General features: G+C 55.1%; 44 protein-coding genes, 1 tRNA gene and 1 CRISPR repeat array (1 of these 46 running past the window's edge). Of the genes, 34 read left to right on the forward strand and 11 right to left on the reverse strand.

Translation table 11 applies throughout. The features are described 5' to 3' along the window. The first annotated feature begins 3 nt into the window (after positions 1–3). A CRISPR array of direct repeats spans positions 4–1,856; the repeat unit is 31 nt; unit sequence GTTTCAATCCACGCACTCGTGAGAGTGCGAC. A 398-nt stretch (positions 1,857–2,254) separates the two neighbouring features. From BHW66_RS00705 to BHW66_RS00720, 4 genes are all read right to left on the reverse strand, one after another. After that, positions 2,255–3,409, reverse strand: coding sequence for an acyltransferase (locus BHW66_RS00705; RefSeq protein WP_046435050.1), 1,155 nt, complete (start codon positions 3,407–3,409; stop codon positions 2,255–2,257). 464 nt (positions 3,410–3,873) lie between these two features. Then, a complete protein-coding gene (locus BHW66_RS00710; protein ID WP_102758494.1) occupies positions 3,874–7,455 on the reverse strand; it encodes a bifunctional proline dehydrogenase/L-glutamate gamma-semialdehyde dehydrogenase in 3,582 nt (1,193 codons plus the stop codon). A 158-nt stretch (positions 7,456–7,613) separates the two neighbouring features. Further along, positions 7,614–8,591: a hypothetical protein gene (locus BHW66_RS00715; protein WP_215490279.1), complete on the reverse strand. Its 978-nt coding sequence runs from the start codon at positions 8,589–8,591 to the stop codon at positions 7,614–7,616. A 17-nt stretch (positions 8,592–8,608) separates the two neighbouring features. Beyond that, positions 8,609–9,052, reverse strand: coding sequence for a R3H domain-containing nucleic acid-binding protein (locus BHW66_RS00720; RefSeq protein WP_215490280.1), 444 nt, complete (start codon positions 9,050–9,052; stop codon positions 8,609–8,611). A 521-nt stretch (positions 9,053–9,573) separates the two neighbouring features. Here BHW66_RS00720 and katE point away from each other — a divergent pair. Beyond that, on the forward strand, positions 9,574–11,841 hold the full coding sequence (gene katE / locus BHW66_RS00725) for a catalase HPII (protein WP_046434926.1): 2,268 nt from the start codon (positions 9,574–9,576) through the stop codon (positions 11,839–11,841). Positions 11,842–12,064: 223 nt separating this feature from the next. On the opposite strand, the gene BHW66_RS00730 is transcribed toward katE, so the two are convergent. The 3 genes from BHW66_RS00730 to rbr all read right to left on the reverse strand — a co-directional run bounded on the left by BHW66_RS00730 (position 12,065) and on the right by rbr (position 15,652). Next, a tRNA-Val gene (locus BHW66_RS00730) sits at positions 12,065–12,139 on the reverse strand. Between the two features lie 195 nt (positions 12,140–12,334). Further along, positions 12,335–15,028 (reverse strand): cytochrome c biogenesis protein CcsA, encoded by a 2,694-nt coding sequence (gene ccsA / locus BHW66_RS00735; RefSeq protein WP_215833510.1) that lies wholly within the window; start codon positions 15,026–15,028, stop codon positions 12,335–12,337. Between the two features lie 48 nt (positions 15,029–15,076). Then, positions 15,077–15,652, reverse strand: coding sequence for a rubrerythrin (gene rbr / locus BHW66_RS00740; protein WP_031931504.1), 576 nt, complete (start codon positions 15,650–15,652; stop codon positions 15,077–15,079). A 303-nt stretch (positions 15,653–15,955) separates the two neighbouring features. Here rbr and BHW66_RS00745 point away from each other — a divergent pair, with 303 nt between their 5' ends. Further along, positions 15,956–16,552 (forward strand): GNAT family N-acetyltransferase, encoded by a 597-nt coding sequence (locus tag BHW66_RS00745; RefSeq protein WP_022197076.1) that lies wholly within the window; start codon positions 15,956–15,958, stop codon positions 16,550–16,552. Positions 16,553–16,626: 74 nt separating this feature from the next. Here the strand turns inward: BHW66_RS00745 and BHW66_RS00750 are convergent, their stop codons facing one another. From BHW66_RS00750 to BHW66_RS00760, 3 genes are all read right to left on the reverse strand, one after another. Continuing rightward, the gene (locus tag BHW66_RS00750; protein ID WP_128155320.1) at positions 16,627–17,256 is read right to left on the reverse strand and encodes a hypothetical protein; all 630 of its coding nucleotides are present in this window, start codon (positions 17,254–17,256) and stop codon (positions 16,627–16,629) included. A 19-nt stretch (positions 17,257–17,275) separates the two neighbouring features. Next, on the reverse strand, positions 17,276–19,732 hold the full coding sequence (locus tag BHW66_RS00755) for a DNA translocase FtsK (protein WP_240451844.1): 2,457 nt from the start codon (positions 19,730–19,732) through the stop codon (positions 17,276–17,278). Positions 19,733–20,169: 437 nt separating this feature from the next. Beyond that, positions 20,170–20,448, reverse strand: a complete 279-nt coding sequence (locus BHW66_RS00760) for a hypothetical protein (RefSeq protein WP_146021583.1) — start codon at positions 20,446–20,448, stop codon at positions 20,170–20,172. Between BHW66_RS00760 and BHW66_RS00765 the strand changes: the two genes are divergently transcribed. From BHW66_RS00765 to BHW66_RS00885, 25 genes are all read left to right on the forward strand, one after another. Beyond that, positions 20,447–20,887 (forward strand): PEP-CTERM sorting domain-containing protein, encoded by a 441-nt coding sequence (locus BHW66_RS00765; protein ID WP_215833514.1) that lies wholly within the window; start codon positions 20,447–20,449, stop codon positions 20,885–20,887. The two genes, BHW66_RS00760 and BHW66_RS00765, sit on opposite strands and share 2 nt — an antisense overlap. Positions 20,888–21,113: 226 nt before the next feature. After that, positions 21,114–21,392, forward strand: a complete 279-nt coding sequence (locus tag BHW66_RS00770) for a hypothetical protein (RefSeq protein WP_180974637.1) — start codon at positions 21,114–21,116, stop codon at positions 21,390–21,392. Positions 21,393–22,234: 842 nt separating this feature from the next. Then, positions 22,235–23,017: a polysaccharide biosynthesis/export family protein gene (locus BHW66_RS00775; RefSeq protein ID WP_046435196.1), complete on the forward strand. Its 783-nt coding sequence runs from the start codon at positions 22,235–22,237 to the stop codon at positions 23,015–23,017. 130 nt (positions 23,018–23,147) lie between these two features. Then, the gene (locus BHW66_RS00780) at positions 23,148–25,547 is read left to right on the forward strand and encodes a tyrosine-protein kinase (protein WP_046435195.1); all 2,400 of its coding nucleotides are present in this window, start codon (positions 23,148–23,150) and stop codon (positions 25,545–25,547) included. Between the two features lie 63 nt (positions 25,548–25,610). After that, entirely contained in the window at positions 25,611–26,282 is a 672-nt protein-coding gene (locus tag BHW66_RS00785) for a CpsB/CapC family capsule biosynthesis tyrosine phosphatase (RefSeq protein WP_046435193.1), read from the forward strand. Positions 26,283–26,324: 42 nt separating this feature from the next. Next, positions 26,325–27,173, forward strand: a complete 849-nt coding sequence (locus BHW66_RS00790) for a sugar transferase (RefSeq protein ID WP_102758497.1) — start codon at positions 26,325–26,327, stop codon at positions 27,171–27,173. Positions 27,174–27,199: 26 nt separating this feature from the next. Next, positions 27,200–27,976, forward strand: coding sequence for a glycosyltransferase family 2 protein (locus BHW66_RS00795; protein WP_046435191.1), 777 nt, complete (start codon positions 27,200–27,202; stop codon positions 27,974–27,976). A 34-nt stretch (positions 27,977–28,010) separates the two neighbouring features. After that, a complete protein-coding gene (locus BHW66_RS00800; protein ID WP_102758498.1) occupies positions 28,011–29,165 on the forward strand; it encodes a glycosyltransferase in 1,155 nt (384 codons plus the stop codon). Further along, on the forward strand, positions 29,162–30,340 hold the full coding sequence (locus tag BHW66_RS00805; RefSeq protein ID WP_180975783.1) for a glycosyltransferase: 1,179 nt from the start codon (positions 29,162–29,164) through the stop codon (positions 30,338–30,340). The genes BHW66_RS00800 and BHW66_RS00805 overlap by 4 nt, the downstream gene beginning before the upstream one ends. A 33-nt stretch (positions 30,341–30,373) precedes the next feature. Continuing rightward, positions 30,374–31,546: a glycosyltransferase gene (locus tag BHW66_RS00810; protein ID WP_102758500.1), complete on the forward strand. Its 1,173-nt coding sequence runs from the start codon at positions 30,374–30,376 to the stop codon at positions 31,544–31,546. Beyond that, the gene (locus BHW66_RS00815; RefSeq protein ID WP_046435187.1) at positions 31,543–32,508 is read left to right on the forward strand and encodes a glycosyltransferase; all 966 of its coding nucleotides are present in this window, start codon (positions 31,543–31,545) and stop codon (positions 32,506–32,508) included. The genes BHW66_RS00810 and BHW66_RS00815 overlap by 4 nt, the downstream gene beginning before the upstream one ends. Before the next feature lie 40 nt (positions 32,509–32,548). After that, complete coding sequence (locus BHW66_RS00820; protein ID WP_046435185.1) at positions 32,549–33,688, forward strand: O-antigen ligase family protein; 1,140 nt, start codon at positions 32,549–32,551, stop codon at positions 33,686–33,688. Next, the gene (locus BHW66_RS00825; protein WP_046435183.1) at positions 33,678–34,508 is read left to right on the forward strand and encodes an alpha-1,2-fucosyltransferase; all 831 of its coding nucleotides are present in this window, start codon (positions 33,678–33,680) and stop codon (positions 34,506–34,508) included. Before BHW66_RS00820 ends, BHW66_RS00825 begins: the two co-directional genes overlap by 11 nt. Before the next feature lie 2 nt (positions 34,509–34,510). Continuing rightward, a complete protein-coding gene (locus BHW66_RS00830) occupies positions 34,511–35,554 on the forward strand; it encodes a glycosyltransferase (protein WP_046435182.1) in 1,044 nt (347 codons plus the stop codon). Further along, the gene (locus BHW66_RS00835; protein ID WP_046435180.1) at positions 35,554–36,693 is read left to right on the forward strand and encodes a glycosyltransferase; all 1,140 of its coding nucleotides are present in this window, start codon (positions 35,554–35,556) and stop codon (positions 36,691–36,693) included. The genes BHW66_RS00830 and BHW66_RS00835 overlap by 1 nt, the downstream gene beginning before the upstream one ends. After that, positions 36,690–37,865, forward strand: coding sequence for a glycosyltransferase (locus BHW66_RS00840; protein ID WP_046435179.1), 1,176 nt, complete (start codon positions 36,690–36,692; stop codon positions 37,863–37,865). The genes BHW66_RS00835 and BHW66_RS00840 overlap by 4 nt, the downstream gene beginning before the upstream one ends. A gap of 25 nt (positions 37,866–37,890) precedes the next feature. Beyond that, on the forward strand, positions 37,891–39,465 hold the full coding sequence (locus BHW66_RS00845; RefSeq protein ID WP_102758501.1) for a hypothetical protein: 1,575 nt from the start codon (positions 37,891–37,893) through the stop codon (positions 39,463–39,465). A gap of 33 nt (positions 39,466–39,498) precedes the next feature. Beyond that, positions 39,499–40,038, forward strand: a complete 540-nt coding sequence (locus BHW66_RS00850) for a transferase (RefSeq protein WP_046435175.1) — start codon at positions 39,499–39,501, stop codon at positions 40,036–40,038. 3 nt (positions 40,039–40,041) lie between these two features. Next, entirely contained in the window at positions 40,042–40,890 is an 849-nt protein-coding gene (locus tag BHW66_RS00855) for a glycosyltransferase family 2 protein (RefSeq protein WP_046435172.1), read from the forward strand. A 24-nt stretch (positions 40,891–40,914) separates the two neighbouring features. After that, the gene (locus BHW66_RS00860; protein WP_102738136.1) at positions 40,915–41,919 is read left to right on the forward strand and encodes a glycosyltransferase; all 1,005 of its coding nucleotides are present in this window, start codon (positions 40,915–40,917) and stop codon (positions 41,917–41,919) included. A gap of 54 nt (positions 41,920–41,973) precedes the next feature. After that, a complete protein-coding gene (locus BHW66_RS00865; protein ID WP_102738137.1) occupies positions 41,974–43,002 on the forward strand; it encodes a glycosyltransferase family 2 protein in 1,029 nt (342 codons plus the stop codon). Between the two features lie 6 nt (positions 43,003–43,008). After that, entirely contained in the window at positions 43,009–44,169 is a 1,161-nt protein-coding gene (locus tag BHW66_RS00870; RefSeq protein WP_046435170.1) for a polysaccharide pyruvyl transferase family protein, read from the forward strand. Beyond that, positions 44,162–45,685 carry a hypothetical protein gene (locus tag BHW66_RS00875; RefSeq protein ID WP_046435169.1) on the forward strand — a complete coding sequence of 508 codons (1,524 nt, stop codon included), beginning with the start codon at positions 44,162–44,164 and terminating at the stop codon, positions 45,683–45,685. The genes BHW66_RS00870 and BHW66_RS00875 overlap by 8 nt, the downstream gene beginning before the upstream one ends. A gap of 16 nt (positions 45,686–45,701) precedes the next feature. Further along, positions 45,702–46,961 carry a Coenzyme F420 hydrogenase/dehydrogenase, beta subunit C-terminal domain gene (locus BHW66_RS00880; RefSeq protein ID WP_102738140.1) on the forward strand — a complete coding sequence of 420 codons (1,260 nt, stop codon included), beginning with the start codon at positions 45,702–45,704 and terminating at the stop codon, positions 46,959–46,961. 89 nt (positions 46,962–47,050) lie between these two features. Beyond that, positions 47,051–47,854: an acyltransferase gene (locus tag BHW66_RS00885; protein ID WP_046435167.1), complete on the forward strand. Its 804-nt coding sequence runs from the start codon at positions 47,051–47,053 to the stop codon at positions 47,852–47,854. 135 nt (positions 47,855–47,989) lie between these two features. On the opposite strand, the gene BHW66_RS00890 is transcribed toward BHW66_RS00885, so the two are convergent. Then, on the reverse strand, positions 47,990–48,238 hold the full coding sequence (locus BHW66_RS00890) for a hypothetical protein (protein ID WP_046435165.1): 249 nt from the start codon (positions 48,236–48,238) through the stop codon (positions 47,990–47,992). Between BHW66_RS00890 and BHW66_RS00895 the strand changes: the two genes are divergently transcribed. The 7 genes from BHW66_RS00895 to menD all read left to right on the forward strand — a co-directional run. Further along, the gene (locus BHW66_RS00895) at positions 48,239–50,287 is read left to right on the forward strand and encodes an acyltransferase family protein (RefSeq protein WP_286688818.1); all 2,049 of its coding nucleotides are present in this window, start codon (positions 48,239–48,241) and stop codon (positions 50,285–50,287) included. Positions 50,288–50,525: 238 nt separating this feature from the next. Then, positions 50,526–51,440 carry a hypothetical protein gene (locus tag BHW66_RS00900; RefSeq protein ID WP_046435160.1) on the forward strand — a complete coding sequence of 305 codons (915 nt, stop codon included), beginning with the start codon at positions 50,526–50,528 and terminating at the stop codon, positions 51,438–51,440. A 79-nt stretch (positions 51,441–51,519) separates the two neighbouring features. Further along, complete coding sequence (locus BHW66_RS00905; RefSeq protein ID WP_022197105.1) at positions 51,520–52,668, forward strand: aminoglycoside phosphotransferase family protein; 1,149 nt, start codon at positions 51,520–51,522, stop codon at positions 52,666–52,668. A 70-nt stretch (positions 52,669–52,738) separates the two neighbouring features. Beyond that, complete coding sequence (fucU, locus tag BHW66_RS00910; RefSeq protein ID WP_046435158.1) at positions 52,739–53,158, forward strand: L-fucose mutarotase; 420 nt, start codon at positions 52,739–52,741, stop codon at positions 53,156–53,158. 25 nt (positions 53,159–53,183) lie between these two features. Beyond that, entirely contained in the window at positions 53,184–54,386 is a 1,203-nt protein-coding gene (locus BHW66_RS00915; RefSeq protein WP_046435155.1) for a MalY/PatB family protein, read from the forward strand. Positions 54,387–54,612: 226 nt separating this feature from the next. Continuing rightward, complete coding sequence (metG, locus tag BHW66_RS00920; RefSeq protein ID WP_046435245.1) at positions 54,613–56,265, forward strand: methionine--tRNA ligase; 1,653 nt, start codon at positions 54,613–54,615, stop codon at positions 56,263–56,265. A gap of 5 nt (positions 56,266–56,270) precedes the next feature. Next, positions 56,271–57,671 carry the 5' portion of a 2-succinyl-5-enolpyruvyl-6-hydroxy-3-cyclohexene-1-carboxylic-acid synthase gene (gene menD / locus BHW66_RS00925; RefSeq protein ID WP_046435153.1) on the forward strand. The gene runs 195 nt beyond the window's last position, so only the first 1,401 of its 1,596 coding nucleotides appear in the window; the start codon lies at positions 56,271–56,273; its stop codon lies beyond the right edge, outside the window.

Raw genomic sequence — 57,671 nt, forward strand, 5'->3', positions numbered from 1 at the left:
CATGTTTCAATCCACGCACTCGTGAGAGTGCGACTCGTAGGGCGCGGGTTGCCGAAGGTGACCATCCAGTTTCAATCCACGCACTCGTGAGAGTGCGACGTTCGCCCGGTCCCACCTGGATGGGCTGGACGGTGTTTCAATCCACGCACTCGTGAGAGTGCGACCTACATCGGGGTCGACACAGGCGAGAGCGTAGAGGTTTCAATCCACGCACTCGTGAGAGTGCGACGAGCCCCGTAAATTCTTCCTGCGTATTTCGCCCGGTTTCAATCCACGCACTCGTGAGAGTGCGACGGTCGGTGTAGGCATCCCAGTTCACTTTGATCAGGTTTCAATCCACGCACTCGTGAGAGTGCGACTAAGTACGATGGCCTAACCCTCGTTCTGTACATCGTTTCAATCCACGCACTCGTGAGAGTGCGACGAAGCCCGGGCGCGGCTGGTAGCCCAGGAGATGGAGTTTCAATCCACGCACTCGTGAGAGTGCGACTAGTCGACGTCATGATCCCCGCTCTTCTCGACGTGGTTTCAATCCACGCACTCGTGAGAGTGCGACGCCGCATCGCGCTCATTGTCAAACGTAATATCCAGTTTCAATCCACGCACTCGTGAGAGTGCGACGCTGGTTTGGGGGATAGTCACCCAGGAAGAACCGGTTTCAATCCACGCACTCGTGAGAGTGCGACCTGTGTACGACAATATATACGGAGCATCCACGATGTTTCAATCCACGCACTCGTGAGAGTGCGACTGGTCGGGTCAAGCATGTTTGTAATTTCCGTAACGTTTCAATCCACGCACTCGTGAGAGTGCGACCATGCGCCCAGATATAGAAGAGCCGTACCAGAATGGTTTCAATCCACGCACTCGTGAGAGTGCGACCAAACACTAGCTACAGGGCGCATCTAAACTCCTGGTTTCAATCCACGCACTCGTGAGAGTGCGACAGGAGGGGCCTTCAAGCATGTCGTCATACGAGGGGTTTCAATCCACGCACTCGTGAGAGTGCGACGCAGACGGAAGCCCGCACCCGGACCATGCTGAAAGTTTCAATCCACGCACTCGTGAGAGTGCGACATACGCCGCGCCTTTTTCATAATCAAACCGGGCGGTTTCAATCCACGCACTCGTGAGAGTGCGACTCATCCTTGATTACGCTTTCGCCACCGACGACGGGTTTCAATCCACGCACTCGTGAGAGTGCGACGGAAGTCCTTGAAACGGTCGGCTTCCTCGTACAGGTTTCAATCCACGCACTCGTGAGAGTGCGACTGATGCCCTTAACGCCAAACTTCCGCAGGGCAAGAGTTTCAATCCACGCACTCGTGAGAGTGCGACTGCTGGATATAGCCGTGGCAATCGTCGAACTGATGTTTCAATCCACGCACTCGTGAGAGTGCGACCGCACTACCCCGGCATCCGGCTCTCTTCGGGAAGTTTCAATCCACGCACTCGTGAGAGTGCGACCGGCCCATATCCCACACGATTTTCATCGCGGGGCGTTTCAATCCACGCACTCGTGAGAGTGCGACATAAACGATTCCTTCAACAGTGGGAACCTTACCAGTTTCAATCCACGCACTCGTGAGAGTGCGACGGGGCGGTGAAAGGCGATAAAGCCGCGGACGGAAAGTTTCAATCCACGCACTCGTGAGAGTGCGACCTATTGTCCCGGCGGCGTCGCCGTCGTAGCAAAGTTTCAATCCACGCACTCGTGAGAGTGCGACAAGCCCGGTGAACAATCCGTGTTCATGGCACGTGGTTTCAATCCACGCACTCGTGAGAGTGCGACCCGCATCTATCCCCAATTCGGCTAAAATTTCCCGTTTCAATCCACGCACTCGTGAGAGTGCGACTCCTGAACGTCTATGGTTTGATTATCAACAGTGCAACGGGTGTTTTGCGCCAACCTCCCATGGGAGGTACAAAGATTCCAGGCCGTGAAAAAGAGATGATAGTTGTCAAGATTAGAACCCCAACGGATTACGAAAATCGCCGGTGTCCCGGGAATTTTCTGTGAGCTTGGGGTCGGCGGAAGGGAGACCGGGAAAGGAGCTTTTCATGCGTTAAAAAGCCCGCATCTCCGGCAACCTAGGCCTGTACACGATGCTGGGACATCCTAGCCTGTTCCCTCTTTCCCGTCCAGAATTTTGCAGGCCTCTCCCCGGAAACCGTTTCATTCTCTTTTCCACAAAAGAAGAGACATCCCGGTACTGCCGTGTCCCCGAAGCGACCTGCGAAAAATATCTGCGGTTTACATGATGCTTTTGCGCGTCCACCTGTTCAGGCTCAACAGCCATACCAACGCCGCGGAGACAGCGGAGGCCAGACAGGCCATCAACGGAATTTTTACGGCGGAGGGCAGCCTTCCCAGCCCGATGAAGTTCACGAAGTCATAGGAGCACTGGACAAAGAAGAAGTGGCACAGATACACGCCGAAAGTAAGCGCCGCCACCTTGCTCAGCACTGGACCAGCCTTGATTCTGAGCCGGCTGACGATGGTAAAGATGGCAAAGGTCATCAGAAATACATTGATTCCGGAGAAATACCAGAGCACTTCCAGCTTGGAATATTGACCGGGGAAGTGCTTCTGCGTTTCCAGAAAGCCGAAGAACGTAACGGCAAAACCAATCAAAAAGAGGGGAATAGTAATGGACAGCGTTTTTTTCCAACTCCAGGCCAGCGGGTATTTGGTCAGGTAATGCGCCAGCACCATGTATCCCAGGAATCCGGAAAAGTTATAAAACATACCATACGGATTCCAATCGCAAACACCCAGAATACCCATATTGCCGTAATTGCCCTCATACCCCAGTGCCGGAGCAAGCATCTGGATGTAGGGGAGAGTCATGCTGAATATCCAGATGCCCAGGAAGATTTTCACATCCTTCCTCCTGGCTTGCGTCAGCCACGCGCTCATGATGGGCATGAAGAGGTACAGGCCCACCAGCATGTATACGTACCACAGGGGCGTGGTATCATAATTGAAGTTGAAGAAGAAGGTATACAGCTTGCCGACGGTGGCGCTCCATGTATAAGTGTCCATCACGATATTGGGGCTGGCCGTTTGAACGCCTGCGGCAAAGTATCCGAAGTAGAGCAAGGGAAGCGCCAGTGACCAGACAATGAGCGGAACCAGCACCCTCTTGAGGCGCCTGGAGTAAAAAGCGCCCATTTCCAAGGTGACGGGAAAGAGCAACACTCCGGAGATCATGGCAAACAAAGGCACGCACGGCCGTACCAGACTTCCCCAGAAGACAGCGGATTTAAAGTTGAAGGAACCGTCAAAACTTCCAACGAACGGATCACAGCAATGGGCCAGGACAACGAGGAAGCAGGCCAGGATACGCAGAAAATCCACCCAGACGATGTGGCTGCCGCGGGAATTCAATGATTGGTTGGTGTTCATGGTTACGTGGAAAAAACAGCGCCGCGTCATCGCAAACGTTCCTGATAATATACCCGTTTCCCGGAAACGTTCTATCATTAAATGGAGAAAAGAAGCAAAAAGCACCCAATCCCTCCCCCGGCAACAGGGGAAAGCTCTTCGGGAAAGCCTGCGCTTCCTGCAGACTTCCACGCCTCTTCCTCCATAAGGATCATGGAACCTTTTCCCGCCCCACCGGAATTGTTCACCGTGAGGCCTGGTGAAAATTTTCTCATTCGGCGAAGTTCATATTTCATTCAACAGGATACTCCTCTTCCCTCCTTGCAAGTGAAACTTTCCCCCCTCTCCTTTCGGTGAAGAGCTATTCCGAAACGAAAGGGAAACACCCCCAACACCCATGTTTTCCTTTTGAACCGGCAGGAGGATTTCCCTTCATTTTTATGGCTAAGATACCCGGAAGCCGGGATTCAGGCCTTCCCTACCCTTCACACGCTGTCTGTTTTAAAACTGCCCGGCGGCGGGATGAGATTGCCGTAGCGGTGAACGGTTTCGGAAACAGCCTGTTCCCGGAAATAACCCAGCAGCTCCAACCGCCCATTGGCAAGCACGGGACGGTCCAGTACTTCCACATCCCGGGCACGGGCGGCATTGGCCAGAGCCTCGGAAATATCTGTTCCACGCAGGAACCGTACGCCTTGAAGCGCTTCCGGCATCCGGACGATCAATTCCGCTTCCGTTTCCACCGTCAGGGAAGCATAGTAACCATGCATTTTCTGAACCCAAGGGCGGCTCGTCCCTATGCTCAGGTGCAGGAGCACCCCGCACAGTTTCGCCCCCAGCAGCAGAATGGCGACGTTATCGTCGGACATGTTTTCCACACGGGCCAGAATTCCCTTCACCGGGATATAGCGGAAGGTATTATTTTCTCCGTAAACACGGGAGGGATCATGTTCCACGCCGAATTCCTCCATCCACCACTTGGCCTGGGACCCGGCCGCAGAACGGATGCGCTTGGCGCAGTCCGGCAGCTCGGAACACAGTTTTTCCACCAGTCCGGAGATACGTTCACCCGGCGTACGCAGCTTTTGGGGCAGCGCCTTTTCCTCCCAACTTCCCAGCATGGTAAGGTAGTTGGGACCTCCGGCCTTGGCTCCAGGCCCCATGGAGGAATGGTTCCACCCACCGAACGGCTGGCGGCGGACAATGGCGCCGGTGATGACACGGTTGATGTACGCGTTGCCCACCTGCACTTTAGTTTTCCACAAGGCAATTTCCCGTTCATCCAGGGACTGAAGGCCGCCGGTAAGGCCAAATTCGGAGTCGTTCTGGATGTCAATGGCTTCCTCCAGGTTTTCCGCACGGATGATTCCCAATACCGGACCGAAGCATTCCGTCTGATGGAACCAGCTTCCCGGTTTCACCCCCAGCCGGATGCCGGGAGACCAGAGGCACGGGTTGTCTTCCGAAGGTTCCGGCTTGAGCAGCCATTCCTCCCCGGGTTCCAGCTGCGTCAGCGCACGGAGCAGATTCCCTTCCGGCTCCCTGATGAGCGGCGTCACCACGGAGTTGACTTCCCAGGACCCGCCTACCTTCAGGCTGGCGGCGGCATCCTTCAACTGACGCAAAAAGGCGGGATTGTCATAAACGGAAGCCTCCACAATAGCCACGCTGGCGGCGGAACACTTCTGTCCGGAATGACCGAAAGCGCTTTTCACCAAATCCTTTACAGCCTGATCCGGATCAGCCGTAGCGGTGATGATCATGGCATCCTTTCCGCTGGTTTCAGCCAGCACATGCAGGTCAGGCCGCAGTTCGCGCAACATTTTCCCGGTGCGGAAGGATCCCGTCATGATCACGCCGTTCAAGCGGGGGTCCATCAAAAACTTGCGGGAAATTTCATTGCGCGGCATCGGCACGAATTGAAGGACGTTTTTAGGCACACCGGCGCGCCAGAACGCCTGTACAATCTGCCAAGCCGTATAAACGGCCAGTTCAGACGGTTTGAACACCACGGCATTTCCCGCCATCAGGGCGGCAGCTACACCGCCCGTCGGAATGGCGAAGGGGAAATTCCAGGGAGACATTACGCAAATAGTACCCAGCGGGGACATTTCCACGCCGTCGTTCATTCCGTCGCGGTCCAGGCCTTCCGCGTAATAGCGGCAGAAGTCTATGGCCTCGCTCACCTCCACATCAGCCTCCGTGGGAGCCTTCCCGGCATCCCTCACCATGGCAGCAATAGCTTCCCCCCTGATTCTGGACAGCTCCTGCGCCGCCCGGTGCAGGATTTCAGCGCGTTCGCCAATGCTTTTGGACGCCCAGGAGGAACGGGCCCTGTCCGCCGTGACCAAGGCATGTTCAACCTGGTCAAAGTCCGCATAAGCGAATTTATAGGAAACTTCATTATGGCGGGACGGATCGCGCCCCACGCCCCACAGATTAGTCGTAATTTCCTCACCATCTATAACCAGAGGGATTTCCTCGCCGGATTTTTCCTTCTCCGCGGCAATCATCCCGTTGATCCATTCCGCATTCTGCCTCAGAGACCAGTCCGTATCCCGCTCGTTGGCAAAGGCATCCCGGTAATGTGAAGGCTGAATGGGGTCCGCAGCGCGGTTCTGCGTGCGGTTGGGTCCGTACTTCACCTCATCCTTTTCCTGACAGGCCTTCAAAAACCTCTTTTTCTGGACCTCCCAGCTCCGGGACCCCGGCGTCATGCCGAAGAGATCATGCAGGAAGTTCTCCTCACTGGTATTTTCATCCAGCCTCCGCACCAGGTAGGCAATGGCGCTGTGAAAGTCTTCCTTCAGAACCACGGGGGCATAAAGGAGCAAACCGTCCGCCGCCTGGCGGATGACCCGCGCCTGATGGTTCGCCATCCCTTCCAGCATTTCGAATTCCACCTGGTCACGCACGCCTTCCCGCTCACGCAACAGCATGGCATAACACAAATCAAACAGGTTGTGGGAAGCCACGCCGAACTGCACATATCTGGCATTATCCGGCATGCAGCCGTAATGGAGCATTCTCTTGTAATTGGCATCCACCTGGGCTTTCGTGCCATATGGGGCCTGCGCCCAGCCATGCATGGAGGCCTCCACCTTCTCCATCGCCAGGTTGGCGCCTTTCACCAGGCGTATTTTGATGCGCGCTCCCCCCTGCTCCACGCGTTCCTTCGCCCAGGCGCACAGCTTCATTTGCTCCTCCCAGGAATCCGGCAAATAGGCCTGGAGCACAATTCCCGCCTCCAGATGCATGAATTCATCCTCCATCAACGTACGTTTGAACGCTTCCGCCGTCAGATGAAGATCACGGTATTCCTCCATATCCAGATTCACGAACTTGGGCTTTCTGGAACCGTCCGGCAACGTTACCGCATTGGTAATGGCCGCCCGGTACAGGATGCGCAGACGCTCCTGAATCAATTTGACGGTTTCTTCAAAGGCTACCAGATGAATCTGGCTGAAAATGGCTGAAATCTTGACGGAAATATAGTCACAGTCCTTGTCTGTCAGCCGGTCCACGACCTGCTGAAGACGGTGGTGCGCCTCGCTTTCACCCAGAATGGCCTCCCCTAACTGGTTGATGTTCATCCGGATGCCGCCCTTGCGCCTGCGGCGCAGGTGGGGGCGCAGTTTTCCATCCTCGGCAGGAAGAATTACATTGGAGCTCTCCTTTCTCAACTGGCTGGTAATCACGGGAATGACCACACCCGGAAATTGAGCGGAAAATCTCCCCCCCATCTTCATGGCGAAACGGTCGGCCGCAGACAAATAACGGGGAACGCCATATCCGTCCAGAAGATAGCGGAACAACTCCGCGCCCCGCGCCGGAGAAGAAGGACGGAACACCCGATCCGCCAGCGCCAGCGTAAACGCCTTGCCCGCCGGATCATTCATCATACGCTCCATTTGCTGCGCCTGCCTCTTCTCTTTCCCTCTCATCCCGGCATTCGACTGCTTTAAAATGGACTCCGCCAGTTCCACAGCCTTGGCGGCCAGTTGCTGGTCAGTCCATTGGCCTCGGCGAGCCTCCGCCATCATGTCCGGGATGGATGAATCTGTCATAACGGTTCGAAGACTAGCCCCGGACAGGGGCAAAATCAAGCCAATTTGCCCGGTCCTTCCTGTGGAAAGAGGAATCACGGAGGAAAACGCATCCCTTGATTCCGTGACGGAAGCAGGGGGGCCTTCCTGTCCATTTCCGGCAACTCAGGAAAGACACATCAATCATACCGCGCAGCCGCCAGACGGGCTCTTCTCAGCTCTTCCCTGAGCTGGTGCGCCCGTCTGCCGCAAACGCTGGAACGGTTCATGTCCCGGACCTCTTCCAAAACCGCAACCGCCTGGTTGAAGGCATCCTCGCTTTCCGGAGTGTGGGCTTCCCGGTACAGAACCTCTTCCAGCCGCACCCAGAGGGGATGCACCATGGAGAGCAGAATTAACTGGCGCTCCTCCACGGATAACGAGGGGTCATCCGCGCAGGCACGCCATGCTTCCAGGCATGTTCGTATGGAAGAAGCTTTGCTGGCCCGGAAAGACTCGCCAAGCAATTCAGCCGTTTTCCTGTTTTTCTCCAGACGAAGGGCCACCTCCCGGGCGTTCAGAAAAGCCGGAACCGTACAGTTCAATTTTTCCAGACGCTTCATGGTGCCAGGATAATCCCGGAACCAGGCTTCCGGAGGCACCTGTTCCAGCTCCCGGCAAATGGCGGAGGCTTCTGCCGCAGGGTCCCCGCCCTTCGGAATATCATTCACCCGCGTCACCGGCCGCACGCGCTGCGCTTTTTCCGCAAGCAGGGACACTTTTTCCCGTAGGGAAGCTGCAGAGGCCCCTCCTTCCACCAAGTCGAATACACGTCCCTTGGAGTCAAGAAAAACCACGGAAGGCAGCATGCGCACACCATGCATCGCCGCACGGGACAGGCTGCCGTCTTCTTCCCAATCCTTCACGGAAGGATGTCTGGGAACCGTGACAAACTGCACGTCACGCACATATTCATCCAGCGCGCGGCGTTCTTCCGTGCCCGGCTGGAGAGCTTTCAACCAACGGGCTTCCGCTGAACCGGGTTCCTCTGAACCGTACACAACCAGAACAGGGGAGGGAAGGGAGGGAGCCGCAGAACAGGAGACGGAAAGGGCATCCATTTCCGCACGTCCCGGAAACGCCAGCGCCAAAAACGCAATGACCGCTAAAGCCCTCATGAATAAACTGCCATCCATCAGCCCTTTCTGATGGTAATGCGCTTGTAACGGCTGTCTCCGTCTTCGGACTCCGTCACAATTCCTTCCATGGACTGAAGGGCATTATGCACCAGGCGGCGGTGGTAGGCATTCAACGGCGGCATCTTCATCGGCCTGCCGCTCTCCTGGACGCGTTCGGCCAGGGAACGGGCCTTTTCCAGCAGGCGGGCTTCGTTGCGCTCCCGGTAATGGTCGCAATCCACCTTCACGCGGGGAGCATTCTCCATCTTGCGCTGGATCATGCGGTTGACCAGGTACTGAAGGTCATCCAGCCTGTCCCCGTCCCCCCCAATGATGTACTGTGAATCCGGAGAAGCAATATTCAGGCACACGATGCCGTCCGTCTCCGTTACTTCGATATCCGCGGAAAACCCCAGCGAAGCCAGAAGGTTCTTCAAACTCTGTTCAGCTATTTCTTGCACCGTCATTACTTTAAATTAACAGGAAAAAGGTTCCATACCGGAAAAACCGTCTCGCGCCGGACGGCGCGGGCCTTCTCTCCAATACCCGATTGACATAAAAATCATAACCTATTTATTCCCCTCGTCTATGAAAATTTGTGGAAGCTCCGTTCCATTTCATGTACGCAAAGCTGTCCCTGCCCTGCCGTTCCGGCAACGCGGTTCCGTTTCTCCCTTCGGCTCCAGATGCAGGAAACACCGCTCAGAAAGGAAATCGACTGTTTTCTGCCAGCCCGCGGCCATATCCCGGTTATCTCCGCTTCTCCCTGCCAACAATGAAACATGGGATACAGAGATCACAGACATGCCAATCAAAAAGCCCTCTCCACACAGCCCGTTCTTTATCCCATAAAATATTAAATACCAGTTTCTATAAAAAATTTTTCATCAGATCCGGAGAAATACTGATGACAAAACAGGGCGGAACATCCCCGGAAAAAGGGAAGTCGAACTATTACCCACATAGAAAAATTCGGTCCCTCATGAACAAGCCAATGAAAAAAAAGAAACCGCCCATGGAAAACAACATCGCCCCTTTTCCCAACGGAAAAGAAGCCGCTCCCCATTATACGGATACGATTGATCCGGAGATAATCAAACCCACTCCGAAACCTACGCCGCCCAATGCGGAACCTTCCGCGCCCGGTTCCATGAAAATGCCGGATAACGCTACGGAAAAAATCAGGGCGTTGGATGCCATGCGCTCCAACGGCATGGGACAGGCCCTCACAAGCAACCTGGGAATTAAAATATCCGATGATCAAAACACACTTAAAGCAGGAAGCAGAGGCCCATCTCTGCTTGAGGACTTCCACTTTCTGGAGAAAATGGCTCATTTTGACCAGGAGCGGATACCGGAACGCGTGGTTCACGCAAGAGGTTCCGGGGCACATGGTTATTTTCAGGTGTATAAATCCCTTTCCAAGTACACCAAAGCGGCTTTTCTGCAGGATCCGGGAGAAAAAACCCCGGTCTTTGTGCGTTTTTCCACCGTGCAGGGCTTCAGAGGATCTCCGGATACAGTAAGGGATATCCGCGGTTGGGCCACCAAATTCTATACCAAGGAAGGCAACTATGATCTGGTAGGCAATAACACGCCCGTCTTCTTCATTCAGGATGCCATCAAATTTCCGGATTTCGTCCATGCCGTCAAACCGGAACCCCACAATGAAATGCCCCAGGGACAGACGGCCCATGATTCTTTCTGGGACTACGTCTCCCTGCAGCCGGAAACTCTGCACAATGTCATGTGGGCCATGTCGGACCGCGGCATCCCCAGAAGCTTCCGTACGATGGAAGGGTTCGGCATTCATACGTACAAGCTGGTCAATGAAGAAGGAAAAAGCACTTTCGTCCGTTTCCACTGGAAACCGCTGTACGGGAAAAAATCCCTGGTGTGGGATGAAGCCCAGGTATTGACAGGACGCGATCCTGACTTCCACCGCAAGGATCTCTGGCAATCCATTGAAGCCGGAGATTATCCGGAATACGAGCTGGGGCTGCAGCTCATCCCGGAAGAGGACGCAGACCAATTCGACTTCGATATTCTGGACCCTACCAAGCTCATTCCTGAAGCACTGGTTCCCGTGGAAATCGTCGGGAAAATGGTGCTGAACCGCAACCCGGACAACTTCTTTGCGGAAACGGAACAGGCAGCCTTCTGCCCCGCCAATATCGTGCCGGGCATTGACTTTTCCGACGATCCTCTGCTCCAGGGCCGTATTTTCTCTTACAGCGATACCCAGCGGCACCGGCTGGGAGGAGCCAATTTCACGGAAATTCCCATCAACCGCCCCATTTGCCCCTTCCACAACAACCAGAGGGACGGCTTTCACCGTATGCAGATAGACGCCTCTCCGGCCAACTATGATCCCAATTCCATCGGGAACAACTGGCCGAGAGAAACTCCCCCGGAGAAAGGCGGCTTCACCACCAGCCCCCAGACGGTAAGCGGTGTCAAGGAACGTCTGCGGAGCCCCTCCTTCGCGGAATACTATTCCCACCCGCGGCTGTTCTGGATGAGTCAAACTCCCGTGGAACAGGAGCATATCATCAACGCGTTCAGTTTTGAGCTGGGGAAGGTGACGCGCCCCTATATCCGGGAACGCGTGGTGGACCTTCTGACGCGCATTGATCCGGACCTGGCAAGCGGAGTGGCCCGCAACCTGGGAATTGAACTCACCAGGGAACAACTCGGCAGGGAACTGCCCAGGCCCGTCTGCGGACTGGAAAAAGATCCGTCATTGAGCTTGTACGCCCATACGGACGGAAACCTTAAAGGCCTCCGCGTCTCTTTACTGGCAGCGGACGGCGTCAGCCTGAAATCCGTGAAAGAAATCTGCGACGCCCTGCATGAAGAAGGTATCCATCCCCAAATCATTGCCCCGCACATGGGAAGCGTAACAACGGAAGAAGGGGAAAGTCTGCCGGTTAACGGGACTCTGTCCGGCACTCCTTCCGTCCTGTTTGACTCCGTCATCGTCCCGGAAGGGGAACAAAGCATCGCAGCGCTCCTGAAAGACGGAGATGCCAAGTATCATTTGCGCCAGGCCTACAGGCACCTGAAAGCCATCGGACTGCCCGGCAACGCCAGAGCCATGCTTGAGGCAGCCTCCCTGCCCCAGGATATGGATGATGCCGGACTGCTCATGCCGAAGGACACCAAATCCCTGATGCCCTCCTTCATCACGGCCATGAAACAGCACCGCGTCTGGAGCCGCGAGCCTAAAACCCTTGATTTCGGCGCCTAGATTCGTTCCTTATTCAGGAACCGCTTCCCAATACAGGCTGCCCCGCCAAAAGGCGCGGCAGCCGTTTTTTATCAGCAAACCCGGAATGTTAAACAACACTTCAGGAAAAATGAAAAAGGGAAGTAGAAACATTCAAAAAGGGAACGGAACCCGGCATACAGCATCATGATAAACCATCTCAAAAGAAAACCCCGCAAGCCTTTGAACTCGCAGGGTTTATTGATGGTACACGGAGAGGGATTCGAACCCCCGACCAACTGTGTGTAAGACAGCCGCTCTACCACTGAGCTATCCGTGCATGAGGTGGCGGGAATATATACCGGAAAACCGGACCCGGCAAGGAGAAAATGAGAAAAATGCGTTTTCATCTCCTTGTTCTCCGTATCAGTAAACTCCGGACACCGCAAATTCCGGAAAAAGAAAAGAAGGCAGGTGAAAATTTCCTGTTCCTTTCCGGGAATATGCTTGCGAATTATCTCTGAAACCTGTTTCCCTACCTGATGTCCACACGCCGGAGAGCACGGTAATGCAGGATAATGAAGAGGACGCACAATACAGCCTCGGCCCCATAGAACATGTCTAACGCATCCCGACCGGAGGTGAACCCGTAGGAGTGCAACCCCACTCCCAGCATATTGACGCCCCACCAGGCAAAGGCAATGATAACGCCGCCCACCACATTGCTGAAGTGGAGCAGCCAGGAAGACAGCCATCCGGCTTTCCGGGCATGCAATACGGTCAATTGCCACAGAACAATCATCAACGCTCCGTTTTCCTTGGGATCCCAGCCCCAGAAGCGCCCCCAGGATTCATTGCCCCAAATACCCCCAAAAACCGTTCCCACCAGCGTAAACACCAGGGAAAAACACAAGATGCCGTAAGCCATGCGGTCCAGGGATTGTTCCGTTTTTCCGCCGATCAGGCGCAGGGGGGAAGCCAGGAGGTATATATGGGAGAGCACCGCCGCCAGCAACCCGGCCGCGTACCCCAGCACAATGGTAATGACATGGGTGGAAAGCAGGAAGTTGGAGCGCAGGATGGCCACCAGGGGATCCATATGGTCCACAGCCTGGGAGGATTCATACAAAATCCCCATCTGACAGGAGAAAGCCCCAAGCAAAAGCCCCGCCGCCAATACGATTCCCTTTTTACTGAAAAGTTCCACCACAAGAGCGCAGAGCACCCCCATGCAGGCGATGAAAGCGATGGTTTCATACGTATTGCCCACCGGGGACCTCATGGTGATGAGCACGCGGATGAGCAATGCCGCAGCCAGCACTCCGGCTCCGCCCGCGCCTGTCAGCCACGCCAGGCTGAAACCTCCGGGCCGGAGAAAACGCCGCCAGAGGGGAGCGTTGGCGACCGGGCGGAAAAGCGCGCAGAGCAGCAGGCACACGAACGCCGCCACAAAGACAGCCAGGGAAACATAAAGCGGATCCAGACGATAGTAGAAAATTTCTCTTTCCAGGCCGTGCCGCTCTCCGGCGGAGGCGGCTTCATTGGGCTGAACCAGCTTTTCCAGCAGCAGGCCTTCCGCTTTCATCCGCAGTGCGGAAGCCTCCGCCCCTGCCATGCCAACTGCCTTGCGTTCCAGCAGGGACGCCATTGCCAAAAAGGCTCCGGCAGCTTTGTCCGGGGCAGCCGTCCACAGGCGTTCTCCATCACGGCCGACAGCAGGAAACCAGCGCGGGAATTCCATCCGTTCCATGGCGGCGGGGTCTTCCAGCATGATTCGGGAGCCAAGCATCCAACCCCGCACCACGTCAAAGTTGCGGGCAAGGGACAGAATTTCCTTCTGGGCTTCTGTCAGATTAGTTTCTCCCAGCAACCGGATTTCCCGGACGGCACGGGTCATTTCCTCCCAGCGTTCCGCAAGCTGCGCATAAGAGTATTTTTTCCGCTTGTCTTTCTGGTCCGGCAGGTGCAGGCGCCTGACCACCTCTTCTCGATTGACCAGAAAAACAGGGTATTGTTCCGCCAGCTCCGGACGGAACATGCTGTCCAGCATCCATTCCACTGGGGAGAGCTTCCTTTTCCCTTCCGGCGTATCAATCACCAAGCTTCTTTTACCCAGCGTCCGGAGCAGATGGAAACCCGCATAAGTAGAAACAGGTTTCAGGCGGCCGCCGTCCTGAACGGCCATGGCACCGGCCCGTTCCACCAAAAAGGAAGACCAGGGCACATAATGTTCCACCAGAACCGGATGGACGGCAGGCCGCGCCGCCAGCATGCCGATGCCGAAGATGGCCGCTACCAGCAGGCAAATGCCTGCCAGGCGCAGACGTTTTTTTCCGCCGGAGGCGGAAGCAGCCTGCGGTTCCTCCTTCACCTCCGATTCGGCAGCCGCAAGCCTGGGTTTGCGGCGCAGGTATCTGCCGAAAACACAGCCAAAATGCCACAGCAACCCTGCAGCGATGATGTAGGAGGACCATTTGGGCATCTGCTCCAGGGGATTATGGGAAGCGCGGAGAATGGAGATAAGCCTGCCCAGATGCAGGGAATCCTGACCCCAGCTCATCTGGTACAGCGTCCAGCCGGAAAGGCGCAGAGGCTCGTTCATGCGAATAACGGCGTCATACTGACCGCCGGATTCCGGGAAGACGGTTACCTGGGATTCATAGGATTTAGGTTTGGAAGTTCCCGGATAAAACTCCGGCACAAAGCGGTTCAGGCGCAAATCAAACGGAAGGGAAGATTCGTGCACCCGGTCCCCCTGGGGCAGTTCCACCTGTTCCACAGCCACCGTCATTTTGTTGCCCAGCATGATGCCTGCCAGCAGCAGCAAAATACCACCATGAGCCACCAGCACGCCCGCGTGCCTCCAGGTCCACCGGATGCGGAACATCCCGCCTATGAGCAGGTTGATGAACAGTAGGACGCAGGTAATGCCCATGCCGGGCAGAGGCAGGGAAATCAGGGAGTTCTCCCCGCCCAGCGGTATCAGCACATACGCCGCCCCGAAAAAAGACTCTATGGCAGCCTCCGACCCCATGGAGGAAGACAGCCTCACCTGGTACAGCGTTCCGGCAAAAGTCAGTGCCAGAAGAATCAGCATCAGGGCGATGCCCAACCCGTAGCTTCCGGCAACATTCCAGAGGCTGCGTCCATATTTTTCCCAAGCCGCATCCGTTCGTTCCCTGTCCATCAGCGTAAGGCGTCCGTAGTCCAAAAAGAGGGCCGATTGCACGATCAGCTCGTGAAACCGGCCTCAACCATATCTCTGGATAAAAAGTTATTAAAAATTGTCCGCCAATTCTTCAAAGAATGCCTGGGGATGTGCACAGGCCGGACATACCTTGGGGGCAGTGGAACCGGTATGTACATAACCGCAGTTGCGGCACTTCCACTGGATTTCCTTCTCCTTGGCAAAAACCCTGCCTTCGCGCACATTTTCAGCCAGCTTGAGGTAGCGGGCTTCATGGTGCTGCTCCACGGAGGCAATCTTGCGGAAAGTTTCCGCAATGGCGGGGAATCCTTCCCTGTCCGCTACTTCGGCAAACGCAGGATACATGTCGGACCATTCGTCATGCTCGCCGGCGGCTGCGGCCAGCAGACAATCCTCCGTAGATTCCAGGGGAGCCGTGCAGACGGCGTGCGTTACTTCAACGCAAGCGTCTTTCAGCAGTTTGAAAAATACCTTGGCATGTTCCTTCTCATTGTCGGCCGTTTCCAGAAAGATAGCGGCAATCTGTTCGTACCCGGCCTTCTTGGCTACGCCGGCAAAGTAGGTGTAGCGGTTGCGCGCTTCTGACTCCCCGGCAAAAGCCTTGAGAAGATTCTTTTCTGTTTCTGTTCCTTTGATGGATTTCATAAATTAGTCATCTGGTTGCGTAAGCGAAAGCATCCTAATAAGACGCCGTGAAAAAACAAGCAAATATTGAATGAATCTAAAAAATAGACATATCCGGAAAAACATACGGCAGTTTCCCCATTTGGGAAAACTGTTGCCATGCACGCTTCTGCTGTCCCCCCCATACGCGCCGGCAGCAAAACGGCATCCCGGGAAACAGGCAGGAACCCGTACCGCAACATCAGGCCTAAGCATGAACCGGATCATTTGACACCCCTTGTGTAAATAGTAAAATTAAACGGAAAAAAACCTTAAGCTCCATCCATGAATTCCGCCAATACCCCCTTATTGGAAACCGAGAGATTAATACTGAGAAAATTCACGGAAAATGATCTGGAGGCCCTGTTCAATATTTACAGCAATGAAGAGGTAAACACGTATTTGCCGTGGTTTCCATTAACCTCCCTGGAAGAAGCGGCGTCCCTGTTCAAAGAAAAGTACCGGGAAGTGTACAAACGGCCTTACGGGTATCATTACGCCATCTGCCCGAAAAACAGCAACCTCCCGGCAGGGTATATCCACGCAGGCACGGACGACAGCCATGACCTCGGCTACGGATTGCTTCAGGAGTTCTGGCACAGAGGCTTTGCCACGGAGGCGGCCAGGGCTGTTGTCGCCCGGTTGAAGAAAGACGGCATGCCCTACATCACGGCCACACACGATATCAGGAATCCCCGCAGCGGAGGCGTCATGAAACAGCTGGGCATGCGCTACCAATATTCCTATGAAGAGCTGTGGCAACCCAAAAATATTCCGGTCACTTTCCGCCTGTACCAGTTGAATCTGGATGGACAGGAGGATCGGGTTTATCAGGAATACTGGAACAGGTCATCCGTCCGTTTCAAAGAAACTGATATCTGAATTCCCAATACCTGGCCTCATCTTCAGGAGCTCCTTCCCGCCCTGGGAAACATTGCGGATACCTCCGCATCCGGTTATCTTTCCACCGGTTTTCCGGAGAAAGTCCTGCTCCACGGTTCTTCCAGCCTGTCCGGAACGCTTTCCAACTCCCGGAGTATTTTCTCCCGCTCTCGGGAAATCCGCTCCTGATCCGCAGAGGCCGGAACAGGCTGCTCCCCGGGCAGAGGCATCAGCCCGTCCGCCGTCCTGCCGCCGTCCGGGGCAATCGGCGGAGCAACAACCTTGCTGTCTTCATCCGTTTCCGGTTCAGGGCTGACCGGCTTCTGCTCATCCATCTTTCCGGTACTTTCCGGAACAGCCAGGTTCCGATACAGGAACACCAGGTCCCCCGCCTCCACAGCGCCACTGCGGATATCCGCAGGAATGCGCGCACGCCCCATTCGCTCCTCCGTCACAATCAGGTTGGCGACTCTGCATTTTTCTTCCCGGCCCGGAGATTGGGAGATAAGCACGGTTCCCGGTTCATAAACATTCCCGGCCAGAGCAATCAGCACATAATGATGATTAGGATACACCTGCTCCACCTTGCCCACATATACGGGGGGAGGGACTGCTTTCTTAACGGGCTGCTGCACCTGCTGGGAACAGGAGGCCCCCAGCACCACAAACGCCGCCAGAACAGGTAGGGAAACAATTCGTCTCATGGGGAGTTTTTTCATCGTTTCATTCCACCAGCACCTTGCGTGGACGGTTGGTATTATCCGCCGGGGCAATAATGCCGCGGGATTCCAGCAAATCCATCATGCGCGCTGCACGGCCGTATCCAATGCTCAAACGCCGCTGCAGCAGGGAGGTGCTTACCTTACGTTCCACAACAGCCACTTCCAGGCACTTGGCATAGCATTCCTCTTCCGCGTCATCCAGCGGACTGTCCGCACCTCCGCGGGAAGGCTCGTCCAGGGACTTCTGAACCTCTTCATGGAATTTCTGCTTGGCCTGGGAAGCACAGTGGGCCACCAGGGCTTCCACTTCATCGTCAGAGATAAAGGCTCCCTGCGCCCGCTCCACCTGGGCGGAACCCGGCGGCAAATACAGAAGGTCTCCCTTGCCCACCAGTTTTTCCGCCCCCTGCCTGTCCAGAATCACACGGCTATCCGTACCGCTCGCCACCTGGAAAGCGATGCGCGTCGGGATATTGGCCTTGATCGTCCCCGTCACCACCTGCCTTCTTGGCGTCTGCGTCGCCACAATAAGGTGGATGCCTGCGGCACGGGCCTTTTGGGTAAGACGTCCAATATTCGTTTCTATGTCCGCTCCTACTGTCTGCATCAGGTCCGCAAGTTCGTCAATAATAATGACGATGTAGGGGAAGCGTTCAGGAATAACTCCGTCGTCCTCCAGATCCAGTTCATCATCTTCTTCCACAGGCCATTCCCCCTGGGATTCCAGGTCTCTGGCAATGGATTCCGCCAAAGATTCATCCACCTGCCCGTCTTCCGGTTCCTCCGTCTCTTGCGCAGGAACATCCGGCGGGCGCTTGTTGAAAGCTTCAAAGTTTCGCACACCCACCTTGGCAAAGCAATGATAGCGGTGCTCCATTTCATTCACGCACCAACGCAGGGCATTGGGAACTTTCTTGGGATCCGTCACCACCGGAACAATCAGATGCGGCAGCTTGGAATAAGGCTGCATTTCCACCACTTTCGGATCCACCAGAATAAGCCTCAGTTCATCCGGACGGAATTTCAGGAGCATGGAGGAAATAATGCTGTTAATGCACACGGATTTTCCGGATCCGGTGGCGCCGGCCACCAACAGGTGCGGCATGGACGCCAAGTCCCCGATCACGGTACGTCCATACACGTCCTTCCCCAGCGCCAGCGGAATCTTTTTCTTGGGGGAACAAAAAGCGGGATCCTGCAAAAGTTCCCGCAGGGGAACGGCCACCTTCTTCCGGTTGACGATTTCAATACCTACCGTATCCTTGCCCGGAATGGGGGCCACGATGTTCACGCTTTCCGCCTTGGTCGCCAGCGCAATATCCTTCGCATACTGGTCAAAAGTATTTACGCGCACGCCGCGCGCGGGATACACTTCATAACGGGTGATGGTCGGGCCTCGGGTAATATCCCCAGGCGTCACGTCCACGCGGAATGTCGTCAGGGTATCAATAATCTTCTGCTGTATTTCCAGCATTTCTTCCTTGTCCTCTGCCGTAGGGCCTTCCGGCTTTTCTTCATAATGCAGCAGTTCAAAGGGAGGCAGCTCATACTCGCGGAATTCCTCCGTGGGAGGAGTGGACAATTTGGAAAAAGGCTGCTCTTTGGGCGCGGGCTTCATTTCCGCCGGTTCCGCAACGGTAATCCTGGGGCGCGGAGCCAGGGGAAGGCGGCCCTGGGTTCGCGGGGCGCTGGGAGGCGGAACAGAATCCTCCGGCTTGGACGGAGCAACCGCCGCCGCTTCATGATACAAACTTTCCAGATCGTCCCCGGTGCGCTGCAGACGGGGAACGGAAGCCCGGCCCTTTCTAACCGGCCTGGGAGCGGACAAAGCGGCATCTTCCATGCTGGCCCTCACGCGGGCAGCTTCCCTGGCAAGCAGAGCGGTCTGTCGCGCCAGTTTTTTTTCCTTCCTGTTCATACGCCAGGCACGCCATTCCCGCAGCATGGCCCGGCAAAACGGCCGGGGACGCATCCCGGCGGCATAAACCAAGGCCAGCAAATAGCCCAGCCCGGAAAACGCCAGCACAGCGGATCTCCCGGCCAACGGAAGAAACAGACCAGTTCCCAGCAAATGGCCCGCCAGCCCCCCGGCGCCCTGAATCTGGTGGCGCGCCACCCATTCATTCCCCGGCACATGCCCGGCCGTCAGAAACAGGCATCCGAACAACAACAGGAACAAACCGCCGTAAACCACGCTTCGGGGCAGCCTTCCATGGTGGAGCAGGCGGTAAAGCCCCCACCACTCCAACAGGATAACCAGCATCCAGGCCATGCCTCCCAGCATCCAATAAAAAATTCCTGCACCATATAATCCCGCCGTTCCCAGCACATTGGAGGTACCCGGTATAACCAGCCCGGAGCCATTTAAATAACTCCAGCCTATTTCCCGCACATCAAATGTCAGCATAGCAGCCAGAAGAGCCACCCCCCCCAACAAAGACACGGCACCCCATGCCATTCCAATCCAAACAGGGGAACGCCCCTCTTCATGCTCAAATGCATGACGTTCCTGCATATCCAATGCCATACCTGTTTCTATTCTAGCAATTCTTCGCCCCAAACTCAAGGCTAAACAGGGAAGAAAAAGAATTGCCCGAATCCGCTTCCCTCAAAACAGGAATTGCCGGCTTACGGACCGGAAATACGGTTTTTAAACACTTTTGCCACTCTGGAAGAGTATCGCCAGGAATTCCCTTTTTTACCTGAGAAAAGACCGCCCCTGCACCGCAAATCAATAAAACCGAATCAATTTCAATGATTATTTTTCATATCCATTTGATTATTTATTATTAGCCTAAATATCTATTAAAAAAAATGTGCCGTTCGACATTTTTTCATGAGTTATGAAACATCCAGCGAATTTCAAATCCGTTACTTACTGAAATCAGTTGCTGTTTACCTGCTATTTATGAGAAGAATCGCCTCTATTTCCATGTTGGCTGTGGTATCCGCGCTTTCCGCGAGTGCTGCTACTGTATTATTTGATTTTAACAGTTCTCTGCTTCCGGAAACTCCTGCCAAGACTGTTTCTGTAACCGATTCCGGTTCAGGATTTGTTGCAACCCTGGCTACGGCATCCTCTTCCGCGAATCTGGGTTCTGCTTCTTCCGCCGCTTCTGGGGACTGGGTTTCCTCCGGAACTTCTTTTGATACACAGGGATTGGATTCTTTCATGGAAAACCAGATTTCTTTCGGAAACTCTTGGCAGACCTTTATCTCCGGCCCCAAAGGAGCTTCTCTTTCCCTGACTATTTCCGGTCTGGTGGCTGGTGCTTCCTACCAGATTGCCCTTGTTACCGGGTGTCCGCTTGAGGGGGCCGGTGCCTGGAATTCCCTGGTGACTTCCAATACCTACGGCAGCGCGGATCCTTCCATAGGTGCGAACTCTCAGACAATTCAGGCCCGGACTCCCACGGGGTACACCATTAGTGACGTTATTGCCAATGAAGATGGCGAAATTATTCTGACGGTGAATACTCCGGGTTCCGCCCACACGCCTACGTTCAATGCTCTGGCTATTTCCGGAGAAACAGCCAGCGTTCCGGAACCGGCCACGGCGTCCCTGAGCCTGCTGGGGCTGGTGGCCCTGATGGCTCGCCGCCGAAGAGCTTGAGAATCTCTTTTCCGGCAGTTAAAAATGTTGTTGCCTGCAAGGTTCTGCCTTGCAGGCAATTTTTTGTAATCATCCGATTTGAGAAAACTGGGCCGTCCGGGTGACCGTTTTTTCCTGGCGGAACTCTTGCTCCGGAGGAAATAAGGCTCCTGCTTCTTTGACATTGCGGGAACGTTCTTCATCCGTTACTCTTTGCTCTGCCGTAGAGAGAAATGATCATCATTGCGTGGAACGCAACAGGGAATTGATTCCGCCGGATACGGATATGTTCCGGGTCATGGACGGGGCAGGGGATGGAATCCCCGGTGTCTTTGTGGATCAGATGGCGGATCGTATTCTCGTTTCCACACGCGGCTGTTCCATTCCTGCAGACCTGGAAAGCGAACTCCGGGATACGGGCATGCCCGTATCCCATAAAAAACTGGAACGAAACCAAAAAGAGACGTTCTGGACATCTTGGTTTTCTGTGGCGGTGTTATTCCCGTCCGGGACTATGACTTCCTGAAGGAAAACGGAGTTGTGGCTATCTTCGGCCCGGGTATCAACATTCCAGAAGCTTCCAGGGGAATCGTGGAAGCTCTTAACGAACAGTATGCTGAATAAGTATAAATCGTTGTTGGTCAATGTAATGACCTGTGAGAAACCGGATGAAAAATTCGGACTCTTTTTTTGCGGGCGGATTAACTATCCGCTGTCAAACTATTTTTTTAAAAAAAAGGAATTTACGCAGATTCACAGGCGGAAAAAACAGATTGGCAAATCATAGAGAATATCTGTGAATGTTTTTTGGCCGAGCTTATTTCAAATTTCATGATATATAATAAATATAATTTGATTTTCAATCAATTATGACATTTACCCATCATTGTGCGAGGACATTGTGCAATACATGGTTTTTTCCAGCGGATAGTTAATCCGCTAATTGAGAATGCTCTTCCTCATGGCATTGAAATTACAATCCGTTAACCAGTCACGACTTTCATGTGCAGGCAAGTCAGCGGCCACTCCCCGGCATTTTACCCGGCGGTACTGCTTCTGCCAGTATCTTTTCATTATTGATGATTATTTTCCCGATTTTTCCATGTGAGGGGAAATATATCCCCCTTTTTCAAATCCTTGCTTGTTTCAAACAAAAAAAATCAAAATCATCAAATTTAAAATGATGACTGAACATATAGCGGCCTTTTTCTTTCAAACTTCCGGAAGATTGAAAGCATGGAGGGCATCACGCCATTCCCGTGGTGCTTCCGGGGCAAGGAAGAAAATCCTTTGAGCCGGAATGGCCTCTTTCCCTGTTTTTAGCATCATCTTTCCTCCTAAAAGCAACGTTTCCTCCTTCCTCACCAAATGAATACAAACAACCTCATCAATAAAGCCATTCTGTGCTCCCTGGCCATGGCCGGAGCCGCTCTCCTGCCTTCCTGCGTCAGCCCCAAGGAAGTACTCTATATCCAGGATGTTTCCGGAAACTCCAGAGAAACCATCAAGGCAAACTACCAGACGACCATCCAGAAGGATGACCAGCTCTATATCGCGGTCAGCAGCAAGCAGCCGGAGCTCACCGCCCCCTTTGCCATGTCTGAAATCGGTTCCGCCAGCGGCACCTCCAGCAACAAACCCAAAGGATATCTGGTGGATGCCCAGGGCTGCATCGTCCTGCCCGTCATCGGCAAAATGAAGGCTGCGGGCAAAACCTGCTCCCAGCTGGCCTCCGACATTGCCGCGACTCTCAAGAACAATGACTACATCCGGGATGCCTCCGTCAATGTTCAGATCATGAACTTCAAATTTTCCGTTCTGGGCGAAGTCAATGCTCCCGGAACCTACACTATTGAAGGCCAGCGCGTAACCATTCTTGAGGCCATCAGCCGGGCCGGAGACCTTAATATTGACGGCAACCGGGACGTCACGTTAATCAGGGAAACCAACGGAACCCGTCAAATCGCCAGCATCGACCTGCGCAGCAAGGATTTGTTCACTTCTCCTTATTATTACATCCAGCAAAACGACATCATTTACGTGACACCCTCAGACCGCAAGGTCAACACGCGCAGCGACGCTGCTCAATGGTACGGCTGGGGTCTCTCCGGGCTTGGTGTCACTCTGGCCGTGATCGCCCTGTGCCTGTAACGGACATTCCGCCTCTTTCTCATCCGGCTTAATCATACCTGTGAACGGAAATATAGGGACGGTCCGATTGCATCGGACCGCTTCCCCAGGGGTCCAGTATTTCCAAACAACATTCCACCCTCTTTCCTCCATGGCAAATAATACCGCTCCCACTCCGCCTGTTACGGAAAACACAGAAGAAACAACTTCCCTGGACACGGTGCTGCTCGTCCTGCGCCGCTACTGGTTTATCATCATTCTGGCAGCCCTCGCCGGAGGTACGGCGGCTTACTACCTAGCCGGCCGACAGAATTACATTTACCAGAAGACGGCCAGCGTCCTGATGCGCGATGCCAAAACGAGCAGTGACGCATCTTCGGAACGCATTATGGCAGAGCTGGGCATCGATTCCGGCGCAGCCAACCTGGCCAACGAAAGCTTCATCCTCAAATCCACCGCATTAATGAAAAAAGTGGTGGAAGACCTCAATCTCAACACTTCCTATTGGCAAAAAAAAGATTTCAGGGAAATCGACCTCTACAAAACCAGCCCCCTGCTGGTCCATTTTGAACGGATCGATAAGCAACGAGCCTGTACCCTGCAGATCACGCCTCTAGATGAAAAGAGGTTCATGCTTAGCCATTCCAATAACCAGGGGGAATCAGTCCAGCTGGAAGGGTTTTACGGAAAACCTCTTACACTTCCCTTTGCCGTCATTTCCATCCATCCAACATCCCTGATGACCGATGCGTGGAATGAAAAAACTGTCATTGTCCGGCACAAGCCCGTGCTTGAAACTGCTAACAACCTGCTCCACGGACTGACAGTCACCCGTCCGGACGCCAAAGAATCCAGCCTTCTGGAAATGTCCCTGACGGCCAGTAATCCCCAGAAAGCGGAAGACGTCCTCAACCACCTCATCCAGGTTTACAACCAAATTTCCAAGGATGAACGAAACAAGGCGGCCCTTAAAACGGAAAACTTCATCCAGAGCCGCCTGAAAGAACTCGGAGCCGCCCTGAGTGACGTGGACAAAAAGATCACCGAATTCAAGACGAAAAGCGACATTGTCAAGGATACGGATACCACCATGAGCGCGGACTTCAGCACGTCCCAGGCGCTGGAAAAAGAAATTTTCGATCTCGAAACACAAATCAAACTGGCAGCCATCCTGGCAGACAATCTTAAGGAAACCGAACGCAAACAGGGCCTGATTTCCGTGGAAACCGGACTTCCCGATTCCGGTATTGCCCGGCAGATAGAACACTATAACGAAGCCTATCTGGAATATCAGAAAATTGCAGGAAGCGCCGGTTCCCAGAACCCAATTACAGTGAGCTTGCGCGACAGGATGAATTCCACCAGGGCGGCCGCCAACAAAGCTCTTTCCAACTACCGTAGCAATTTGAATCTCAAGCTCAACCAGCTCATCAGCAAACGGGATTCCCTTACTGAACGACTCACGGAGACAGCAAGCAGGGAACAGGAAATCATTCCCCTGGTCCGCGAACACAAGGTTAAGGAGGAACTTTACCTGATGCTCTTAAGCAAGGAACAGGAAAACGCCCTGGCTATGGCGGTAACGGAATCCAGCGCCCGGGTTCTGGAAACCGCCCATGGGCCCAACTTTCCCATTTCCCCAAAAACCATTCAATACATCGCGGGAGGAACGGCGGGAGGTGCCCTGTTCAGCATATTTGCCTTCATGGGAGCGGCCATGTTGAACAACAAGGTTAACAATAAACACGATCTCCCGTCCACAAACAGGCAGCCTGTCATTGCCGAACTGCCCCAGATGAACAAAAAAGAAAGTAGAAATACCGGTCTTTTCATTCAGGACGAACATTCCGTCATCGCGGAATGCTTCCACATCCTGCGCAATAACGTAGATTCCATGCTCCCCAGGCCGGAACAGGGAGGACACGTCATTCTGGTTACCTCTACCCTCCCCGGAGAAGGGAAAACCTTCACCTCCGCCAATCTGGCCGCAGCTTTCGCCTATGCCGGCAAAAAAGTACTGCTTATTGACGGAGATTTCCGCAAATCCTCCCTGACCCGGCGTCTCGGCGGTTCCGGACGCAAAGGACTCACTTCCATCCTGCTCCAACAGAACCCCGACACCACCGGCATCATTCGCCCCCTGGGAGAAAACTCCCGTGGCATGGATATCCTTTACACCGGCCCCATGGTGCCCAATCCGGTCACCCTGCTCAGCCATCCCCTGTTGGGCCATATCCTCGGCATCCTCAAAAAACAGTATGATGCCGTCATCATCGACGCTCCGCCCTACGGCATTCTGGCAGATACCGCCATTCTGGCATCCTTGAGCGATATTACCCTGTACGCCGTGCGCAGCGGAAAAATAGACAAACGCTATCTGTTCCAAATCCAGCAACTGGCCGATCAGGGGAAACTGCCCAACATGGCGTACATCATCAACGGAGTCAACTTCAAGTCCGCCAGCTACAGCTACTATGGCTATGGCTACGGTTACCAGTATGGCTATGGGACCAAAGAACCGCAGCAAACCAGCAGGAAACAAAATAAATAAGGTGCAGGCCATACATAAGCCCAAGGCCTTCTTCCCTGCTTTTTACTCTTTTCGGCAGCAATCATGTTCGGCAACCTGTTCACCCCCCGGTATGCGACATCCAGCCTCTTTCCGGACGGCATGGACATGCACACCCATATTCTATGGGGAGTAGACGACGGAGCCACCTGCCTTGAAGAAAGCCTGGGAATCATTCGCCGGCTCAAGGCCATGGGACTTAAAGGAGCTTACTGCACCCCCCATATCATGGCGCGCTACCCGGACAATACGCCCGATTTCCTGCGCCGCCGTTTCGACCAGTTGCTTGCCGACACCAGGGAAGAACAATTCCAGCTCCGGCTCGCGGCGGAATACATGCTGGACAACCAGTTCAATGAGCAGCTGCGCCGATACACTCCCCTGACCTACGACGGAATCCACCTTCTGGTGGAACTGCCCCAGTACTACCTTCCCGGCGCCTGGAAGGACATGATCAGCGCCGTCCGGGACAGGGGCTATATCCCTGTCCTGGCGCACCCTGAACGCTATGGCCGCCTCCTGCAGCAGGAAGATTTCCTCCAACTGACTCAACAGGAAGGCGTCAAATATCAGGGCAATGTCGGCTCCCTGAAAGGATTTTACGGCAAATCCGCCGCAGCCTTGGCACAAACGTTCCGCACCCGTCAACTTTACGAATGGTGGGGAACAGACAGCCACAACATCGCCATGGCCAAACGCATGCCTCTGAAAAACTGACTCTGCCTACTCACCCTATCAACAACCTCTCGTACTACACCCATGCCAACCCCTACAACTAATATCCCCTTCAGCACCCCGCTGTATCGTAATCATCATTTTTACAGACGCTACGGAAAACGCGCCCTGGATTTCACGGGTGCACTCTTCGGCCTTATATGTCTGTTTCCGGTATTATCCATTCTGGCTATTCTGCTGGCCATCGTCCAGCGGACATCTCCCTTCTTCCTGCAAAAACGCATCGGGCACGGCCTCAAACCCTTTCATATCATCAAATTCAAAACCATGAAAGACACCAGGGACAAGGAAGGGAACCTGCTCCCGGACGAAGAACGCACAACAGTCTTGGGCTCCCTGCTGCGCAGCACCTCCCTGGACGAACTGCCTGAACTCATCAACGTTCTGCTGGGGGACATGAGCTTTATCGGCCCACGTCCCTGGATTCCCGATCAAATGGCCATTTTTACCCCTTCCACCCGGAAAAAAAGAATGTCCCTGCGCCCGGGCATCACGGGGCTGGCCCAGATTCGCGGACGCAACAACCTCACCTTCCGTCAGCGGGTATGTTATGACCTGAGCTACCAACGCCACCTGACCTTCCGGTATGACCTGAATATCCTTTTTTACACCTTCCTCAAGGTTGTCGAGAGGGAAGGTATTCAGCAGCGTCCGGATGCCCTGAGTACACCGGCCCGTGTACTGAAGCCCAGAGATTTGATGACCTACGGATTGAAAGAAAATACGCAACTCATTTTAAGAAGTATCCGAAAAGAACCTGTCCCCTCCCTGAGCATACCCGCTCATCCCTTGACTCCCAAAGACCTGCCGACCAAAGGTCTTAGGGCAAATACCCAGCTTATCATGAGGAGCCGTCAGAAAAGCGTCCAATAAAATTTCCTCTCCCCCCCCCGCCAAAAATGAAAATTTCAGTCATTACGGTTTGTTATAACAGCATTGCAACGCTGCAAGACACGCTGGAAAGCATTCTGCGGCAAACCTATCCGGACATGGAAAGCATTGTGGTGGACGGGGCCAGCAAGGACGGAACCGTGGAATTGATTGAAAAATACAGTCATCAATTTTCCGGCCGCATGAAATGGCTATCCGAACCGGACAAGGGGATTTATGATGCCATGAACAAAGGGATAAGCATGGCTACGGGAGATATCATCGGCTTTCTGAATGCGGATGACTATTACCAGGACGGAGGCGTGCTGGAAACCATTGCCGAAGCGTTTGCCCGGCATGGGGCGGATGCCGTACATGGCAATCTGCACTACATCAACGGGGCAAGGGAAATCGTACGCACATGGCGCGGAACGGAGTATCGTCCCGGCTCCTTCCAGCGCGGCTGGTGCCCGGCGCACCCCACATTCTATTGTAAAAGGGACTGCTTTACCCGTTACGGCGGCTTTGACCCCGCTATCGGCAGCGCGGCGGATTTTGAGCTCATGCTGCGCTTTATAGAAAAAAACCATATTTCCACCGCCTATATCGACCGCGACATGGTATTCATGCGCACCGGCGGCTCCAGTACGGCGGGCCTGCGGGCCATCCTGAGGAACACGCGCCAGAACAAACAGGCATTCAGGAAAAACAACCTCCCTTACCCGTGGCATTACGGAGTAACCCGGTTGCTGGCCAAAGCAGGCAGCACGCGCAATCCCATCCATTACCTGTTCAAAACCCGCTAGATTTTCCCAATCCGCACCTGTCCGTCACTGCGTCATGAACCTGATTTTCTATTTTGACCAACCCATCCTGCCCCATGCGGGAGGAACGGAACGGGCGGCGTATCTTCTGGCGCAAGCCCTGTCGCGGCACGGCCACCGGGTTTCCTTCCTGTCTCTCCAACAGGCGGATGCCCCTCCCGGCGAACTGCCTTATTTCACCCTACCGCGGCAGGACACGCTCTTCTGCAGGGAAAACAGGGAATATGTGGAAAATCTATGTTCCGCACAAAAGACGGACGGCCTCATCAACTGCGGGGCCAATCAGGATGACTCCTTCTTTTTCAGCCATGAACACCTTGACATCCAGGCGTCCATCATTTCCTGGATTTCCTTTGACGTCCGCACAGGGCTGGATTACTTCCCCTCCCTGCTCCGGAAGGATTTCTCCACCTGGGGAAATACCATAAAAACGCTGCTGCGCCATGCGCTGCTGCCCTATAAAAAACATGCGGCCGTCAGCAACAAAAGGAGGAAATACAGGGACATGTTCCGCGGGTCAGACAAGGTGGTCTTTCTTTCCCGGCATTACACGGAAGACGCCCTCCAGCTGGCGGGAGCGCCGGAAAGAGCCCGTCTGTACGCCATCCCCAACCTGCTGACTTATGATCCCGTTCAGCCCGACCTTTCCGGAAAGGAAAACGCCGTTCTTTATGTGGGGCGGCTGGCGGATTCTCCCAAAAAGGTGGATCGCCTGCTGAACGTCTGGAAAAAAGTGCAGCCGCTTCATCCGGACTGGCATCTGTACCTGGTGGGGGACGGCCCGGAACGCGGCAATCTGGAACGGATGGCGGAACGGCTGAAGCTGGAAAACGTCCATTTTGAAGGGGTCCAGGAACCCGCGCCCTATTACCGCAAGGCCAGAATACTCTGCCTCACCTCCACCCATGAAGGCATGCCCATGGTGATTAACGAAGCTCTTTCCTACGGCTGCGTTCCTGTGGTTTTCAACAGTTTCCACGCTGCCGAAGACATGCTGCCGGACCGGGAGACGGGACGGCTCATCCCGCCCTTCAGCCTGCGCCTCTTCGCGCGGGAGATGGATGAACTGATGAGCGGCCCCTACGTCCCTCCCTCCACCAGAGTATTAACGAACTATCAACCGGAAAAGGTTATTCCCCTGTGGATGGAATGCCTGCAGGACCAGCCATGAGCAACATCGTCATCTATCTTCCCAATGAACCCCTGGGCAAACAGGGAGGCATGGAGCGGGCCACTCACCGCCTGGCCGCCATGCTTGCCGGTGAAGGCCACCGGGTAACGCTCCTCTGCAGAAACAAAAACAGGCTGGGGGAAGAATACGTGCCTCCGACGGATCTCGTGTTCATTCCCGCGTCCCTCAGACGGGAGGAAGAACAGGATTTTCTGCTTAACTTGATTAAGGAAAGAGGAATTGAAACCATCATTGACCAGACGGAAGGAGGAATTGTGGGGCGGTGGGGAATTTTCCGGCGTCGCGGGCACATGAACGGGGTTTCCGTTAAACTCATTGCCGTGCAGCACAGCTCCCAATATACCTACCTGAAACATTACCGGACCGTCAACCGGAAGCCCGCCGGACGCGGCCTGATCGGCAAGACACGTTCATTTTTCTATAATACGTTTATCCTGGCATTAAAAAAATGCAGGGCCGTTTTGCTTCAGCGCAGCCTGTTCCGGGAACTGGCTTCAGACTATGACCAGATAGTGACGCTCTCGGAAGGGGGCATTGAAGAATTCAAAAAACTGTGTCCCTCCGTCCCCGGGAACAAGCTCTCCTGTATTCCCAATATCGTGGAACCGCCCTCTCTTCCCAGGGAAGAGAAAAAAGAACCGCGCTGCCTGTTTGTCGGCAGGCTGGACAACCCCTCAAAAGGAGTGGACAGGCTCCTGCGCATATGGGAAAAAGTGGAAAAAGCATGCCCGGACTGGCATCTGGATATTGTGGGTAACGGGCCGGATGCGGAGCTGCTTAAGGATTCCGCCCAAAAACTGGGGCTTTCCCGAATTGCCTTCCACGGCTTTCAAAATCCGGAACCTTACTATTCCAGAGCCTCCGTATTCTGCATGACTTCCACGTTTGAGGGATTCGGCCTCGTTCTTGTAGAAGCCATGCAGCACGGGTGTGTTCCTATTGCCTTTGACAGCTACCCTGCCGTCCGGGATATTATCTCCCACGGGGAAAACGGCATCCTCATTCCCCCCTTTCAGGAAGAAGATTACTCAAACGCTATCATGGCCCTGACGAACAATCCCGACGAGATGAAACGGTTCAGCCTTCACAGCCTCAGCATATCCCAAAAATTCAGCCCCGCAAACCTGGCATCCAGGTGGAACGCCATTTTGTAGGATCAGAAAAACGTTATCAAATCATTGGCAGAGATGAAAATTTGTTTTGTCGCATGGTCGGATTTCGGAATAGGAGGCGTCCCAAAAGTGCTGACCTGTCTGATGGACGCCTTGTCACGCAACCATGACGTAAGCCTCTATTCCCTGAAAAACCTTCCGCAGTCAGGCATTCACGGAATCAACCGGGAACAAATTCATATCTACTGCAAGGAAATGAATTTATATGAGAAAGTTCGCCGCTCCGCGGCGGACTTTCTTGTCACCAAAACCCCTCTGTTCAGCTCCGCCCTCGGCTGCCGGCTATACGCGGCCGCGCGCTACACGTCAGGCTTCAAAAAAGCGCTGACGAACCACCTCAATAAACATCAATATGATGTGGTCATTTTTGGTTCCGGATTTGAAGACTCCCTGCTTCTCGCCCTTACCAAAAAGAAGCTCCTGCCCAGCATGAGAATCATGACGTGGTCCCATGCCTCCTATGACAATTATTTCACCAACATGGGTGCCTTCTTCTCCCGGTACATGAAGGAGGCCATCAAGGCGTATTACCATCGTTTCGATGAAGTCATCGTCCTGTCTGACGGGGACGAAAAAGAATTCAAGGAAAAACATCATCTTCCCGCCCGCCGGATTTACAACCCCAACACGATGAAACCGGCCGGAAAATCGTCCCTCACCAGCAAAACGTTCGTTTACGTCGGAGCTCTCTCCCGCCAAAAAGGGACTGATCTGGCCGTCCGCGCGTTCCGCAGATTCATTGAAACGGACCAGGAATGGAATCTCCATATTTATGGGGATGGCCCGCTGAAAGGATGGATTGAAGAATATATATCCTCCAACGGTTTGCACCACCGAATCATTCTGCACGGCCCCTGCGGAAACATGGAGGAAGAATTTCCCCGCCATTCCATCCTGGTCTTTCCCTCCCGCTGCGAAGGCTTCGGACTCGTCCAGGTGGAAGCCATGTGCTGCGGGCTGCCTATTCTGGCGGCGGATATACCTATCTGCCGGGAAATAGTGGGAAAACATCACGCCGGCATCTTTTTTGAGTCGGACAATCCGGAAGACCTGTGCCGGGCCATGCGCGAGATGACGTCATCAGACCTCTCCACCTATGCGGCAAACGGACTGGCCGCGGCGCCCCTATTCAACCTGGAGCAGACTGTCTCTGAATGGGAAAACATGTTCAACGCAGTAAAATCATGAAACATTTAACATTACTGGAACCTATCAGAAAAGAAGGCAATTACCAATTCTTCATGCAATGGTTCGCGGACGCATGGACAACCAGCGGGGGACAAACGGTCAAGGGAATCTCCGTTCCGTGGAATCTGCGTTTGTTGATCGCCAAATCCCGCGTTTCACGGAATTTCCGCCTGTTCACCAGTTCACGCAGGGCGCTGCTGGTGCCGGGAGCCGGTTATCCGGATTCATTCGCGTGGCCGTTCGGTTATGCAAATGAAATCGTGCCCATGCTGTGGGACGTCTGGCCCCGGTACTGGCCGCGCCTCATCTCCTCCCTGAGACGCCACCATGTGCAAACATTGTTGTGCACCTCATCCCAAGTTTGCGAATACGTGGCGGAAAAACTTCCGCATATTCACGCTGTTCATGTTCCGGAAGGCATAGACCCCGCCGGCTACCGGGACGGAGGCCCCCTGGAGGGACGCCGGACGGACATTCTCCAGATCGGGCGCCTGATGCAGCCCGTGCACGAGGCCATTCTTCAAATGCGGCAGTCGTCTCCCCGCCTCAGCTATCTTTACCCGGAAGAGCCGGGCCGCCTCGTCTTTCCGGACTTTCCTTCGCTGTGCGAAGGACTGGCTTCCTCAAAAATCGTCATCTGCTACCCGCGCTGCCGAACCCACCCGGAAATGGCGGGCGATGTGGAAACGCTGACGCAGCGCTACTGGGAATGCATGCTTTCCGGAACGCTCATTGTCGGCCATGCCCCCAAGGAACTGGTCGATCTGCTGGGGTACAATCCCGTCATTGAACTGGAGACGGATGAAGATATCGGCAGCCGGCTGTCCCAGATTCTGGACAACATCTCCTCCTATCAGGAATTGGCGGATAAAAACCTGGCCGTCGCCCGGGAAAACGCATCATGGGATACAAGAATGACCCGTCTCCTTCCGCAACTGCGCCAACTGGGATATATGCAGTAACAATCTTTTTCAGTTTCACTCAAAACCAGCGAATCCGGACATGGCCGCACTCTGCAAATACTGGGCTTTTGCCTTCATTCTCTGCCAGCTTGGCCAGCAGCACATGCTCTTAAACAGCATTGGCTCCATGGGGTCTTTCTTTCTTCTGGGGCTGGGAGCTCTGTTGCTGCTGATCAACTCCGGGCGCGTCTTTGACCGGAAGACGGTCTCATCATCTCCTTTCATCTATTCCTTCGTCTTCATTTTCATCCTGTATCAATTCACATTCGGTATTTTTGACCTTAATGAGAAAACGGGAATTTATCTGATTGCCAAGGTCGTCTGCTGCCTGATGATTGCGCTTTCCGTCCAGAAGGACCTGTCATTCTATTTACAGCGCCTCATGCCGATTCTGGCGGCCGTCACCAGCCTGCTCATCCTTCTCGGCTTTGTTCACAACAATGTTATTTTTGAGGGCCGCCACACCCTGGGATTCTGCAACGCAAATGGGCTGGGAGCCATCTCCTCATTATGCGCAGGAGCCATGATTCTGGATTCTTCCGACCGCTCAAAGAAAAAAATCGCCATCATCCTTCTATGCGTCCTGGCCACATTCCTTTCCGGCAGCCGGGCTTCCATAGGCATTCTCTGTTTGACCTTCGTCATCAAATACGGTCTGAACGTTAAATTTCTGGCAGTACTCCTGGCCGGAGTGCTCGCCTGGCAAATCATCCTGCCCATGGCGGGAATCTCTTCCACCGGCCTGAACCGGTTCACGGAATCCGTGGAAAATATGGATTTCTCATCCTCCCGGGAAGGCGAACGGAAAGCAACCCTCATCATGATCGCCGAATCCCCCATCCTGGGAAACGGCTTTGACGTGGAACAGAGCGAAAAAGCCAAGGCGGTAAGCGGCCTTGGGTCCCATAACGGCTATCTTGACATCATGAAAATGATAGGCATTCCCTACTCTATTTTCCTGTTTGCGTTCATGGCATATTATACCTGCTCCGTCTGGCGGAAATTCCACAAATCCGCCTGCGATTATGACAGGATACACCTGTTCGTCATTATCTCCGTTCTCATCGCCGCCAACTTCGAATCATATCTATGGGGAATCAACCAGGTGGTCACCACCCTGTTGTTCACCTCCTTCGCCGTATTGCAAAAACGCATGACAGCCCTTAAACATGGAATCTGAAAAAACTTATTTCTACCCTGTCCTCTCGGATTATGACTTTGGCTGGTTCCGTTTATCAGGACCGGGGCTTGCCAACTGCATGTTTGTGGCGGCTCGCGCCTACATACTCAGCAGGCGGGAAAACGCAGGCTACATTTCCCCCACCTGGACCAAACTCAGCCCGGGAACCTTCCTGCGCCGGGAGAAAGATAAAAGAGTCTATTTCAAAATTTTTAATAAACTGGGAATCAGCGGATTCAAAAAAATCCGACTGCTGCTTGCGGGAAAATTGCGCCCCGGCTCCCGGAGGGTGAAACAAATCCGCGGCATGGGGGAATACTTTGACGACCTCAATGAACACATGGACCTGGTGCATGAATTCATTGAAAAAATCACCAGAAAGGAAATTATTGAAAACGTGCGTCCGGAAGCCCTGAAAGACAGCATCGCCATTCACGTGCGGCTGGGGGACTATTCCCCGGAAATGCGGGTGGACATCCTCTGGTACGTGAATCTCGTCAAGGAAATCCTGTCCATCAAGCCGTCCCAGCAATTCCTCCTCTTTTCCGACGGCTCGGACGAAGAGCTGCGGGAGCTGCTGGCCCTGCCCAACGTCAGGCGCGCGTTTTACGGCAACGCCTACGCGGACATGTACGCTATCAGCAAGTGCAAATGGGTCATCGCTTCGGACTCCACTTTCTCCGCCTGGGGGGCCTTCATGGGGGAACGCCCCATCCTGTTCAACAAAAGGCATTTCAAGAGGGTGTTCCGGGACCGCGTTCCGGAAGCCGTTCTGGGAGACAGCACCCGCATTCCGGATGAATTCAAGACGCTGCTTTAAATATGAACAAGCAATATGACTTCATCTACCTGACCAATACGCCCTCCTTCTACAAGGCAAGGCTTTGTGAGGAACTGGCGAAAAAACACTCCGTTCTTCTGGTCCTTTACGGCTATGGAGCGGAAGCGGTCAATACCCGGCTTTCCGGCAATGAGAACGGCTTTGACTACTTCTTTCTGCATGAGGGAGACGCGGGAAAAAGAAACAAGGCCCTTGTCCTGTTCAGGCTTCTGAAACTGATGGCCCGGGTCCGGGCCCGCAGAGTGCTGTTCTCCGGCTGGATGGCGCCGGAATACAACATCTACAGCTTTCTTTCCTCAAAACGCCGCAATGCCGTCATCTGCGAATCGTCAGCCATTGATTCCGGCATGGACGGCTGGAAAGGCCTGCTTAAAAAAGCCGTCATACGCCGCATGAGCGCGGCGCTCCCTTCCGGTTCTCCCCACCGCGCCCTGTTTGAACATATCCGCTACCCGGGCGACATCCACGTCACGGGCAGCGTCGGCATCTTTAACATGGAAGGCCGCCGCCCCCGTCCCCATTCCCCGTCCGCCCCCCTGAACTACATTTACGTCGGGCGCCTCGCGCCGGAAAAAAATCTGGAACTGCTCATCAGGGAATTCAACTCCAACGGGCGGCCTCTGACCATCGTGGGGGACGGTCCCCAGAAGGAATTTCTCAAAAACATGGCCGGGGGCAACATCCGCTTTCTGGGCCACCTCCCCAATGACAGGCTCCCGGAAATCTATGAACGGCATGACGTGTTCATCCTCCCCTCGCTCTATGAACCCTGGGGGCTGGTCGTGGAAGAAGCCCTCTTCCGGGGGCTGCCCGTCATCGCCAGCGACAAGGTGGGCAGCGCCGCCGACATGGTGACCGCTTTGGAAACGGGCGCGGTCTTTTCCCTAGCCGCGCCCGACGGCCTGAGCAACGCCATTCATGAAGTTGAAGAGAACTATGAAACCATGGCGCGCCGCGTAGCGGACATCAACTGGAACGGCCGCGTGGAAGCGCAGCTCAAGGCATATACCTCCCTTTTAGATTAATGGCTCCCATATTACAAACCATCGCATCCCTTGACTCCCGTTCGGGGGGCACCAGCACCTGCACTTATGACCTGGTCAAAGCTCTGAACGCTTCCGGCATGCCCACGGACATCCTCACCCTCCAGCCCGGCTCCCCGGAAGAACGGATGGTGGGAGAAGACAGCTTTATCCATGCCTGCCCGTTTGACGCCCGCACTCCCCTCGCCGTCTCCCGGAACATACGCCGTTTTCTGGCCGGTTCCCGATACAGCCTCTACCACACCAACGGCCTGTGGCTGGACGTCAACCACGCTACATGCGCGCACGCGCGCAAAACGGACACCCCCTGCATCGTTTCCCTGCACGGCATGCTGTACCCCCAGGCGCTGGAGCGCGGTGGCTGGAAAAAGAAACTCATGCTCGCCCTGGGGCACCGGAAAGACATCTCCGGAGCCGCCTGCGTCCACGTCACCTGCGACAAGGAAATGGAATACTACAGGGACATGGGCTTTTCCAACCCCGTGGCCGTCATCCCCAATCCGGTGCGGATTCCGGAATATCTTGCGGATATCAGGCGCCCCGGGCACGAGGGCTTCCGGGCCGGATTCCTGGGAAGACTCCATCCCATCAAAAATCTGGAGGCCCTGATCACGGCCTGGGGGCAGCTGCGCCTCCCGAACGCGGAGCTTCTGCTCATCGGGGACGGAGACCCGGAATACAAGGCCCGGCTGGAAGAACTGGTCCGGGCGGAAAACATTTCCAATATCTCCTTCACAGGCTTTGTCTCCGGAAGACGGAAATATGAAATGCTCGCTTCTCTGGACGTCCTGTGCGCCCCCAGCCACCAGGAAAACTTCGGCATGAGCATTGCGGAGGCCCTGCTGGCGGGAACGCCCGTCATCGCCAGCCGGGGAACGCCGTGGGAAGCGCTGAACACCCGCCGGTGCGGCTGGTGGTGCGGCAACGATTCCTCTTCCCTGGCCGCAGCCCTGGAAAACGCCTTCAGCCTCTCCCCGCAGGAAAGGCTCGCCATGGGCGAACGCGGCCGCGCCCTCGTCATGGAAACCTGCGCCGCCCCCCACGCGGCCGACTGCATGAAACGCCTGTACCGGTATCTGCTGGGGCAGGAAGCCAAACCGGAATTTGTCTATCTCCCATGAACATCCTCTTTTTGCTCGGAAAATTCCCTTCCGTGGGCGGCGTGGAAACCGTCACCGCCATTTTGGCGAATGAATTTTCCGCCCGGGGCCATGCGGTGCACGTGGTTTCCTTTGAACAGGTGACGGAAACGCCCACCCCTGCGCTGGACAACCGGGTCACCCTGCACCGGCTGAGCTACCCCGTCTCCAGCCGGGCCAACCGGGATGCCCTGCGGGACATCCTGGCCACCTGCCGCATTGACGTCATCATCAACCAGTGGTGCCTGCCCTTCCACGTCACCAGGCTGTGCCGGAAAGCCATGAAAGGCCTGCCCTGCCGCCTGCTGGCCGTCCACCATAACGCCCCGGACTGCAACGCACGGCTGGAAGGCCTCCGGATGCGCATGGCCCGGACGGGAAACCCGGTGAACAGGGCGTTCCTGCGCCTTCTGCTGAAAGGCTGCGCCATGGCCACCGGGGCCAGCCTGCGTTACGTTTACGCTCACAGTGACCGTTACATTCTCCTTTCAGACAGTTTCCACCAGGCTTTCCGGAACATCACCGGACTGAAAGATACCGGAAAACTTCTGACGATTCCCAACCCCATTACCGTGGAAAACCCGGAATTCCGCTATGATCCGGCCCTCAAGAAAAAGGAGGTTCTCTTTGTCGGACGGCTGGAACCCAACCAGAAACGGGTCTCCCGCGTGCTGGAAACGTGGGCGCTGCTGGAACCCCGCTTCCCGGACTGGACTCTCCGCCTGGTGGGTGACGGGCCGGAAAAACGCTCCCTTCAGGAATTCTGCGCGGAACACCGCCTGGAACACGTTTCCTTTGAAGGCTTCCAAAATCCTGCCCCGTATTACGAACAGGCCTCCCTGCTCTTGTTAACCTCGGAATATGAAGGATTCGGCCTGGTAATCGTGGAAGGCATGTCCTTCGGCGTCTCCCCCATCGTTTACGGAAGCTTCTCCGCCGCCTATGACCTGGTGGACCACGGAAAGGACGGCTGCATCCTGCCCGCAGCCAGCGGTTTCCAGGCGCATCGGATGGCGGAAATGGCCGCAGGGCTGATGCGGGAACCGGCCGACCTGCACGCCATGGCGAGGAACGCCATAGCCAAAAGCCGGAAATTCACGCGGGAACATATCATTCCCCAGTGGGAAAAAGCTTTCCGCCCAGACGCCTCCTGAACACGCCTTCCCCCTTTCCCTCTACATGGAACAGACCCGGAAACAAACGGACATCGCATTCACCGTCAGCGGGAGGCTTGCTGCGTCCTGCGCCGTGGCCTATATGGCACTCCCGACCATCCTTTTTCTGCTGGGATGGGTCAGGCCCCTGTTCTCCGTTCCGGCCGCTGCGGCCGTAGCCGCGGCAGCCGTCCTGCTGGGCGCAACAATCCCGGCCCCTACGCTTCATTTCACCAGGCGCCAGATGGCCATTTACCTCTGCGTCCTCGCCCTTTCCCTTCTGTGGCTTCTGGCGGGCGGAATGACGGGAATCACTTCCCAGCACGCGGACTTCGTGGTCCGCAACCCCATTTATGAAACTCTCATCCGCTGCGACTGGCCGCTGGTGGACGCGGGCGGGCGGCCCTTCATCTACTACCTCGCCTTCTGGCTTCCCCCGGCTCTGGCGTGCAAATGTTTCTCCTGTTCGGACATCTTCATCATCAACTACGTCCTGACCGCCTGGACGGGGCTGGGGCTGGCGCTGACCCTCACGGTCCTCTGGAGCAAATTCCGTACAGCCACCCTGCTTTTCCTGCTCCTGCTCATCTTCCAGGGCCCGCTGGACGGCATCGTCAGGTGGGGGCTTCATTTATTCCATTTGCAGGGGCCGCTGGCCCATGAACTTTACCTGACGGTACTGGCGTTCTTCGGGGGCGTGCCCCCCACCATGCAGCTTCACAACACCTTCCATCACACCACGCTGCTGTGGCTGTTCCTGTCCATGGCGGCCGCCTGGGACATTCCGCCCAAAAACCAGCTCTTCCTGGCCTCCCTGTGCCTGCTCGCCTCACCCATCGGCTCGCTGGGCCTTCTGGTCTTCATCGCCGTCAGCACGCTGATCCGCCGCACGCCCGTCAGGCAATACTTCTCCTCCTGGACAGTGCTGGCGGGCGCCGCGCTGGTGCTGCTGGCCGGCATCTATTTCACGAGCAGCAATGGAAACAACCGCATCCGCCTGACGTGGCAGGATTCCCCCTTTGACCTGCTCCAGTACGGCAACTGGAAATTCTGGGCCGCCATGGTCGGCTCCTGGCTGCTGACGGTAGGCGTCCCGGCGGCGCTCCTGTTCCGCCGCTTCAAAAAAGACGCCCTGTTCTGGTCAGCCCTGGCCATTCTCACCCTTACCTACTTCATTTACATAGGTTCCGTGGGCGGCTACAATGAATTCTGCTACAAGGCCTCCAGCGTCAGCTTCTTCTGCCTGGCTCTCCTCTTCACCCGCATCTTCTCGGAACGGATGGGGCCGCCCCGGTGGCGCCGGCTGTGCGTCTGTTACCTGATCCTGGCCGCGCTCCCCAGCCTCTCCGTCTTCGCCAAGGCCGCACCCACGCTCGCCTTGACGAAGCCCGCGCGGCTGGCCAACATGCAGCGGGAATGGAAGGGGCATCTCCACCATCCGGCACATCCCTGGAACGCCCCGCTTTGGGGAACCGGAGAAGGACGCGCCTTCCGGAACATCTATTTCCAAAAGGCGGGCCAGTCCGCGGAAGGGCCGCTGGCCCCCTTTTCCACCGGAATAAAAACAGACGCGGAACCAGCCGCCGCACCCCGGCCATAACCCCTCTTTCACCACTCACCTCCACCCCCAGCCATGGATCTTTCCCGTTACCAGGAACACTACTCCCTCAGCCACCGCCTCAAACGGTATTGCTGGTACATCGTCAACCGGACTCTCTTCCGGCTCTTGGTCACCAACGCCATGAAAGTCCCCCGGAATCTGCTGCTCCGCCTGTTCGGGGCAAACATACCGCTTGCCTCCCTCGTTTACCCCAGCAGTAAAATCTGGGCGCCATGGAATCTCTCCGTAGGGGAATACGCCTGCATCGGCCCTGATACGGAAATCTACAACAAGGCCCCCATCTCCATCGGAAACCACGCCGTCATTTCCCAGGGGGCCTTCCTCTGCACGGCCTCCCATGACATCTCGGACCCCGCCCACGCCCTTATCTCTGCCCCCATTACCGTGGAAGACCAGGCATGGGTGGCGGCGCAGGCCTTTGTGGGCATGGGGGTGACGGTTGGCCGGGGAGCCGTGGTAGGAGCCCGCAGCGCCGTATTCAGGGATGTGGCTCCCTGGACGGTTGTGGGCGGGAACCCGGCCCGATTCATCAAACAACGCACGCTCCGCTAAACCATGCTTGACCTCTCCGTTATCATCCTCGCCAGAAATGAGGAACTCCATATCCGCCGCTGTCTGGAAAACATTCTGCCCGTCGCTAAAGAAGTCTTTGTCATTGACTGTTTTTCCACAGACAACACCACCGCCATCTGCCGGGAATACCCCAGGGTGAAGGTCATCCAGCATGAATGGCCCGGCCTGTACGCCCTCCAGTTCAACTGGGCTCTGGACAACTGCCCCATCACCGCAGAATGGGTGCTGAGGCTGGACGCGGACGAATGGTTCATGCCGGAAGCCCTGGAAGAGCTGAAGGAAAAACTGCCCGCCCTTTCCCCGGACGTCACCGGAATCATCCATAAGCGCAGGCATATTTTCCTGGGCCGGTGGATGAAGCACGGCGTTTACCCGGTCAAACTGCTGCGGCTGTTCCGCTACGGCGCGGCCAGGTGCGAACAGCGCCATATGGACGAACACATGGAACTCAGCCGGGGCCGCTCCGTTGAATTCGAATATGACTTCGTGGACGAAAACCTGAATGACCTGGGATGGTGGGCGCACAAACACGTGGACTATTCCGCCCGGGAAGCGGCGGATATTGAAGACATCCTCTCCTCCTCCGCGGCGGCCTCCGGCATCGACGGCCAGGCAGGCAGAAAACGCGCTATGAAGGAACGCTACGCCCGCCAGCCGCTCTTCTGGCGTTCCTTCGCCTACTTCTGCTACCGTTACTTCCTGAAACTGGGTTTTCTGGACGGCAGGGAAGGATTTTTATGGCATTTCATGCAGGGATGGTGGTACAGGACCCTCGTGGATGCCCGGCAATTCGAGAAACAGAAACAAGGCTCCGCCAACACGGAACGCTGACCGCCATTACCCCGCTTTATCTCCATGCCCCCCCTTTTTTCCATCATCATCCCCGTTTACCGTTCCGGCCCCTTCCTCAGGGACTGCCTGGACTCCATCAGGAACCAGACCCTGACGGACTGGGAATGCATCTGCATCAATGACGGCTCCCCGGACGACAGCGGAGCCATCCTGGACGAATACGCCCGGAAGGACGCCCGTTTCACCGCCATCCACCAGGACAACCGGGGCGTAAGCGCCGCGCGCAATGCGGGGCTCTCCGTGGCGAGGGGAAACTGGACCGCCTTTGTGGACGGGGACGATACCGTGGAGCCGGACATGCTGGCCTGCCTCCATGAGGAAGCTCTCCGCGCGCAGGAAGCCGCCCTCCTCTGCTATGGAATCAGCAAGGACTTCCATGCGGGCTCCCGGCTCATCCGCACGGAAACCACCCTTCCAAGCCGGAACCAGCACATCCCCGCGGGGGAAACGGGGGCTTTCCTGCGCTACCTGCTGACCAGCCTGGACATGGAATCCTCCTGCAACAAACTGTTCCGCACGGAACTCCTGAAAAAAAACGGCATTCTCTTCAATACCTCCGCCGTCGTGTTTGAAGACTTCCAGTTTGTCCTGGACTACCTTTCCGCCTGCGCCCCGGACATCATCCTGCTCAAAAAAGCCTTCTACCATTACCGCGCCCAGGAAACGGAAAACGGAGCGGCCAAGCGCAGCCGCTTCAATCTCGTCCGGGACATAGACGCGCTCACAACCAAATTCCTGGCCTGGGCCAGCACCCTTTCCCTTCCGCAGGAAGATATTCCCATTGTCAAAGGCTACATCCTGCAAAAAATCAGCGTGATTTTCCATGCCCTCCAGCGGCAGCCTTATGCCGCGCGCAGGGAAGTATTCCGGGACTTCCTTTCCAGCGGCCTGGCCGCCCGCAAGGCGGAGCTTCCCCTGTGCGGCCGCTACTTCCACCTCGTCTGCCGTCTGCTGGCGGCGCGCAGATACCGGATGGCCCACCTTCTGCTGAAGGCAAGGAACATTTAACCCTCTGCGCACCCTCATCCAAACGGCATCGCCCATACACAGCCTTTCAACAATATGACCCAGCCTCTCGTCAGCATCGTCATTCCGGTGTTCAATGTGGAACGCCATCTGCGCCAATGCCTGGATTCCGTTCTCCGCCAGACCCTGAAAGAATGGGAATGCATTTGCATAGATGACGGGTCGCCGGACGGCAGCGGAGCCATTCTGGACGAATACGGAAACAAAGACGCGCGTTTCAAAATCATCCACCAGCGGAACAGGGGCGTTTCCGCCGCACGCAATCTGGGCATCAAACTGGCCTCCGCCCCTTATTTGACATTCATTGACTCGGACGACTGGGTTGAGGACGACGCGCTGGAAAGCCTCCTTTCCGCCATGGAGGAATCCTGCGCCGATATGGTGATGTGTTCCATCTGCATCCATCAGGAAAATCATCAGGAGGTTTCCATGGAAACGCCTTACCCTCCCTCCGGAAACATGCGGGACGAATACGCGGTGACTGAAAAATCCTTCTCCGGAGCGGCTCTGGTAGACGTCTCCATCTGGGCGAAACTTTTCAGCGTGGAAACGATCCGCGCCCATCAAATCCACTTTGCGCCGGAACTCAAAGTCTCCGAAGATATGGAATTTTCCACCCGGATGCTCTGTCACAGCCGCCGCGTCTCCATCATCCGGAAACCCCTGTACCATTACCGTGCCGGCCACGAAAGCAGCATTATGAACAATATTGTCCGCGGAAGAATGAAAACGTCGGATTTCATCAATTCCATCAATGCCATCTACCGCCTCTACCGGTGCGTCCCCTCCGGCCTGGAACGCGGGGAATGCAGGGAACGCATCACAGGCACGCTGAGAAGGGCCCTTTCCGGAAAAAACTTCTACCGGCAAATCATCCGGCAGCTTGACCACAAGGATCAGGCTGCCATCGCGGCCTCAACCTCCTTCCCTTACATGAATTACCTGAGGAGGGGGAAAAAGCTTGCTTCTCTCCAGATGATTCTGCGGCACCTCAGAATGCAGTTCGGCCTCGGAACCCGTCTTCAGGCTCTCTCAAACGCCGTTAGAAACTCTTTTAAAAGCTGACGCCCAATGAAGATAGGCATTATCACCATCCATTATTCGTTCATCACCCGCAACTACGGCTCCCTGATGCAGTTATATGCCATGCAGCAGGTGTTGGAAGGAATGTCCGTTCAATCCGCCCTGATCAAGCAGCTCCCCAGACCGCTTCCCGTCCCCCCCCCTCCCACAACTCGGCAAAAACTGGACTATTACTGTCGGCATCCCTGGAATTTGCTTGCCCGCTGCGCCCGTTCCCTGAAACCGGAACGGAAAGCCCCGCGGCCTGCCCCTTCATTTGAATCCTTTATTAAACAGGAGATACATTCCCTGTCCCCCATTTTCCTCCCCGGAGAACTCAACGCGCAAGAACTGGATTTTGACGCATACCTGGCGGGCAGCGACCAGATATGGACATCCTGCGAACCGGAAAAACTCCTGGATTTCGCCCCTGCCGGCAAGCGCATAGCCTATGCCGCCAGCGCGGCATGGGGGAAGCAGCCCCCGGAATGGCTTGCTCTGGCCCAGCGGGAATTCCCTAAATTCTCCGCCATTTCCGTACGGGAAAAACACGGGGTGGAAATATGCCGGAAAGCCGGCGCAGAAAAAGTGGAAGTTGTTTTGGACCCCACACTGCTCCTGGACCGCCGGGAATACTCCCGGCTGACGGAAGGGAGGCCGCCGTACTTTTCCGAACCGTGCGTCCTGGGTTATTTTCTCAACACAGGCCAGCTTTCCCGGCTTCCCTGGAAGCAGGTGAAAGAGGCCGGGAAAAAAATGCGCGCCCCGCTCCGCGTCATTCCTCTCCAGGGAGCGGAATGCTGCATCCCGGAAAAATATTCCATCTCCCCGGATCCTTATGAATTCCTGCAGGCCTTCCAGGAAGCCCTCTGCATCATCACCAATTCCTTCCATGGCACAGTATTCGCGCTTATCATGCGCAAGCCCTTTATAACCATTCTTCAAAAAGGAGAAACAGCCGTCCAGAACACGCGTATTTTCTCCCTGCTGGAATCTCTGGGGCTGGAAGACAGGATCTACCATCCGGAAAAAGGCTCCATGGCCGAACAACTGGACCGTCCCATTAACTGGACGGCCGTCGAACGGAACTGGGAGGCTCTGCGCATTCATTCCATGGAGTTCCTGAAAAACGCCATTCAACAATGCACCTCCGCTACCCGCCATGGCTGAAGAAAACAGCAACAAACGCATTGCCCGCAACACCATACTGCTTTACACCCGTTCGTTGATCAATCTGGTCATCGGGCTGTACACGTCGCGCCTTACCCTGGACGCGCTGGGAATACCGGATTACGGGATTTACAACGTCGTCGGCAGCCTGGTGGCGCTCTTCGGCCTGTTCAACGGCAGTCTGAACACGGCGATCAGCCGGTTCATCACCTATGAACTGGGAAGGAACAACAACCAAAGGCTGAACAAGGTTTTTTCCTCCTCCCTGAGCATCCTCTTCATTTTTGCCCTGGTGATATTCATCATGGGAGAAACCGTGGGGCTGTGGGCAATTAATTGCCGCATGGTTTTTCCCGCGGACCGAATGAATGCCGTCAACTGGGTCTATCAGATTTCCCTGATGACATTCCTGGTAAGCCTGCTCAACGTGGCGTACACCGCTACGCTGGCTGCGCATGAAAATTTCCGGGTGCTGGCGACAGTAGAAATCCTGTTGACAGGGGTCAAAGTAATATGCGTCATCCTGCTGTATTACGTTCCCATGGACAGGCTGATTTACTTTGCCGGGTACAGCTTCCTGCTCACCCTGGCTTCGAGCGGCTTTTACGTCTTTTATTGCATGCGGCATTACCCCATCTGCCGCTACCGGGCCATCCTGGACAAGCCATTCCTCAAGGAAATGGGAGCATTTTATTCATGGAACCTCTTCGGCTCCATCGCCTGGCTGCTGAAAGGTTCCGGCATCAACGTGGTCATCAACCTCTTTTTCGGCGTACTCATCAACGCCGCGCAGGCCGTGGCGTCCCAGGTATCCGCCGGGGTCACGGCCCTGATGGGAAGTTTTTCCAGCGCCATGCAGCCGCAAATCACGAAAAGCTACGCGGCGGGAGACTACGAACACATGTGGAAACTTGTCTTCAACGGAACGCGCTACAGCTTCTTTCTGCTGGCCGTCTTCATTCTCCCCCTGTGCTTCAACATTGATTTCATCCTATCTCTCTGGCTCAAGGAAATTCCCGCGTACACCAACATCTTCGTTATCCTTTTCCTGGCCAATGTGCTGGCGGAAAGCTACTCCACCTATTTGATCACCGTTCTCCTTGCTACAGGGAAAATCGCTTTCTACCAGGCCAGCGTGGGAACAATCCTCCTGTTGAACGTCCCGTTAAGCTATCTGGCCTTCCAATGGGGATATCCACCCGTTTCTTTCCTTGTAGTATCCATTATTCTGACGTTCGCTGCGTCTGCCCTGAGACTTTTCCTGCTAAAGAAAAGATTTTCCTTCTCCATTACTCTCTTTCTTCGTTCCGTCTTTCTCAAAACGCTTCTTACTATTCTCCTGGTCAGCGCGTTGAATTTCATGTTGCTGAATCTTCGCTCACTCCTTCCATATGGGAATATCCTCGTGCTTCTCTTCTCCTGTCTTATTTCCATGGGAGGCATTTACATCCTAGGCCTCAACTCGGAAGAACGCCGCATTGTCATCGTGCAGGCAAAAAAATACCTTCACCGTTAACTCTTCATTCACGAACATGATCATTTTGGAAAACAAATACGATTGTTGCGGCTGCCACGCCTGCGTGACAATCTGCCCCCGGAAATGCATTTCCATGCATCCGGATCAGGAAGGCTTCCTTTATCCGTCAACTGATCAAAACCTCTGCGTGGACTGCCATCTGTGCGAGAACGTCTGCCCCATGATTTCACAGAAGGAAGAAAGAAAAAACGCCGCGGAAGAGGCAGACAGAGAACCAATCAAAGCGTATGCCGCACGCAGCGGAGATAGCCTAACGGCGCAGAACAGCGCTTCCGGAGGAATATTTCCCATTTTGGCAGAGAAGGTATTGAATGAGGGAGGAGTCGTTTTTGGAGCCAGGTGGGACGAAGATTTCATGGGAGTCCGGCACGATTTCATCACAGACAAAAAAGACCTGTATCTTTTCCAAGGCAGCAAATATGTCCAATCCACCATAGGAAACGCATTCTTTCAGGTCCGTGATTTTCTGAAATCAAACCGTAAAGTCCTTTTTTCCGGAACTCCGTGCCAAATTCAAGGGCTGAAAAAAGTCATCCGGAAAAACTCCGAACTTTTAATTACCGTTGATATTGCCTGCCATAGCGTACCGTCTCCGAAGGTTTGGAAGTCCTTTTTCCGCAATCTGATCGCCAAGAACAGGATTTCCGATGTTTCCGGCGTTTTCATGAGAAAAAAGACTTTCTCTCCTGCGCGGGGCTGGAGATGTGATTCCTTCGTGGTGGAATCAACCAACACCCCACCCCTTGAAGATTCCATTTATGAAACCGCCTACGGACGCGGTTTTTTGGAAGGCATGTTTTCCCGCCCGTCATGTGAAAAATGCCCTGCCAAAAATATGGAAAGCGGCAGCGATATCACGCTTGGAGATTTTTGGGGAGTGGAAAACTATTTTCCGGATCTGGTCATGCAAGAGGGGCTTTCCATCATTATCTGCAAGACGCCCAGGGCTCACGCATTGCTGGAATCTGTGCGCGGCTCTCTGTCCGTTTTACGTCCTGCCGAATATAAATGGGCGGCAGCGCATAATGAGGGATTACGTTTTGATCCCCGGAAAAACCCTCATCGGGACTCCTTTTTCCGGAAGCTGGCCAAATGCCGTTCCGATCAGGCGGCGGTCAATCTGATGGAATCATATTTTCGCCCTAAGCTTCTTGCAAAGATAAAGACGAAATTAAAATCCGTGTTGAAATGTATTCTTTACCGCTCACTGTTCCTTGCCGGCAGAAAAGAAAAAAACCACTCTGAAAAGTCTTAACAGTTGCCTGAATAAACTGATTATCAAAGACCTGCATAGTAATCGTCTGAAATGCGACACCTTTCAGATTTAAACACGTTCCGATCAACATGAATAAATGTATAGAGGAGAAAACAGGAAGGCTGAGATACTTTGACGCCCTCCGGGGCTTTTCCATGATTTTCGTCGTATTCAGTCATGTAGTACTTTTCTCCATGGGCCTGACCGACGTGAAGGACAGTACTGTAAACTGGGTGATCATGACTTTCCGGATGCCGCTGTTCTTTTTTGTCAGCGGCTTCTTCGCCTACAGGGTTTGCACGAAATGGACCGCCTCCCTTGTGGGTGACGTCATCAAAAGGAAGATTCAGGCACAGGTAATTGGAACGATTGTGTTTTGTTCCCTGTTCCTGTTTTGTCAGGGTCAGGGAATCTTTACATGGCTGCACACGGGTTTCCAGGGATATTGGTTTACCATCACCCTGTTTCAGATGTTTTTAATCTTCCTGTCTCTGTTATCCAGGTTATGTTGCACGGAGCGCATGCTGGACATCGGGCTCCTGCTCGTTTCTTCCGTCTATTTCCTCTCTTTTGGGGTGCCGGTAATAAGAGAATTCTGGGATTCCCCGCTGGGAGGCATATTGTGTGAGTATGAGGTAACCCGCTATTTCCAGTTTTTTGCATTGGGAATCTTTTGCCGCAAGTACTGGAACCAGTTTGCACGGTTATTAACAAAGGATTGGTTTAAAACCTTTTTCATAGTTATTTTTGTGATGTGTCTTTGTTTTATGAATTTAATTGAAAATTCCCAAATATCCCCACACCAATTCCACCAAGATAGTCGGCATTCTTGTACGATATGCCGGTTTAATAGTCGTAGTTTCATTCTTCTTCAGCAAGGAGAGATACTTTAACGAAGGCAATATCTCTGGTAATCTTCTGGAATACATCGGCCGGCGCACATTGGACATTTACCTTCTCCATTTCTTTTTCCTTCCCAATCTGAAATTCTTACAGCCATTTTTAACCACAGGCAATACGGTCATCATTCAACTGTTTGTCGGCATCACCGTATCAGCAGCCATCATCACCCTCTGTTTATTGATAAGCAATGTATTTCGTTCCAGCAACTTTCTTGCGTCCTGGCTGTTTGGCGTCAAACCGCCTCCAAAGTAAAGAAATTCACGGCGCCCCATACCTGACAGCTCCATGGATGGTTCTTGAATAAAAAAGAAAGTCCCAGTTTCATAAGCGCCAAACGCAAAACATATTAGATATTTTCCAAAATTCTCATCCATATGAAGCAAATCACTTCACTCAGAGGGCTGGCGATTATTCTGATCATTCTTTTCCATCTCAATCCGGAGCATTTCCCCTACGGCTACTTCGGCGTAGAAGTATTTCTGGTGATTTCAGGCTACCTGCTTATGAAATCCTTCCAGAAACAGCAGATGCAAATCCGTCTGGGGGAATTTGCCCGTAAAAAAGTGTTAAGGCTGTTTACCCCGGTTGCCGTCATCATTCCGCTTACCCTCCTGGCCGGCATGTTCTTTCTGGACTACACGGACCTGGCGACAGCCAGCTCCACAGGCGGATATACGCTGATAGGCGCCGCAAACAGGTTCCTGGCCGTCATCCAGTCCGACTATTTCGCGCAGGATTCTTCCGGCAATCCGTTCCTTCACATGTGGTACCTGGCGGTGACGGCGCAGATTTATCTTCTGTTCGCGGGGGGATGCGTCCTGTACCGCTACCTTCCCAAACGGGCAGCCGCCTCTCTTTTCTGGATCGCCGGCATCGGGTCCTTTCTCTGGGCCTATTCCTATCCCATTCACAACCTGTTGCAGGAAATCGGAGTGCCCGTCTGGGAGCAGGTCCGCCCCACCTCCCATTACATGACGCTGCCCCGTTTATGGGAGGTTTGCGCGGGGATTTTGTTAGCAATCTACCCCCCCCCCTTAAGTTCAACACGTTGCGAAAACCGCAAGAAAAACGCTCTCCTCTTTCTTCTTGGAATATTATGCATCCTCGTGCCTGCCCTTTCCCGCGGAAAGGATGTCTCCCTCTGCTCGGCGGCCGTAGTTTTGGGGACATGCCTGGTAATCCGGTATGCGGAACCCGGCAGGCTGGCTCACTGCTTCAACAATAAACTTCTGCTGTGGATTGGAGGAATCTCATTCTCCCTTTACCTGGTGCATATGCCCCTCATCGCGTTCTATCATTCGTGGTTTCTCCATGCTCCCGGATGGCCCGGCATGCTTGCCATCGGAGCGGCGTCCACAGTCCTGGGTGGTCTCCTGTACCTTGCAGTAGAGAAAAAGCGCATGAAGATGAAATGGTTTATCCCCCTGTACCTTTTCGCATTGCTTCTATGCGTTGCAGGAAGGCAGACGGAAGGATTCCGGAACTACATCAACCAGGAAATCAACTCCATTTCCAGCCCCCAGCTGCATGGCGCATCGGAAATCAAATCTCCTGAAGCCGCCCAGGGATTTGATAAGGAAGCCATCAAATTCAATAACAACATCTTTGCCTTCGTCAGCAAAACCGATTTCAAGGGAAGTGCGGAACCCGGCCTGCTGCAGCTGGGTTCCCCTGCCAAAGCTCCATCCATAGTCCTGCTGGGGGACAGCCACGCCTCTGCGGCCTTTTGCGGATTGGACGCCGTATGCAGGGAATTGGATATCTCCGGGATTTACGTTTCTTCCGTCATTTCCCCATTCTGGAACAGGGAATTGCCCGCTCTGCCGTTTGATGCAAGTTACTATTGCGACGAGAAAAAAATAAAGGCCCTCATGGCATGGCTGAATGTCCATCCGGAAATTAGCCATGTGGTGATAGCCCAGCACTGGAGCACCCGTTACGACAGTAAAAATGTAATGGACTGGAAGCTGAAGCCGCTTCCCTCCGGAGAACCTGCCTATTCAGACTCTCTCCGTGCGTTTATCTCCGAACTGCGGGCGATGGGCAAGCAAGTCATCCTGCTGGCCCCCACTCCGCTCATCAAGAAAAATGATGTGGCCAAGTACATCAGGAACCTCATACGCAGAGGGAAAACGGGAAAAGGCCAGGAAAGCCTTACCTGCACGCGGCAAAAATACAGGGAAGATCACGCCGCCGTACTTCCCATCCTTGACCGTCTTGAACAGGAAGGGCTCTGCACCGTCCTGCGCATACTTCCCTATATACCGGAAGACAGGCCGTTCAACGCCTATGAACACGGGGAAATCCTGTACAAGGATGGCGACCACATGTCCAGTAAAGGCTCCATCAAGCTCTTCCGGTACCTGAAACCCCAGTTAAAGGAAGCGCTGAAAAAAGAATCCACGGCATCATCAGGTTCATAAAAGCCATAGCCGTGAACACGTCCGCCGCAGAGCCGGCTAGAAAACATTTAAATAAAACCGGCTTTTGTGGAAGCTATAGAGTTTTCTTTTGGAAAAAATGTCCTTGCATGATGAATAATGCGTCAAATATTTAACACTTTTTGTCATACATTGAACATATTTTCATATTTCTTTTCTGGTATTGAAGATACACTTGCTAAAAATAAAAATATTGTTATTGTATTTTTCCCCTCTAATTATGCAACATAAAACCATTATTGCTACATGTGCGGCCATGGCCGCTTTTTCCGGCATGGCTACTGCCGATATCCAGCTTCCCCTGGATGTTTTAAACGCCAATAACGGCGGCAAGACATTCTCCGCCCAGCTGGGAGCAGGCTACGCCACCAAATACATCAGCCGCGGTCTGGCTTTCCAGAATTCCGCAAGCGATCATGTCATTCCCCTGGAAGCCGTCGGCGCCTATCAATTGAACAATCAATATTCCCTGATAGGCGGATTAAAATATCAGTGGCTGACGGATAATGGTCTGGAACACAATGATTCCGGCATTTGCGACGAAGGATCGGCCATTTTAGGTGTCAGCCGCAAATTCGGAAAATCCACTGTCGCGGCTCTGAGTTACCAGTTTGTTCATGGCGGTATCCCCGGAAGTTTCAACATCCACAATACAGGCAACAACTCCGGCTTCCCTGCTTTCAGCCACAACAGGCCGGAAGAACACAGCTTCGTTCTGGACATTCACCATGACTTCGGCAAAGGGCTGGAAAACTTCTTCTGGGACTGCCGCGTACAATATACGTTCCGCTGGATGACTGGCTGGTGGTTCACCAATACTCTGGGATACAAGTATGACGTCAACAAATCCACCTCCGTCATCGTGGCGGGCACCTGGAACGCCACTGCCGGCTATTTTGACAGCAATTCCCTGAACGCCAATGGAACCCAGGGCATTTCCCTGACGGTTTCCGCCCCTGTCAAGGCCACGAAAGACCTGACTGTGACTCCGTTCGTGGGTACGGTATGGCTCGGCAACGGCGGCCTGGCGGCCAACCACCGCGGCGCCTCCGCCCGCTTCCCCTACAGGGAGCCCTCCAAGGTTTACCGCAATTTCACCTTCGTCGCCGGGGTAGGAGTTGCCTACACCTTCTAACAATCTGGCTGTCATTCACTCAACCAACGCAAGCTCCGGCATGTGCCATCAATCATGCCGGAGCTTTTCTTAACTCCCCATGCCCCTGTCCGCCGTTTTCCACACTTCCTCCCTTCAGAAGCAAGTGGCCGCCCTGAGCGACGCATTCGCCATCGCAGGAGAATTCCTCCATTGCGACGTCATTAACAGCGGCCATATCAACATGACCTTCCGGGCCACCTACAGGAAGCCGGACGGCACCACCCGCCGCTACATCTTCCAGCGCGTGAACGATGCCGTGTTCCCATGCCCCAGGGATGTCATGCACAACGTGGAAAAGGTGACCAACCACATCCGCTGGAAAATGCTCCGGGTGCTGAAAACGCCCTTCCGCCAGACGCTGAACCTGTACTCCGCGCGGGGCGGCCGCAAATATCTGGAAATTCCCGGTTCCGGCTTCTGGCGCTGCTACAACTGCATAGAAAACACCCACACGTTCGACGTGGCGGACCATCCCCGCCAGGCTTACGAAGCAGCCCGCGCTTTCGGCGCTTTCCAACAGCTCCTGTGTGACATGAATCCGGAGGACATCCATGAAACCATTCCGTTCTTCCACCATACCCGCAGACGCTTTGACCATTTGGAAAAAGCAGCGGCAGCGGACTCCCACGGACGGCTGAATACCTGCCGCAAGGAGCTGGACTTCATCCGCCGCCGTGAACGTTATGTGGACGTGCTGCTGGATCTCCAGGAACGGGGGGAGCTCCCCGTCAGAATCGTCCACAACGACACGAAAATCAACAATGTGATGCTGGACAGGGAGACGGACAAGGCTGTCTGTGTCATTGACCTGGACACCGTCATGCCCGGGAGCGTCCTGTACGATTTCGGAGACATGGTGCGCACCATGACCTCCCCTGCGGCTGAAGATGAAGAAAATCTGGATAAAACCTTCCTGCGCATGCCCATGTTCGAGGCCGTCGTCAAGGGATACCTGGAGGCCGCCAGGGACTTCATCACGCCGCAGGAAGTCTCCAAACTCGCTTTTTCCGGTCTGCTCATCACGCTGGAAACGGGAATCCGCTTCCTGACAGACTACCTGGAAGGGGACGTTTATTTCAAAACGAAAAAAGAACGGCACAACCTGCACCGGGCCCGCACCCAGCTCAGGCTGGTGGAAAGCATGGAAGAGCAAATGCCTGAAATGGAAGAATGCGTCCGGAAATGCTTCCAGACTGTTAACGGCTGAGAGGGCATGACCGGCATCACCCCAATTTTATGATAGTACCGGAACGCGGGCTGGTGCTATACTGCGGGGCATGTTAAAAAATATTTCTCCCCTCATCAGCCCTTCCCTGCTGAAAATTCTTGCGGAAATGGGGCATGGCGACGAAATCGTCTTTTCAGACTCCCACTTCCCCGGCCATACCTTCAACCCTACGGTGCTGAGGGCGGACGGACTGGGAGCGGATGCCCTGCTGGCTGCCGTCATCCCCCTCTTTGAACTGGATGCCTACGCAACGCCCGTCATCATGATGGCCCCGGTTCCGGGGGACTCTCTGGACCCTGCGGTGGAAGCCAAATACCGCAAGGCGCTGAACTATGACGGGGAAATTGAGCAAATGGAGCGCTACGCTTTTTATGAACGGGCCAAAAAGGCCTATGCCGTTGTTATTACCGGGGAAACGGCCAAATACGGCAACATCATCCTGAAAAAAGGCGTTACCCCTCTTTCCTGACCATTGGCCGCCAGACAAACCTTCCATGCAGTACGATTTTGACGAAGTAATTGAGCGCCGCGGCACCGGAGCCCTGAAATATGAAGCGCTGCTTCCCCGCTGGGGCCGGGACGACCTGATTCCCCTGTGGGTGGCAGACATGGACTTCAGGACGCCTCCCTTCATCATGGAAGCTATCCGACGCCGCTGCGAGCACGAAATCCTGGGATATACCGTCAAGCCCCGCGCTTTCTTTGAAGCCATCAGGGACTGGGTGGACCGACGCCACGGGTGGAAGGTGAACGCCTCGGAAATAGGCTTCGCTCCGGGCATTGTTCCCGGCATTTCCAGCGCCATCCAATGCTTTACGGAACCGGGGGACAAAATCATGATCCAGCCTCCGGTGTACCACCCCTTTGCCATGATCATCCGGGAAAACGGCCGGGAAATCGTCAACAATCCCCTCATTCTGGAAAACGGCCGCTACCGCATGGACTTCAACCACATGCAGGAAGCCGTGCATGGCTGCCGCATGTTCATCCTGTGCAATCCCCACAACCCCGGAGGCCGCGTATGGAGTCCGGAGGAATTGCGCCGCGTGGCTGAAATCTGTACGGCAAACGGCACGCTGGTCGTTTCTGATGAAATCCATGCGGATCTGACCCTTCCCGGCCGCAGGCACACCGTATTCGCCACCGTTTCCGAACAGGCCCGCATGAACTCCGTCACCTACATGGCGCCCAGCAAGACCTTCAACGTGCCCGGCCTGGGCAGTTCCTACGTGATTTGCCAGAATCCGGACCTGTTCGCGAAATACCAGGACTTTGTCAGCGGCAGGGAGCTTGCGGAAGGGCACGTTTTCGCGTACGACGGGCTCATCAGCGCCTATTCAGGCCCGGAAGGGGAGGAATGGCTGGCCCAGGCGCTGGACTACATTCAGGAAAACATCCGCTTCATTGACGCGGAACTGCGCCGCCGCATGCCCAAAATCAAGGCCATCATGCCGGATGCCTCCTACCTGGTCTTTCTGGACTGCCGGGAACTGAACCTTTCCCAGAAGGAACTGGTGGCGTTTTTTGTGGACGGCGCGCGCCTGGCTCTCAACGACGGTTCCATCTTCGGCAAGGAAGGGGAAGGCTTCATGCGCCTGAACGCGGGATGTCCCCGCTCGATTCTGGAACGGGCGCTCAGCCAGCTGGAGGAAGCCTATGAAAACCGCGGCTTCCGGCAACAACAATCACAAAATTAAAGACACGCCTCACGCTCCCCGGCAATGGAATTCATTTCCGGAACCATGCATTGGGGGAATTTTCCAGGGGACATCCGGCCCCGCCGTATTTTCTCCTGTTGAGCCCCTTGCGGAGAAGGCTGCGGCGCGGTGGAAAGGGAATATCCGCACACCCCCTTCCGCCGTTTCGCCCGCGGCCCCCCTTACTTTCCCATCCCATGCTGAAAAACACGCCCGGGATGCCGCCATGACTTTGCTTGCAAAACGGCAGGAAAGGAGTATCGTCCCCCGCATGTACTATATCACCACGGCCATTGACTACACCAACGGACCGCCCCACATCGGGCACGCTTATGAAAAAGTCCTGGCGGACGTTCTCGCGCGCTGGCACCGGATGAAGGGGGAGGAAGTCTATTTCCTGACCGGGGTGGACCAGCATGGGCAGAAAGTGCAGCAGACGGCTGAAAAGCTGGGCATTACGCCGCAGGAGCATGTCAACAATATCACGGGGCAATTCCTGGCGCTGTGGGACCGCCTGGGAATCAGCAATGACGGATGGGCCTCCACGACGGATCCGCGCCACAAGGCCTGCGTGCAGAAAATCCTGACGGACCTGAAGGATAAGGGCCAGCTTTACAAAAAATCCTACAAGGGATTCTACTCCGTGCGCCAGGAACAGTTCCTGACGGACAAGGAACGGGACGCGGAAGGCAACTTCGGCCCGGAATGGGGGGAAGTGGTGGAACTGGAGGAAGAAAACTGGTATTTCCGCCTGACCGACCATGTGGAATGGATGAAGCAGTTCGTGGAAAAGAGCAGTGATTTTGTCCTTCCGTCCTTCCGCAAGGCGGAAGTGCTCAACGCCATTGACTTTGACTCGGACCTCTGCATTTCCCGCCCCAAGAGCCGCCTTTCCTGGGGAATCGAGTTCCCGTTCGACCCCGAATTCGTCACCTACGTCTGGTTTGACGCCCTGATCAACTACATTTCCTTCGCCGGCTACCTGGCGGAGCCGGACAGCGGCCTGCCGGATTTTGCCAAGCTCTGGCCCGCGGACTGCGAAGTCATCGGCAAAGACATCCTGGTGCCCGCCCACGGCGTGTACTGGCCCGCCATGCTGCATGCCATGGGCTTCTCCGACGAGGAAATGCCCACCCTGCTCGTGCACGGCTGGTGGAACATCAACGGGGAAAAAATGTCCAAATCCATCGGCAACGTGGTGGACCCCAACCTGCTGGCGGAACAGTTCGGCCCGGAACCCGTGCGCTATTACCTGGTGCGGGACATCACCACCGGGAAGGACGCCAACTTTGATGCGGACCGCCTGGTCATGCTGTACAATACGGAGCTGGCCAACGACCTCGGCAACCTGTGCAACCGCTCCATCAATATGACGCGCCGCTATTGCGATTCCGTTATCTCCGGCGCGGAGGCATATGATGACGAAGCCTCCAGGGCCCTGCGCGCCACCATGGACCAGGCCGTCACCCTGTTTTCCAAATACATGGACGACAACATGGTCTCCGATGCCCTGGCGGCCCTGAACGCCCAGGTTTCCGCCTGCAACGCGTACATTGAGCAGCAGCAGCCCTGGCAGCTGGCCAAGGATGAAGCCTCCGCCCCACGCCTCCGCTGCGTGCTGCGCCATTTGCTGGAATGCTGCGCCCAGACGGGCTATCTCATCGGCTGCGTCCTCCCTGACGCCTCCGCCCGCATTCTGGACCAGCTCAACGCCGGGGACCTGTTCCGGAGCCTTACGCCGGCCGCGCTGGAGTGGGGAATCCTCCCCGCAGGGCACCGCATCAATGAGCCCGCCCCCGTCTTTCCCCGCATTCTTTCGGATGAGGAAAAGGCCAAACTGGCTGAAAAAGCGGCCAGGGCGGCAAAAAAACAAGGCTGATTCCCGTGAACTCCCCCGCATCCTTCGTCAAATCCCTGCTGGCCCAATGCTGCCTGGGCGGCATTTGCGAGTGGGTGGTCTGCCCCGGCGCGCGCAACATGGCGCTGCTTCAGGTGCTGGCTGCCGCGGAGGATCTGGTGAAATGGACTCACTTTGACGAACGGTCCGCCGCCTTCTTTGCGCTGGGCCGCATTCAGGATATGGGGCTGCCCGTGGCCGTGGTCACTACCTCCGGAACGGCAGCGGCGGAACTGCTCCCCGCCGTGGTGGAGGCCTACTACCAGCGCCGCCCCCTGCTCCTGCTCACGGCGGACCGCCCGGCGGCCTGCCGGGGTTCCGCCGCACCCCAAGCCATCGAACAGGCGGATCTGTTCGGCATTTACGCACCCACAATTGACCTGGAAACGCCGGAAAGCCTGCCGGAAGACATTCTGCAAGACTGGGATTACGCCTCCCCCCTCCACATCAACGTGTGCCTGCCGGACCCGGACCCTGCCTGGAACCCCGGCAGCTGCGACCTTTACCCGGCGGAACCTCCGGAGGAAAACGGATTCCGGGGCTCCCTGGCAGAACTGGCCCGGGTCCTGCGCTTCAAATCGCGCGACGGGCTGGTAGTCATGATCGGCGGCCTGGACCCCACGGAACAGGCCCCGGCCCGGTGGCTGGCCAACGAACTGAAAGCCCCCGTGGTGGCGGACGCCACCTCCGGGCTCCGGGAAGAGCTGGCCCATCTGGCCCTGACGGACGCGGACGCCCTGCTGAGGGAACATCCGCCCGCCGTCCTGCTTAGATTAGGGGACGTGCCCGTGGGCCGCTTCTGGCGCGACCTAGAGGACATTCCAGCCACGGAAGTCTTCTCCGTCACCCGCACCGGCTTCTCCGGGCTGGCCCGCCCCTCCACCGTCGTCACCGGAAATCTGGAGGCTATTCTGCATGCGCTGGGGGATATAGATACCGTGGGCGACGTGAACGGACTGCGCTCCATGAACAAACGCAGAAAAGCCCTGATGGAGGAACTGCTCATCACCTGCCCGGAAAGCGAACAGGCCATGGTGCGCTCCTTCTCCTGCTTTGCCGCGGACGGAGACTGCATTTACCTGGGCAACTCCATGCCCGTGCGGTACTGGAACAGCTTCGCCCAGACAGCCATCCCCACGGAAAACGTCCGCGCCAACCGGGGAGCCAACGGAATTGACGGGCAAATCTCCGGTTTTCTGGGGGTCTCCGCCCGCTGCTCCCGTTCCTGGGCCCTCGTGGGCGACCTGACCGCCATGTATGATTCCAATGCCCTGGCGCTCCTTCCCCAACTGGACAGGGGCACCCGCGTCCTCGGCGTCATCAATAACGGGGGCGGCGGCATCTTCCGCGCCCTGCCCGGGGCGGACGGACACTCCGAAGCCATGAGG

This window comes from Akkermansia sp. 54_46, assembly GCF_001917295.1.
Classification (GTDB): Bacteria; Verrucomicrobiota; Verrucomicrobiia; order Verrucomicrobiales; family Akkermansiaceae; genus Akkermansia; species Akkermansia muciniphila.

Bases quoted from the DNA above. Each gene is read 5' to 3' on its own strand.
- BHW66_RS00705 (WP_046435050.1), bottom strand. From the start codon at position 3,409: ATGAACACCAACCAATCATTGAATTCCCGCGGCAGCCACATCGTCTGG.
- BHW66_RS00710 (WP_102758494.1), bottom strand. From the start codon at position 7,455: ATGACAGATTCATCCATCCCGGACATGATGGCGGAGGCTCGCCGAGGC.
- BHW66_RS00715 (WP_215490279.1), bottom strand. From the start codon at position 8,591: ATGAGGGCTTTAGCGGTCATTGCGTTTTTGGCGCTGGCGTTTCCGGGA.
- katE (WP_046434926.1), top strand. From the start codon at position 9,574: ATGAACAAGCCAATGAAAAAAAAGAAACCGCCCATGGAAAACAACATC.
- rbr (WP_031931504.1), bottom strand. From the start codon at position 15,652: ATGAAATCCATCAAAGGAACAGAAACAGAAAAGAATCTTCTCAAGGCT.
- BHW66_RS00745 (WP_022197076.1), top strand. From the start codon at position 15,956: ATGAATTCCGCCAATACCCCCTTATTGGAAACCGAGAGATTAATACTG.
- BHW66_RS00750 (WP_128155320.1), bottom strand. From the start codon at position 17,256: ATGAGACGAATTGTTTCCCTACCTGTTCTGGCGGCGTTTGTGGTGCTG.
- BHW66_RS00755 (WP_240451844.1), bottom strand. From the start codon at position 19,732: ATGGCATGGGGTGCCGTGTCTTTGTTGGGGGGGGTGGCTCTTCTGGCT.
- BHW66_RS00765 (WP_215833514.1), top strand. From the start codon at position 20,447: ATGGAAAACCAGATTTCTTTCGGAAACTCTTGGCAGACCTTTATCTCC.
- BHW66_RS00760 (WP_146021583.1), bottom strand. From the start codon at position 20,448: ATGAAAGAATCCAATCCCTGTGTATCAAAAGAAGTTCCGGAGGAAACC.
- BHW66_RS00775 (WP_046435196.1), top strand. From the start codon at position 22,235: ATGAATACAAACAACCTCATCAATAAAGCCATTCTGTGCTCCCTGGCC.
- BHW66_RS00780 (WP_046435195.1), top strand. From the start codon at position 23,148: ATGGCAAATAATACCGCTCCCACTCCGCCTGTTACGGAAAACACAGAA.
- BHW66_RS00785 (WP_046435193.1), top strand. From the start codon at position 25,611: ATGTTCGGCAACCTGTTCACCCCCCGGTATGCGACATCCAGCCTCTTT.
- BHW66_RS00790 (WP_102758497.1), top strand. From the start codon at position 26,325: ATGCCAACCCCTACAACTAATATCCCCTTCAGCACCCCGCTGTATCGT.
- BHW66_RS00795 (WP_046435191.1), top strand. From the start codon at position 27,200: ATGAAAATTTCAGTCATTACGGTTTGTTATAACAGCATTGCAACGCTG.
- BHW66_RS00800 (WP_102758498.1), top strand. From the start codon at position 28,011: ATGAACCTGATTTTCTATTTTGACCAACCCATCCTGCCCCATGCGGGA.
- BHW66_RS00805 (WP_180975783.1), top strand. From the start codon at position 29,162: ATGAGCAACATCGTCATCTATCTTCCCAATGAACCCCTGGGCAAACAG.
- BHW66_RS00810 (WP_102758500.1), top strand. From the start codon at position 30,374: ATGAAAATTTGTTTTGTCGCATGGTCGGATTTCGGAATAGGAGGCGTC.
- BHW66_RS00815 (WP_046435187.1), top strand. From the start codon at position 31,543: ATGAAACATTTAACATTACTGGAACCTATCAGAAAAGAAGGCAATTAC.
- BHW66_RS00820 (WP_046435185.1), top strand. From the start codon at position 32,549: ATGGCCGCACTCTGCAAATACTGGGCTTTTGCCTTCATTCTCTGCCAG.
- BHW66_RS00825 (WP_046435183.1), top strand. From the start codon at position 33,678: ATGGAATCTGAAAAAACTTATTTCTACCCTGTCCTCTCGGATTATGAC.
- BHW66_RS00830 (WP_046435182.1), top strand. From the start codon at position 34,511: ATGAACAAGCAATATGACTTCATCTACCTGACCAATACGCCCTCCTTC.
- BHW66_RS00835 (WP_046435180.1), top strand. From the start codon at position 35,554: ATGGCTCCCATATTACAAACCATCGCATCCCTTGACTCCCGTTCGGGG.
- BHW66_RS00840 (WP_046435179.1), top strand. From the start codon at position 36,690: ATGAACATCCTCTTTTTGCTCGGAAAATTCCCTTCCGTGGGCGGCGTG.
- BHW66_RS00845 (WP_102758501.1), top strand. From the start codon at position 37,891: ATGGAACAGACCCGGAAACAAACGGACATCGCATTCACCGTCAGCGGG.
- BHW66_RS00850 (WP_046435175.1), top strand. From the start codon at position 39,499: ATGGATCTTTCCCGTTACCAGGAACACTACTCCCTCAGCCACCGCCTC.
- BHW66_RS00855 (WP_046435172.1), top strand. From the start codon at position 40,042: ATGCTTGACCTCTCCGTTATCATCCTCGCCAGAAATGAGGAACTCCAT.
- BHW66_RS00860 (WP_102738136.1), top strand. From the start codon at position 40,915: ATGCCCCCCCTTTTTTCCATCATCATCCCCGTTTACCGTTCCGGCCCC.
- BHW66_RS00865 (WP_102738137.1), top strand. From the start codon at position 41,974: ATGACCCAGCCTCTCGTCAGCATCGTCATTCCGGTGTTCAATGTGGAA.
- BHW66_RS00870 (WP_046435170.1), top strand. From the start codon at position 43,009: ATGAAGATAGGCATTATCACCATCCATTATTCGTTCATCACCCGCAAC.
- BHW66_RS00875 (WP_046435169.1), top strand. From the start codon at position 44,162: ATGGCTGAAGAAAACAGCAACAAACGCATTGCCCGCAACACCATACTG.
- BHW66_RS00880 (WP_102738140.1), top strand. From the start codon at position 45,702: ATGATCATTTTGGAAAACAAATACGATTGTTGCGGCTGCCACGCCTGC.
- BHW66_RS00885 (WP_046435167.1), top strand. From the start codon at position 47,051: ATGAATAAATGTATAGAGGAGAAAACAGGAAGGCTGAGATACTTTGAC.
- BHW66_RS00890 (WP_046435165.1), bottom strand. From the start codon at position 48,238: ATGGATGAGAATTTTGGAAAATATCTAATATGTTTTGCGTTTGGCGCT.
- BHW66_RS00895 (WP_286688818.1), top strand. From the start codon at position 48,239: ATGAAGCAAATCACTTCACTCAGAGGGCTGGCGATTATTCTGATCATT.
- BHW66_RS00900 (WP_046435160.1), top strand. From the start codon at position 50,526: ATGCAACATAAAACCATTATTGCTACATGTGCGGCCATGGCCGCTTTT.
- BHW66_RS00905 (WP_022197105.1), top strand. From the start codon at position 51,520: ATGCCCCTGTCCGCCGTTTTCCACACTTCCTCCCTTCAGAAGCAAGTG.
- fucU (WP_046435158.1), top strand. From the start codon at position 52,739: ATGTTAAAAAATATTTCTCCCCTCATCAGCCCTTCCCTGCTGAAAATT.
- BHW66_RS00915 (WP_046435155.1), top strand. From the start codon at position 53,184: ATGCAGTACGATTTTGACGAAGTAATTGAGCGCCGCGGCACCGGAGCC.
- metG (WP_046435245.1), top strand. From the start codon at position 54,613: ATGACTTTGCTTGCAAAACGGCAGGAAAGGAGTATCGTCCCCCGCATG.